This is a genomic window from Rhodococcus sp. IEGM 1379 (genome assembly GCF_030056815.1).
In the GTDB taxonomy this organism is placed as follows: Bacteria; Actinomycetota; Actinomycetes; order Mycobacteriales; family Mycobacteriaceae; genus Rhodococcus_F.
Genome location: NZ_JASHKR010000004.1, coordinates 88014 through 145684 on the forward strand (window position 1 = coordinate 88014; position 57671 = coordinate 145684).

The following is a 57671-nucleotide window of genomic DNA, read 5'->3' on the forward strand; positions in this document are numbered from 1 at the left end:
TGCCAATTGAGCTACAGGGGATTATCTTGCTTGCAGCGCCCGTTCCGGCGTTGCCTGAGAAACTCTAGCGAACGCATCACCGAAGTACCAAATCGCCTGCCCAGCGAGTCATCAGGCAGGATGGAGACAGGACGATCGGTGCTGGAGGGAAGCGGGAATGATGCGTTTGTTGATCGGTGTTGCAGCTGGGTACGTCCTGGGCACGAAGGCAGGCCGCGCACGATACGAACAGATCAGCCGGGCAGCCAAGGCTGTGGCGACCAGTCCGGCCACCAAGAAGGTGCTGGACGCGTCGCGTCAGAAGTTGGCGGACTCATTGAGCACGCAGCCGAAGCTCGAGCCTATGAAGCCGCTCAACGAGGAAACGACTATCCTGGTCCCCCACGACCAGTTGAAGAAGAACCGCTAGCTCAGCCGGGTAATCCGGCGCTGGTATCGCCGACAGCTTGTTCACGCAGTTGTCGGCGATACTGCTCGAGTGCGACGAGGTCGCCGAACAGCGAGTTATATTCCTCGGGTGCTGCGGCCGGCGAGATTCGTTGAAGCTTCGATTTGAGGTCCGCGACCTGTTCACCGACCCAGGCTTCCTGCAGTCGGGCGAGCACGCCGGTAATGTACCGCGGAACGGTCTCTTCGTCGCAAGGCATCGGTTCTACGGCCAATTCCGAGATCACCGAGGCAACCGTCACGTCATTGACACCCTTGGTGACGACGTCGATCCATTCAGCGCCGCCAAGACCCTTACTGGTTCCTCCGACGTCTGCCATTGATTGCCTGATTGCCACGTAGGCCGGATGCGTGAACGTTTCGGCAGGCAGGGAGTCGAATACTGTTCCTGCGATCCCGGGGTACTGCAGGGCCGCCTTCAGGACAGCTCGCTGGGTAGAGAGCGTCGGGTCGTTGGGGCGAGGCCTCGAGATGCTGATCGGCAGGGCCAAGGCGTCGTCGCTCGGTTCCGCGATAACTTGACGACGCTTGGGCGCGGGCGACGAACCGCGCATGGCGGCACGTTTGCGAGCTTCGTCACGAACGCGTCGGCGCACGGACGGAAGATCGTCCCAACCGACCCACCCGCACAGCAGGTTCGCGTAGCTGTCTCGCAGTGTCGATTCCTTGATCTGCGCAACGACGGGAACAGTCCGACGCAAGGCCTCGACGCGACCTTCGGCGGTCTCGAGGTCATGTTCGGTAAGTATGGATTTGACGACGAATTCGAACATCGGGGTGCGGCGCGCCACAAGATCGCGAACTGCTGCGTCACCGGATGCGAGACGGAGATCGCACGGATCCATTCCGTCCGGCGCGACGGCGACAAACGTCTGCCCGGCCATCTTCTGGTCGCCCTCGAAGGCCTTCATCGCAGCAGCTTGTCCCGCGGCGTCGCCATCGAAGGTGTAGATGATCTCGCCACGAAAGTAGCTGTCGTCCATCAGGAGTCGGCGCAGCATCGCAAGATGCTCCTCGCCGAATGCCGTGCCACAGGATGCGACGGCAGTCTTGACGCCGGCCAGGTGCATCGCCATGACGTCGGTGTATCCCTCGACGACGACGGCCTGGTGTCCCTTGGCGATATCGCGTTTGGCGAGGTCGAGACCGAACAAGACCTGAGACTTCTTGTACAGGATGGTTTCCGGGGTGTTGACGTACTTGCCCGGCATGGTGTCGTCGTCGAAAAGTTTGCGTGCGCCGAAGCCGATGACATCGCCGGCAACACTGCGGATGGGCCACAGCAGGCGACGATGGAATCGGTCGATGGGGCCGCGTCGACCCTCTTTGGAGAGGCCGGCGGCTTCGAGCTCTTTGAACTCGAATCCCTTGGCCATCAAGTGTTTTGTAAGAATATCCCAGCCGTCGGGCGCGTAACCGCAGCCGAATTGCAGGGCAGCCGCACCGTCAAAGTTTCGCTCGGTCAGGTAATCGCGCGCAGCTTGCGCGTCGGGTTCCTTCAACCTGGCAGCGTAGAACTCCTGAGCTGCTGCATTGGCTGCGATCAATCGCGCGCGCGTCCCGCGATCGCGCTGCACCGAGGGACCGCCGCCCTCGTAGGAAATCGAGTAGTTCAGTCGGTCGGCCAACTGTTCGACAGCTTCGACGAAACTGATGTGATCCATCTTCTGAAGGAAGGAGTAGACGTCGCCACCCTCACCGCAGCCGAAGCAGTGGTAGAGCCCGTGGTTGGGACGCACGTGGAACGACGGTGACTTCTCGTCGTGGAACGGGCACAGGCCTTTGATGGAATCGCCGCCTGCGCGCTTGAGCGAGACGTACTCACCGACGATGTCTTCGATTCGTGTGCGTTCGCGAATGGCCGCGATGTCTCTGTCAGAAATTCGGCCCGCCACGTCTGTCAGTCTAGGCGGTCGACGAACCGCACCTGACACGGCAAGTTCGTCAGGGGCTGTCCGGATCCTGTCGGTAGGAGTTCGGCGTGAAACCGAGGACGTTGCGGAAGTCGGCGGACAGGTGAGCGTGATCTGCGTAACCGAGATCGGCCGCCACGTGCGCTATCGTCATCGTCCGATCTTCGCGTAGCCGCTGCGCGGCTTCCTGGAGTCGGTAGCGCCGAATGATCGCCAAGGGTGGTAGCCCGACATATCGCTGAGCGAGGCGCTGGACACCGCGAATGGAGGTACCGAGATGTTCAGCGATATCACCGATGCGAACCACTGTCCGGTCCGAGGCGATAAGGTCTTCCATGGCATTTGCTAGTCGGCCGCTCTCGTCGTCCGGAGCAATGTGCTCGGCCGCCCACTCGGAGAAAGCCGCAATCGCGCGCTGCCTGCCCACCTCGTGGTCGCCCTCACCCATCGCGGACATGACAGCCACGTGCAGATCCGGCGCGTCGATATGCACTTCGAGGTCCTGAATGGTCTGCGGATCAACTCGAAACGACGCGAGTCCCGCCGGCCGCAACAGTGCACCCACCGCCCAGCCACTGCCGCGCAGGTCACGGTACGACGCCCCCGTCGACGGGCCGACCAGGGACACCCCGTCTGGTTCGACCACCAGATTGGAAGCGGGAAACGGCAACACTTCCTGGCGAACCGTCCGGCCGGGGGCCAGCTGCCATCGAGGGACCCAGAACCACCGGATGCGTCCTTCCAGCGTGGCGTCGGCCGGTTCGCGGTGAAAGGTCGGGAGCTTGGTCGGGTACAGAATTCCGCGACTGTCGCCGAGCGTGGCCATGTGCCGTCCTCCTCATTCGTCGCGAATCTTCAAGCCGCACCCCACCTGGCCGCGCTACCTTCGATTCATGAACCCAGACAACATTTTCCAGCACGGCGTGACCGGCGAGTACACCACAGACGGTGTCCCTCACGGCTCGACGAGCCTGACCCCATTTCTAGCCATCAAGGGGGCCGCCGACGCGATCGAATTCTATCGGTTGGTGTACGGCGCACACGTGGTCGACGTGACCGAGTTCAGCGGCGTCGTCGTTCACGCCGACCTCGATTTCGGCAACGGTCGGCTCCAACTCGGCGAGCCCAGTCCCGATTACGGACTGACCGCGGCGCCTGCGGGCGACGCCGACTGCTACTCGATCGGACTGTACTGCTCAGATGTCGACGCGGTCGTCGAGCGCGCAGTCCAAGCTGGTGCGATCGTTCGTGAACCTGTGGGCACGTTCGTCTCCGGCGACCGGTTCGCCTCGATCCGTGATCCTTTCGGCGTGCGCTGGTCGATCATGACCCGCGTCGAGGATCTCGCCGAAGCCGAGAGCGCACGGAGGGTCGCGGAATGGGCGCTGACGCAGACGCCCTCGAACTGAGCGGTCAGCCCCAGCTGGCTTGAGCGCCGAGACTCGCCTTGTCGACGCGCTCGAGCCGGCTCTCGGTGTACGACGCGATCTGATCGACGATGACGCGGGTGCGCGCGCCGTCGTCGTCGTCGGCTCGTTCCCACGCCGGAACCAAGAGGGGATCCAATCCTGCAGGCGCGGTTGCCAGTAGCCACTCCGCGACTCGGTGAACCCGGTCACGTTGACGGTCTTGTCGTGCCTTGTGTCCGGCATCGGACATGACGTAATACAGCGCAACGGTTTTCAGCAATGCAACTTCGGATGCGACAGCTTCGGGCACGTCGAGATCCGCCTGGTATCGGGAGAGCGGACGGTCCCCGTTGGTCAACCGAGTCTGAGCGATCGCCGCAGTCGCGAAGCGTCCGACCAATTCGCTGGTCAAGTTCTTCAGCGCGACGGAACTGTGCAGTGTCCCGTCGTAGCTTCCGACGCCTTGGACTACGGGCAGTTCCGACAGACGTTGCGCCGCTTCGATCAGATCGTCGACGACGAGGCCCCGAAACTCCGACGCACCCAATTCGGCGAGAGCTCGCTGTTCGATCGGATCGGCCAGTGAACGCAGGTCGATACGACCGGCAATCACGCCGTCTTCGACGTCGTGCACTGAATAGGCGACGTCGTCCGCCCAGTCCATGACCTGCGCTTCCAATGCTTGTCGATGCTCGGGTGCGCCCTCGCGCACCCAGGCCAACACGTCGGCATCGTCGTCGTAGGCACCGAATTTGGCTCCGGGTTCGGGCCTCGTCCACGGGTATTTGATTGCGGCGTCGAGGGCCGCACGGGTGAGGTTGAGGCCGGCGCTGAACCCGTCGGGTCGCAGAATCTTGGGTTCGAGGCTGGTAAGTATGCGCAGGTTCTGGGCATTGCCCTCAAAACCGCCGCAATTGTGAGCTACTTCGTCGAGCGCTTTCTCCCCATTGTGCCCATATGGCGGATGCCCGATGTCGTGGGCCAAACCCGCAAGGTCGACGAGGTCGGGATCGCACCCGAGCCCGTCCGCGATTCCGCGGCCGATCTGGGCAACTTCCATCGAGTGCGTCAGCCGGGTGCGTGGGGTGTCGCCGTCGCGAGGACCGACGACCTGCGTTTTGTCGGCGAGGCGTCGTAGCGCTGCGGAGTGCTGCACGCGGGCGCGGTCACGCGAGAAGTCCGAACGGTGCTGTGCCGCAGGAATCTGCGAGCCCGGCAATCCTGCTCGTTTCGGTGTTTCGACGACGCGACGTTCCAGATCGTGCTCGGAGTAGGTTCCGCCGCCGTAGGTGGTGTGTGCCGTCATGATGGATGCTCCTATTGCCCTGCGGTGTAGGGGAAGTCAGCGGAGAAGTGTGTGAGCTGGTACCAGAGCAGCGCGCCGGTTTCGCGGGCGATTCCGTGCAGTTGGGATTCGCGAGTGAACACAGCGGGGCCTTGCCTGGTGGGAGCTGTCCAGGCCTCGAGGCCGGTGTCGCGGGCCATCGTTCGGGTGCGTAGCGAATGCCAGGGGTCACTGACCAGAACTGCGGAATTGATTCCCTGTGAAGCCATTTCGGAACTGACGGCGTCGATACTGAGCAGGGTATCGGAACCCGTTTCGACTGCGGTGATCGCGCTGGACGGTATCCCCCGGTCGCTCAGATACATCTTGCCCGAGGCAGCTTCGGTGTACTCGTCGCCTTCCTGCTTGCCGCCGACGGTGATGATCTGGGGGGCGACGCCGCGCTTGTACAGCTTGTACGCCTGCTCGAGCCTGGCTTCGAATACCGACGACGGAGTTCCCGAATACTGAGCCGCCCCGAGAACGACAATCGCGTCGGCGGGGGTGGTGTCGTCGATTCGCGCAACCTGCCACACTCGGGCCGCGGTCCCACCGATCAGAACAAACGTCATGAGGATGGCCCCGGCAATGAACCGTCGGGTCCATCGCGCCAGACCCTCGCCGAAGCCGCCACCGGCCCGTGAGGGCGTGGAGTTGCGGGAGCGGTTGCCGAAAGCTGGTTTCACTCCCGCAATTGTGCCAGTTCGCATCGGTCACCTGCGCTGCCGACTCGCCACAACGGTTAGATTTGCGTCATGGCCTTCGCAGCACACATCGAGCAGTCGTCCCCGACAGATCGCGGCCGGGCGTATCTACGCCCGATTCGTCGTTGGGGCGCTATGTCAGTAGTCGCGGCACTCTTCGGGATTCTCGCGCTGATCTTCAGCCCGGCCACCGCGTCGGCAGATCCGCCGTTGGTGCTTCCCAACCAGATCACCGATACGGCCGGTGTTCTCAGCAGCGGCGAAAAGAACGACATACAAACCGCGATCGACCAACTCAGCGAAGACCATCAGATCAATCTGTGGGTCGCGTTCGTCCCCGATTTCAACGAGATGGGTGGCCAGTCGTGGGCCGACAAAACTGCAACGAAGTCGACTCTCGGCAGCAAGGACGTGTTGCTGGCCGTCGCGACGACGGAACGTGCGTACTACCTCGACGTTCCCCCCGGCCTCACCAATATCACGCAAGCCGATATCGACTCGGTCAAAAGCGATGCCTTGGAACCCGCTCTCGCCGACGGTGATTGGGCGGGCGCAGCGATTGCGACTGCCGGCGCCCTGGGCGACGCAAATAGCAAGAGCGGCGGCATGTCCGCGAGCACACTGCTCATTGCCGGCGGTGCGGTGATCGTCGGAACCGGCGGCGTGGTTCTGTACTCACGCAAACGTAAGAACGATCACAACAAGGCAAGCCTCGAGGCTGCCAAGCACATCGCGCCCGACGACATTGCCGGACTGAATGCTCTTCCGTTGCCGACCCTCGACGAGCGGGCCAAGGCGATTCTCGTCGAGACCGACAATGCGATCTCTTCTAGCCAGGAAGAACTCGAACTCGCACGCAGCGAATTCGGTGACGCCGCCGTCGCACCTTTTGCTCAGGCATTCGACAAAGCCACGTCGACGCTCGCCGGGGCCTTCGGGATCAGGCAGAAGCTTGACGACGCCATCCCGGAGTCACCGGAGCAGCGGCGTCAGATGCTGATCGACATCATTTCGTCCTGTGGTCGTGCCGATCAAGAATTGGAAGCGCGGGTCGAAGAGTTCGACGCCATGCGTGACCTCCTCATCAATGCACCCGCGAGGCTGGACGCTCTGACGCAGAGCGTCGTGGCACTCAGTGTCCGCCTGCCCGAGTCCGAGGAAGTCCTGACAACGCTCAAAAACCAGTTCCCGGCTCCGACGTTGGCGCCGGTGGTCGGCAACGTGACCATGGCCGGTGAACGGTTGACACTTGCCGAACAATCCATCGAAGCGGGCCGCGACGCCGTTGCCTTGCCGGCCGGCAAGCAGGGCGGCGCTGTGACAGCGATCCGGACTGCGGAAGCCGCACTGGATCAGGCGCGCAAACTACTCGACGGTGTGGATCACGCGGCCGACGACATCCGCAACGCCATCGCAACCTTGCCCGCCGCTATGGAGGACGTGCAGCAGGGAATCACGGCGGCGGATTCGCATCTGGCGCAGGGCGGGGAGCAGTTGGCTGCAGCCAAGGCCGCAGCGCAAGCGGCACTGGCTCACGCCCAAGCGTCGAAGGACACCGATCCGCTCGGTGCCTTCAATCAAGTCGTGGCGGCCGACGCACAGTTGGACGCACTTCTCGCAGCGGCCCAGGAACAGAAGCAGCAACTCGAACGTGCGCAGCAGCGGCTCGCGCAGGACATCCTGGCTGCGCAGGCCCAGATCACCGCTGCCGGCGACTTCCTCAATACCCGTCGGGGAGCGATCGGCGCCGAGGCACGGACCCGCTACGCCGAGGCTCAGCGTCACCTGCAAGCAGCTCAGCAGTTGCAGACCTCCGATCCGTCGAAGGCCCTGCAACACGCGCAGGCCGCTACCGCGTTGGCCACACATGCTCTGCGTGCCGCTCAGAACGACGTCAGCGCCTGGGAAGCGAGCCAGCGTCCTCGCGGCGGGGGCGGTGGCAACAACGCTGCCGGCGCGATCCTCGGCGGAATTCTGATCAACAGTGTTCTGCGCGGTGGCGGCGGTCCGCGGTCGTACGGCGGCCCGAGCAGTAGCGGTCGAGGCGGCGGTTTCGGCGGCGGCGGGTTCAGCGGCGGGGGCGGCGGGCGAGGCAGTCGTGGGGGTGGCGGCGGCGGCCGGTTCTGAGTCGAGCTCTCGAGGTAGTAAAATTCTGTCTTTGTTCGCGACCGACCTCGTCGTACGCTCCATCCGGCAAGTCGGGATCACAGATCATACGAAGGTGTTATGGAAAGCGTCGCCCCGCAGATAACCGTGGTTGTACCTACGTACAACGAGCGTGAGAACCTGCCCAAGCTCGTCGATCGCCTTGCCGCGTTGAAGATCCCGAACCTGCATGTCCTCGTGGTAGACGACAACTCTCCCGATGGAACGGGTGACGTTGCCGACAAATTGGGCATCGACGGACCCATCCCGGTAGGTGTTCTTCATCGCACCGTCAAGGACGGACTCGGCCGCGCCTACGTCGCCGGAATGACGCGCGCTCTCGCCGAGAATGCGGACATCGTCATTCAAATGGATGCCGATCTCTCGCATCCGTCCGAGGTAATCCCCTCGATGATCGAGATCCTCACCACAACAGACGCTGCCGTGGTGCTTGGATCACGCTACGTCGAGGGTGGCGCAGTCGCCGGAGACTGGCCGTGGCACCGCAAGGCACTGTCGGCCTGGGCCAACTTCTACGTCAACGCGATCCTGCGACTGCACGTCAAGGACGCGACTGCTGGATTCAAGGCCTGGCATGCAAAGACTTTGCGTGACATCGATGTGGAATCGGTACAGAGCAACGGCTACGCATTCCAGGTCGAGATGAATTACCGAGTTGTGCAGCGCGGCATGAAGATCGCCGAAACTCCGATTCGTTTCGAGGAGCGCACCGAGGGTGTCTCCAAGATGAGCCTGAGCGTTCAGATCGAGTCGGCGCTGGTTCCGTGGAAGCTCAAGTTCGGCAAGAAGTCCCGGTAGATCCAACCGACAGATCTGGAGAACTCCGCGGTCGCGGGATCTGAGGGATAGAAAGACTCGATCGCGATCTCGGCCAAGGTGACGTCGCGCGGCGTACCGAACACGGTGGTGGTACTGAACATCGCCAGTTCGGTGTCGCCGGCGCGAATCCGTAAGGGCACCAAGAGGGAACTCAACTCGTCTTCATGCCATTCGCCGCCGCTGGGATAGGTCCGCAGTTCTTCGAGCAGCGCGCCCAGTTGTGCGTCCGGCGTCACCTCGAGACGCAGCACATTCACCGGTGGCTCCAGGAGAAATGGCGCGACCCCTTCGGGCAGGATGCCCACCGCCCGGTTGCCGGCAACCAAATCCCAATGGTGATCGACCACGACGGCAGGAAATGTGTCGTGCGCGTCGATGATGCGATTGATGGCATCACTGACCGCAGCCATCGGCGCCTCGACCAATGCGCTCTGCGAGTAGGCCGGTACATGCCCGCCGGCCAATAGCAACGAATTTCTTTGACGCAGAGGCACGTCCAGACATTCGGACAGGTGGATGACAAAGTTCCGTCTGCGTGAACACCGCTGCACCGGCGGCGCCCTGCCTGGGCGCTGTCGGTGGCGTGTGCAATTATTTTTGTCGATGAACTCACACGAATGCACGTGGTCCACACCGGTTCCCGAACCCGAGGGTGCGGAATACGGCGCGCATACCCTGACCGTCAACGGGTCGAGCGCGGTGTTTCGAATCGCCAAGACCACGCCCACCAAACTCGGCCAGTTCGTGACGCTGTGGCGTCGTTCCGATGCCGGGCCCATCCGCCCGTTCGATACCAGCGACGGCGTCGAGATATTCATCGTGCGGGTCAGCGACGGAAAACAGTTCGGGTACTTCACCTTTCCCGTCTACGCTCTGGTCAAGCGCGGCGTAGTATCTACTGATTTCACAGGCGGAAAGCGTGCCATTCGCGTCTACCCGCCGTGGGTCACCACTACCAGCGCACAAGCATCAAGAACGCAAAAATGGCAGGTCGAGCACTTCACGCCAGCTGATATGTCGCGATGATGACTCCCGTTGTGGTGGAGATACTTTCGACCAGGGTGAATTGAGCCAGAGCTGACCCGTCGGGAAACAACTTTCGTCCCGTCCCGAGCACCAACGGATGAATGAGCAGTATGTAGGTGTCGATGAGGCGGCGGCATGCCAGAGCCGAAATCAGTTCACCGCTCCCGAGAATCACCACATTCGGGCCGGGGGTTTCCTTCAGCGCCGCGACCGCATCGCCTGCATCTCCGGGCAGAAGCGTGGAGTTCTTCCACAGCAACGGTTCGGTCAGTGTGCGTGACGCAACGTACTTCCGGGTGTTGTCGAGCACCTCGGTAAACGGATTACCGGTCTGGAATGGCCAATACGATGCAAACTGCTCGTAGGTGCGCCGCCCGAAAAGCAGATCCGATTTCTCGGCGATGCCCTCCCCCATTTTTCGGGCCATCACCAGATCGCTGAACGGCGCTGCCCAGCCGCCATGTTCGAAGCCGCCGCGGCGGTCTTCGTCGGGTCCACCGGGAGCTTGCATCACGCCGTCGAGGGTCACGCTGTTTGTCACCGACAGGTTTCTCATACTTCGATCCTGCGCCTTCGTGACCCGCCACGCCAGAAAAAAAGGGGCGGCCTCCCTCAGCGAAGAGGAAGGCCGCCCGGATTACACCTACGGCTAGGAACCGATCAAACGTGCTGCCAGGTAGCTTTCGACCTGATCGAGTGCGACGCGTTCCTGTGCCATGGAATCGCGCTCACGCACGGTGACTGCATGGTCTTCGAGGGTGTCGAAGTCGACCGTGATGCAGAACGGTGTACCGATCTCGTCCTGACGACGGTAACGACGACCGATAGCACCGGCATCGTCGAATTCGACGTTCCAGTTCTGACGCAGCTGCGCTGCAAGGTCTTTCGCCTTCGGCGTGAGGTCAGCGTTACGCGAGAGCGGCAACACTGCAGCCTTGACCGGAGCCAGACGACGATCAAGACGCAGCACGGTGCGCTTGTCGACGCCACCCTTGGAGTTGGGCGCCTCGTCCTCGGTGTACGCGTCGACCAGGAAGGCCATGAGCGAACGGGTGAGGCCGGCTGCCGGCTCGATGACGTACGGCGTGTAGCGCTCGCCGGTCGTCTGGTCGTAGTAATTCAGATCTGTACCCGAATGCTTGGAGTGCGTCGAGAGATCGAAGTCGGTGCGGTTAGCAATGCCTTCGAGCTCGCCCCATTCGCTGCCCTGGAAGTGGAAGCGGTACTCGATGTCGGTGGTGCCCTTGGAGTAGTGCGAAAGCTTCTCCTGCGCATGCTTGTACAGACGCAGGTTGTCCGCGTTGATACCCAGGCCGGTGTACCAGTCCATGCGGTAGTCGATCCAGTACTGGTGCCACTCGTCGTCTTCACCGGGCTTGACGAAGAATTCCATCTCCATCTGCTCGAACTCGCGGGTGCGGAAGATGAAGTTTCCGGGCGTGATCTCGTTGCGGAAGCTCTTGCCGATCTGGCCGATGCCGAACGGCGGCTTCTTGCGCGACGTGGTGAGCACGTTGGCAAAGTTGACGAAGATGCCCTGCGCGGTTTCGGGACGCAGGTAGTGCATGCCCTCTTCCGTCTCGACGGGGCCGAGGTGCGTCTTGAGCATCATGTTGAAGTCGCGCGGTTCGGTCCACTGACCGATGGTGCCGCAATCGGGGCAACCGACGAGGTCCATTGTGACGTCGTCCGGGTTGTCCATCTTCTTCTTTGCCGCGTACGCCTCCTGCAGGTGATCCTGACGGTGACGCTTGTGGCAGTTGAGGCACTCGACAAGCGGGTCGTTGAAGACACCGACGTGACCGGAAGCAACCCACACCTCGCGGGGCAGGATGACGGAGGAGTCGAGGCCGACGACGTCTTCGCGGCTGGTGACCATGTTGCGCCACCACTGACGCTTGATGTTGTCCTTGAGCTCGACACCCAATGGGCCGTAGTCCCACGCGGACTTTGTACCGCCGTAGATCTCACCGCACGGGTAGACCAGGCCCCGCCGCTTGGCGAGATTGACGACGGCTTCGATCTTGGACTTCGGTGCCACTGGATTGCTCTCCATCTGGGTAATAGATGCACGGTTTTCCTGCGCTTTTTGCCTACCTAGCCTAACTGGCCACAGAAGCGGACTTCCCGCCACGGTTGACATGCGTACTTATGCATATCAAAATGAATGTGATTTGCAATAGTGTGGTCTGATGGCTACACCAGAACGTCGTGATAGATCCCTCGAAGGAGCCTCGCTGTGAGCATTGCGGATACCGGCGATCTCCATAACACCCGGGATCACGCGCATAGTCCTTTCGACGCCATTCCACCGGCCGTAGTTCCCCCGAAGGAAACCCTGGCTGCAGCAGGCGAAATCCTGCGCGCCCTCGCCGCTCCCGTGCGCATCGCCATCGTGCTCCAACTCCAGGAATCGCAGCGATGCGTTCATGAACTCGTCGGCGCACTCGGCGTCACTCAACCGCTCATCAGTCAGCATCTCCGTGTCCTCAAAGCTGCCGGAGTAGTCCGCGGCGAGCGTCACGGCCGCGAAGTTCTCTACCGACTGGCCGACGACCATCTTGCTCACATCGTCGTCGATGCTGTCGCCCACGCAGAAGAAGGATGATCACCACCACCATGAACAACATCGGACCGACAGCAGTCAAGCGCAGCTCTGCCACCGTCGGCATTCGTTCCACCAAGCAGCGCAGCGCGATCTCCGCGCTGCTCGACGACATCGACGAGTTCAAGTCTGCCCAGGAACTTCACGACGAACTGCGCAAGCGCGGTGAGGGCATCGGACTGACCACCGTCTACCGAACCCTGCAAGCACTTTCCGACGCCGGAACCATCGATGTTTTGCGCACCGACAGCGGTGAATCCGTTTATCGCCGTTGCTCTTCCGGCCATCACCACCATTTGGTCTGCCGCACCTGCGGGTTCACCGTGGAGGTCGAGGGCCCGATCGTCGAGCTGTGGTCACAGACCATCGCCGACGACAACGGTTTCACCGACGTCAGTCACACCGTCGAGATTTTCGGTACGTGCCGCGATTGTGCCGCTGCTGTTTAGTCGGCCCGTTCAATCGGCCATTGAGAACCGAAGCAAATTAGATTCACGCAGCTCGAAACCAAGTTTCCGGTAGAGCTGATTCGCGGCTACCCGCGAACTTCGGGAGGTCAGATCCACGGTGCGGGCACCGAGTTCGCCGGCGCGGCCGAGCGCTGCTGTGGTCAGCGCGGATCCGACCTGTCGACCTTGGGCTGCCGCGTCGACCACGACTCCTCGAACGAAGGATGCCGACCGTCTGTTCGGCGGTTGTGTTGTCGCGTTCGGACTTAGGGAAGTAGTCCCTGCCGAGCCGTATCTGCTCCGGTGAGCGCCAACAGCAGCATCGTGGTAAGTGCTTCGTCGGCCAATCCGGCCGCTGGAAAGGTATAGCGCAGAATCACATCAGCGAGGCTGCCGTGACCGAACACCGCAATCGATCCGAACTGGATGGTGCGATTGCGCTCGGCCACCTTGCGGTGAAGCGCAGCGCTGACGGGGCGATCCCACGCCAGCACGCAGGTCATCGACAGAACATCGAGGCCTTCGGAAAGATTCATCGCCTGGACCGAGCACAGGGCACCGGAGTACTGAAAACCCAGTGAGCCGTCGTCGGCTACGTCGACGGTCACAAAATGCGCCAGTGCTTCGGCAGCACGTTCCTGCAATTGCGCGGCATGGTCGGTTGTCTCGGTCATGTCTTCACCTGTCATTTCACGCCACCAAATCGGCGGTCGCGGGATGCATACTCAACGCACGCGGCCCAGAGGTCACGGCGATCAAAATCGGGAAAAAGCTTGTCCTGGTACACCATTTCGGCGTAGGCGGACTGCCAGATCAAGAAGTTCGACGTCCGCTGCTCCCCCGACGGTCTCAGGAACAGGTCGACGTCAGGCATGTCGGGCTCGTCGAGATACTTGGCAACCGTTGCCTCGGTGATCTTTTCGGGATTGATCTGTCCCGCGGCGACCCGTCGGGCGATTTCCTTGACTGCATCGGCGATTTCGGCTCGTCCGCCGTAGTTGACGCACATCGTCAGGTTCATCACCGTGTTGTTCTTGGTAAGTTCTTCGGCGATTTCGAGTTCCTTGATGACGCTGGCCCACAACCGCGGCTTCCGTCCCGCCCAGCGGACCCGCACCCCCATCTCGTTCATCTCGTCGCGTCGACGACGGATGACGTCACGGTTGAAGCCCATGAGGAACTTCACCTCGTCGGGGCTTCGCTTCCAGTTCTCGGTGGAGAAGGCGTACGCGGAGAGCCACTCGACGCCCATTTCGATGCACCCGCAGACGGAGTCCATCAATACTGCTTCACCGCGTTCGTGACCGGCAGTTCGCGGTAGTCCGCGTTCTTGCGCCCAGCGCCCGTTGCCGTCCATCACCAGCGCTACGTGGCGCGGGATCAGTTCGGTTTGCAGGATCGGCGGTTTGGCTCCGGAGGGATGGGGGTCCGGAGGCCGGATCACCCGATCTGCGGAGGAGTCAGGCAGAGTGCGCGGTTCGCGTCGTCGAATCACGCGTTCCATCCTGCCCCACTGCCGCGGCAACCTCGACTGCCGCATGCGGCCGGGAGCGTTCGATGAGCGGCAAAGTGCGCAATTGCCGCTCGAGATGCCATTGCAAATGTGCGGCGACCAGGCCACTGGCCTGGGTTCGCAGCGACATCGGGGCCTCGTCGGTCCCCTCCCATTCACCGCGCACGAGCGCATCCATGAGATCAAGAACACCGGGCGACGGCGTCGCCGAACCTGGCGGGCGGCAGTACGTGCACACCGCTCCACCGGCCGCGACGTGGAACGCACGATGCGGGCCGGGAGCCGAACACTTGGCACATTCTTCGAGGGCGGGCGCCCATCCGGCGTAGCCCATGGCTCGGAGTAAAAAAGCGTCGAGAACGAACTCGACGGGACGTCCCTGCTCCGCGATGGCCCGCAATGCTCCGACAGTCAGTCGCTGAAGTTGCGGCGCGGGTGCACGTTCTTCGCCGGCCAACCGCTCCGCAGTCTCGAGGATCGCGCAGGCCGTGGTGTACCGGCTGTAATCATCGACTATGTCGGTGGCAAAAGCGTCGACCGTCTGTACCTGCGTGATGATGTCCAGGTTTCTGCCCGGCAACAGTTGGACGTCGACGTGCGCAAACGGTTCCAGCCTGGCACCGAACTTGGACGTGGTTCTACGGACACCTTTGGCCACGGCACGCACCAACCCGAACTGATTGGTGAGCAACGTGACGATGTGGTCAGCTTCGCCCAGCTTATGCAGGCGTAGCACCACCGCTGTGTCTCGATACAACCTCACCGAACCAGTCTCCCACGTTGCACCGACGCGGAACCGCAACCTTAGATCGAACACATACCTGCGGCTATTTCGCACCGGCCACTGCACCGATGCCGCCGACATCGGTGATCTGCCAGTTGTCGCTCCGATCCAGGGTGATGCTGTAGGTAGCCGTCGACTGCAGGCCGTCGGGAGCCTGCGCGTTCTTTGTCATAACGCTGACGAAGGAGTCGACGACGTACATGTCGCCTTCGTGTGAGCGAACCTTCGCGGAGAGCGGGGTGGACGTCGACACCCATTGCACCGGAACGATGATCTGTTCCATGGCCGTCGCCGCTTGATTCAGCTTGTTCGTCATGTCCGGGCTGGTGCCCTGCACCAGATTCTTGTGCCAGGCCGCCAGGTCTTGATAGTTCATCTGGCGGGGTCTCCGGCGGAGTCCTGACCGATCAGACGATCGCAGTGCTGGCCGATCGAAGGACTCGTCAGCTCCGCCCACTAAGTGGCTCGCACCTTCTCCGATCGTCTCGGCTCACCGCGATACCGGGCCATATCGCCGGCAATACCGAGCTTTCGCCACGCCCGCCTCGACACAGGATTCATCAAACCGAGTTCGTCTGCCAACGTTCGCATTTCACCGAAGTAATTTCCCAGAATCCGACGCGACTGCGGGCTGCGCCAGAATGCCTCCCTCATCACCGACTCGGGAATGTCGAACTTCTTCGCAAATTCCTTTGGCGGTGACATTATTTCGCCGGACAACCACCGCATTGCACCGGGAAATGCAACGGACGTCATCGCTCGACCGAAAGGACTCAGCGCGGGAACATGCTGGCGCAAGAAGTCGTGAGCAAAGGAGATGTGCCGGGCCTCCTCGGCGATGTGAATCTCCATGGTGCGCAGCATGACCGGCACCGTGTCCTTACCTTCACGGATAAGGTCTTTCTGAAAATGGTCGATAGGCTCTTCACCGGCTAGGATGCCGATGAAGAAGATGACCGGGAACTTGGCGCCGAGCAACCCGACAAACGGTGACAAGCGGCGGAACAACGGACGCATCCCCGGCACGTCGATATCCACCCGATTGACGAATTCCTGGAACATCTGAATGTGGTTGCACTCTTCGGTCATCTCGTGAAGGCAGTACCGAAACTCGGGCGATTTGTTGGGCAGCGCCATGATGTACTGCAGCATTCCTCGGATCAGGATGCTCTCGAATGCCGAACCCACCTTGGTCACGTTCGCCTGACGCCATTTACCCATCTCGATACGACGTTCCAACGGTTGATCCTGATACCAACATGTGGCACCGAGTGGATCCGACACTGCCGAAAGCACCCACCGCGGATCATTCGGGTCTATCGCGAATTCCGTTGAATCCCAGTCGATATCGAGGTAGGGATCGAACCGTCTGTGCACGGACCCATCAGACAGTGTTGCGAGCAACTCGCGGTAAGGCTGATCCATTTCGATAGACGTTGACCGAACCATCGGTGTCTCCTCCAGGCGCCTGTTCGTCGATCGCGATCAACGAACTCGATTGCGCCTAAACTTAGTGTGACACCACGTCTCACGCAACCCCTCCGCGGCCTATATTTGACCCGAACCTCCGCCATCACGTCCCACCGCCGCGATCGCGTCCTCCTGGAGGGCCCCGCACGAGCGCGAAGTAGGCACCGGAGTTACCGATGTCTCGGCATCCATGATCTGATCCGCAAGGGCTGGAAGATTTTGTCGACCTGGTGATTCCGGTACTTCACACTCGGGGTCTGTTCCGACCCGAGTACGAGGGTGCGACCCTGCGCGAGAATCTAGTCGGTCCAGAGTCTGCAGTACCGACACCGGTCGCGACACAGGAAGACTCCGCAGGCAAGGACAGCTGAATCCCTCACCGCGCAGTGCGGTTCGGCGGGGCGTTGTACAGAGCGGCACCGGCGGTCACGCCGGCGCCCACTGCGACAAGAATTGTCCGTGCACCCGCAGAGCGTCGGGGTTCGTCCCTCTCCAAACCTGCGATCAGTGCAGCGGTATGTATGTGCTCGTCTTCGGCAACGGTGACGCGTGAGCTGGGTATCCCCAGCTTTGTTGCCAATGCCGAACGAAAACCGGGGCAGGCGGGGGCGGCCACGATCGAATCGACCTCGGCCAGATCGAGTTCCGCCTGCTGCAGACAGGCGGCGACTGCTTCGTAGCCAGCTGCGGCGTAGTCGTCGTCGAGCGAATCGGACTCGTTGAAACGCAGGACGTTTCGGTTGTCAGCTTGACTGACCGTTGCCCGGAAAGAATCACCGCCGTCGAGATTGTTCACCCACTGCACCGGGCCGAGCCCGTACTCATCGTCGGTCCAGCGACACAACGCGGCTCCCCCGACTGCCGAAAACGGAAACCGCTCACTGAGCCGATGTCCCGGGTCCGCATCACTGGCGACAACGAGGGCACGTTCGATCACGTGAGAGCGAAGAAATCCGTCGACAATCTGCAGTGCGGTCAGCACGCCACAGGTGCCGTTCGCAATATCGAAGGAGAACGTGCCGTGCTCGCCGGTGTGCGGGTCCTCCGGATGAGCGCCGATGTCGTCTTGGATCAGCGCGGCAAGGGCTGGCTCACCGAGGTTGCGGTCACGATACAGACCGGCGTTCAGGAGCAGGTCCAGTTCGTCCGGGCGGCAACCGGCCTGTTCGAGGCAAGACTTCGCCGCCGCTACCGCAAGGTGGAGTGCACTGTGCCGACTCAGCCATCCAGCCCGAGTGACGTACAACTGCTCAATGATCGTTCCCATAGCGCGCCACCAGTTCTTCGTCGATTTCCACCAGCACTACCCCGATCTCCAACCCGGAAGCCAACGAGATCAACGCGACAGTCTCGCCCGGCTTGATCCGGCCCGCCTCGAGTTCTTCGACCAACGCCACGGTGTGGGTTGTCGATGCTGTGTTCCCATATCGATCGACGGTGATGACGGCGTCATGCCGCGGACTGTCACCGAACGACGCCTCCATCTCAGCCATACCCTTCTTGATTGCCCGTGCCGAAGTTTGATGGGTGATCACATGGTCTATCTCGTGTATCGACAGCCCGAGTGTGTCGAGTACCTCGTGCAGCAGTAACGGGGTATCGGCGATAGCAGCCTTCTGGATGGCTCGTGAATTAGTGAACATCCGAGCACCCGGCGCACTGCCCTTCGGGTAAGCGAGGCACAAACGGCTGTAATCGGCGACAGTCGTAAATCCGGCGAGGCGGATCCCGGCCGTACCGGTGGGCGCCCGTTCGAGGACAAGTGCCGCGCCCGCATCGCCCAAGGTCAGAGACGCTAATTCTTTGCTCATGATGTTGTGAATATGCTTCGCTGCATTCTGACCGAGCTGCGAAATGTACTCACCGCTGACGACCAGTGCCCGCTCGATTAGGCCCTGGCGAATCCAGTTGTTCGCCACCATCACACCGGTGAGCATCCCAGCGCAAGCATTCGAAAGATCGAAAGTCATAGCCTTGTCAGCGCCGAGGGCCTGCGCGACGGCACTACTCATCGTCGGCTCGAGCCACTGAGTGAGGCCGCCACGGAACTTGGTGATACTACAGCTGATCACCACGTCTATCGACGCGGCAGCACAACCCGACCGTCGCAATGCGTCCTGCGCGGCTGAAATCGCAAGAGTGTAAGAATCCTCGTCGCCTACACTGACCCGACGCTCGTGGATTCCTGTCAGTCGTTCGAGATCGACATGAGTCTCATGGCGGGTTGTCGCCATCAGATCCTCGGTTGTGAGTCGTGTGACGGGAAGGTGCCGACCGGCCCCGGCCACCCTCGTCCGGTACGGCTCTCGTGTGTCGTCGCATTCCGCGTCCGTCACCAGCCAGTGCTTGACCATGTCGCTCGATTCCTCGCTCTGGGATTCCTCACTCCGGGGTTACATCATCGGCATCATCTGCATGGGCGGCAGTATGCCCATGCCGTGGAGAAACATCATGAACATGTGGAACACCTGCATCGCGTCCATTGCCATCACCTCCTTCGGAAATCGCGGCGAATTATTCAGGGGGACGGCTCTGTTCGTAATACAGTCAGGCGGCTCCGGTATTCCGTCTCGTCGATCTCCCCACGTGCGAAACGCTCGGCGAGCAGTTGCTCCGCGCTGTGACGCGGCGGCGGAAACCTTGCCGACGGACTGCCCCCGAACGACTTACTCCCCGACTCTGCGGGTCCATGTCCGGCATAGCGAATCAGCAGAAAAATCCCCAAGATCAGCAGGCCCCAGAACAAGGCCATACCAACGAACATCAATACGTAGCCCCAACCCCAACTACCCGAATAATGGTCGTACATCACAACGGGCCTCCAAGTTCTCCATGCGGCCGTGCGCACTCCCGACAACGGAGCGTCTCACGCGCCTTCCCTCAGGATGCACTGTTCCACGACACATCCACAGGGTCTTTCTGCTCGACTTCGACCCGCAAAAAGTGTCATCCGGCCTGCCGCAAGTCCTTGTCTTAGAGCACTTCTGCTCCATCTGTCCCAATAGCCCCAACCGTGGAATCCTGCGGGTTTCCGTAGCGTTTCAGAGAAGTAGCGGGGTGGTAATCAGCCACCCCCGGTTGAATGAGAAGTGCACATTATGACGAGCCCACGTGAGTTCGAGGAGTTACTCCCGACCGATGTTGCACCCAAGATTCGTCGCGATCTTCCGACGGTCGGTCGCAGTGCGTCGCCCGTGAGTCCCACGCTTTCCACTCCACGCGTCATGCTCGTCGATCCGCGGTTCGGTCAGCTTGCCGCACAGTTCTTTCGCCTCTTCGAACGCCCATCCAGCGGCGGCGGCGCACTGGCGGTCTATCTCGGTGGGGAGCCCGTCATCGATATCTGGTCCGGGTGGTCGACCCGGGACACCCGCTGGCTACCCGACACCGTGTCTGTGTCCTTCTCCACCGGAAAGGGTGTTGCCAGTACGGTTTTGCACCGTGTCGTGGAACGTGGACTGATCGATTACGACACGCCTGTCGCCGAGTATTGGCCCGAGTTCGCAAGCTCAGGCAAGGAAACAGTGACTGTGCGGCAACTGTTGACCCACCAGGCCGGGTTGCATCGTGTACGCAGCCTGGTTCCGGGCCGTTTGGCGCTGCTCGATCACGACAGCATCGTCGACGCCCTCGCATTGGCCACACCGGACCGTCGCCGCCTCACCACACCCGGTTATCACGCAGTCACATTCGGTTCGCTGGTCGCCGAGCTGACAACTCGCGCAACTGGTTCATCGTTTACCGACCTGGTCCGGACAGAGATTGCAGAGCCTCTCGGAATTCCGGAATTCTGGTTCCAGGTGCCCGAGGGCGAACGCCATCGCATCGCAAAGTTGTTCCCCCGCATCAATCAATTCAAGGTGCCGTGGGACACCGCTTCCTTCGCGTTGACCCGGTTGCCTGCGCTCAGGAATATCGCGGATGCCGGCATGCCGGCGGGGTTCGACCAGTTGGTCCGCAATCCCTCGATCCACGATTACGTCATGCCCGGCTGGAACGGCGTTTTCAGTGCTCGCGCCCTCGCCCGTATGTACGCAGCACTGGCGAACCAGGGAGTGGTAGGAGGAGACAGGTTCCTGAGCGAAGAAACCCTCGAACAGATCGGCGAGGTACAGACCACTGCACGCGATTATGTGCTCGGAATCCGCATGAATTGGCGACTCGGATATCACTCGGCCTTTGTTGCCAGCCGCAATTCGTCTCAGCAGGCCTTCGGGCACTACGGACTTGGTGGATCAGGGGCATTCGCTGACCCTGAGACCGGCCTGTCCGTGGCATTCGTAACCAACCGAATGGGTGGTGCACTCACTCCGTTTGCCGACCTGAGGTTGGCCAAACTGGGCGCCCAGGCGGAATCGATCGCCCGCAGACTGTGAACTGGCAACGCAATGTCAGCGATTGGCCTGGGAACCCTGCACCAAAGGTGAACGGCCGTTTAGCGTAGTCAGTATGCGCTCGAGTCCGCACCCCTATGCTCGAGTCTCAACCACAGCTTTGCCACAGACTCCACGAACTAGGAGTAGCAATGAGCGCGATCATCGAAGTTCACGAGTTGGTGAAGATATTCGGACGAACTCGGGCGTTGGACGAGCTCGAACTCACCGTCGACGAAGGACAGGTACACGGATTCCTCGGCCCCAATGGCGCGGGTAAATCGACCACTCTCCGGGTCCTGCTCGGCAGCCTGCATCCGGACAGCGGCGAGGCCACCGTTTTCGGACGCAACCCTTGGCGAGATGCCGTCGAACTGCACCGAGACATGGCTTATGTCCCAGGCGACGTGACACTGTGGCCGTCGTTGTCGGGTGGGGAAACAATCGATCTCCTGGCGCGAATGCGAGGGGGGGTGGACAGCGCCCGCAAGAAGGAGCTGATCGAGCGTTTCGACCTTGATCCGCGAAAGAAGGGTCGCGCGTATTCCAAGGGCAATCGCCAGAAAGTCACGCTGATCTCGGCGCTCTCCTCGAATGCCCGACTGCTCCTTCTCGACGAACCGACTTCCGGCCTGGATCCTTTGATGGAAAAGGTCTTTCGCGAGTGCGTCTCCGAGGCCAGCAACCGCGGAGTGACGGTCTTGTTGTCCAGCCACATCTTGTCCGAGGTAGAGGCTCTCTGCGAGCGCGTCACCATCATCAGGTCCGGACGGACAGTTGAATCCGGAACACTCGAGTCCATGCGACATCTGAGTCGCACCTCCATTACCGCCGAACTTCTCGGGGACCCCGGCGATCTCAGCCGAATCGACGGTGTGGAAGACATCGAACTCGACGGATCGATGCTGCATTGTCAGGTCGACAGTGAGAATCTCGGAACACTGATCCGTGTTCTCGGAGATACCGGTGTTCGCAGTCTCATCAGTGCGCCGCCCACTCTCGAGGAACTCTTCCTGCGCCACTACGGGATCGACGACGCGACATCGACGTCACCCGACCGAGCCGAGGAGGTGAAGGCATGAGCACCCCCACGATCTCGCGCCCACAATTCAGCGAGCACGAACCAGTCTCGAATACGAATTTCACAGGAACCCTTCACTTTTTGCGCCTGTACCTCCGCCGAGATCGAATTGCACTCCCCTTGTGGATTCTGATCTTCGCGTCTGCGCCCGGACTGTACGTTGCCAGCATCTCCGGCATTTACACTTCCCCGGAGCAACTCGCCGCGTTCGCGGCGACAACAGCGGCAAGTCCGGCCGAGATCGCGATGTACGGCCCGATCTTCAACTCCAGCCTCGGATCGGTCGGGGTCTGGAAGGCTGGAATCTACTCCACCCTGATCGCAATTGCGGTGATCCTCACGGTTATTCGCCATACTCGAGCCGAAGAGGAAAACGGCAGAACCGAGCTTCTCGACTCCACCTCCGTCGGACGATACTCGAGCCTGACGGCGGCGCTGATTGTCGCCGGCGGCGCATCGATCGTCACCGGAATTCTCTGTACCGCATCACTTCTCACACACAATCTTCCTACCGCAGGTTCGGTCGCATTCGGCGCCGCACTCGCCGGTTCAGGTCTGGTTTTCACTGGTGTTGCAGCCGTCGCGGCGCAACTGACTCCCAGTTCCCGAGTCTCCCGCGGGATCGCGATGTCGGTGCTCGGCGTCGCGTTCGCGCTGCGTGCCATCGGTGACGCAGGATCGGGGACGCTCTCATGGTTTTCACCCTTAGGCTGGGCCCTGCAGATTCGCGCCTATGCGGACGAACGTTGGTGGGTCTTACTACCCACCCTCGTTACTGCTGCCGCACTTACCTGGAGTGCCTACGCGCTCCTACGCAGACGCGACGTCGGCGGAGGACTGATTGCCGAGCGCGAAGGCCCGGCGGTTGCATCTTCAAGCCTCACGGGAACTCTGGGGCTGGCGTGGCGAATGCAGCGCGGCACACTTGCAGCGTGGACTGTCGGTCTGGGGTTGTACGGTCTGCTCATCGGTAGTGCCGCAAAGGGCGTCGGCGGACAAGTCGGTGACAGCCAAGCCATCCGCGACATCATCACGCGTATAGGCGGATCCCCATCACTCGAGAAATCATTCATCGGCTACGCATTCATCATGCTGGGAATAGCAGCTGCGGCCTACACGGTGTCTGCGTCGCTACGCCTGCACTCCGAGGAAACTGCCCAACGCGTCGAGCCCGTAACCGCCGGCTCGGTTGGCCGTATCCGCTGGGCGTCGAGCCACATCGTGTTTGCACTGCTCGGGCCTGCAATCGCACTCCTCGTTGCCGGACTTGCAGCAGGAATGACCTACGGAATGGCCATCAACGACGTGGGAGGCACTGTGCCGTCCATTCTCGGTGCTGCGCTTGTGCAACTGCCGGCGGTCTGGGTGCTCACCGGAGTGACCGTCTTCCTATTCGGAGTCATCCCGAGATTCACGCCGGTCGCGTGGGGCGTCTTCGTTGCTTTCCTCTTCATCTTCCTGGTCGGCTCACTCGCGCGACTCCCCCAATGGGCACTCGACCTCGAACCGTTCACCCACGCCCCGAAACTGCCCGGCGCACCATTCCAGGCAATTCCTCTCGTGTGGTTGACCCTCGTCGCGGCCGCGCTGATCACGGTGGGCCTGTTCGCCTTCCGGAGACGGGATCTGCGCTGACGGGTCAGCATGCCACCGTCACTGTGGCGTCGATTTCCTGCGGACATACGGCCAACACCGCACGGAATCCATCGGAAACCGCCGCGATCAGCGCCGACAGATCAGGAATTGCACCCGCATCGGCGTTGATTCCGACACACACATGCGTGGTGTACGACATCAACGTCACGTTGAATGCCGAACCGAGAGTGGGACTGAACGCACATTGCCGGGTAATCTCTGCGCCCGCAAGATACCGCGGCGTCGAGGAACCGACCACGTCCGAAGCGACAAAATCCATGTGCTTGAGCATGTTGCCCGTCACCCCGACCGGCAGCAGATTCAGCATCCCGGCCAGGTGGGGAGACAGCGGAATTGCAGGTTCGTTCCGCCAACTGCCGACTATGTCGTGGACTCGGTGCATCAGTTGATCCGGACCCTCGACATCGAGCGGCAGCGCAAATCTCGCCAATGTGATGCGGTTGCCACCCAAGGGATCTCGATCAGTGCGCAAACTGATCGGCAAGGTCACCATCAGCTTCGGCGGCACGGCACCAAGGCGTTCGTGGTACTCGGCCATTCCGAGAAGAACTGCAGCCAAGAACGCATCGTTGATCGAGCATTGTGTGGCAATCGCGGCAGCCGCAAGGGCCGCAACCGGAAGTTCGAGCACGCCGAAACTACGACGCGTACTACGCGCAGCCATCACCGGCGACAATGTGGTTGTCGCCGGTCGGACCATACGCAATGTCGAACCCAGGATTCGGGCGGCGCCTCGGCCGGTATCGACAGGATGGCGCAGCGTACGCGCACCCGCTCGGACAGCAGACCCCGCTGCCGTCCCCACCGAGTGTGCCACAGCATTCGCTCCCGTCAGATGGTCGATAGGCGTCACCGCGGCCGGTGCGGACCGACTTGATTCGCCGTCTCGTGACACGCCTTCTCTTGTCTCGTCTGTGATTTCACGTGTCAGTTGCATTCCCCCGACACCGTCGGTTAGAGAGTGATGGACCTTGACCACCAGTGCCGCGGCGCCGTCGGCCAGTCCGTCGAGCATTGTGAACTCCCAGAGCGGACGATCCTTGTCGAACGCGGCCATCCCGGCTGTGCGAGCGAATTCCAGAACCTCATTCCAGGTACCGGGCTCCTGCAGCGTCATCCGACGCAGGTGCCAACTGAGGTCGAAGTCGCGATCGTCCACCCATCGAGGCGGAATCCAAGGAAACGAACTCGCAACAGCTCGACACTTGAACATCGGCACCGCGTCGATGGCGCGATGCATGACATCGATAAATCGATCTTGGTCAGGACTCTTGTCCAGCAACACAATTGAGACGATTGTCGAGCGAAGGATCGGATCCTCCTCCATCCGCCACGACATCAGATCCGTCTGCGTCATCGATCGCACATCCGCTGCGCTCATCGCCACTCGATTCACTTGTCGTCACCAATCCTCAGGGCTGTAGCCATATCTCGTCCACTCCCGGCACCGACGATGCAAGTGCAATGACAACTCCTCGCTGCGGATCATCCTCGGAAACACCACTGATAGTGAGTGTTCCGTCGGCAAACTCCACCGCCCACAGATCCGGCCCACCGTAAAGGTCAAGTCGATGCCGCACTTCGTCGACAATGCGATCAGGGTCCAGCGCCAAGACCCCGATCAGATCCTGGCGCGTCACGATTCCGATGACGTCCCCCTCATGGACGATCGGCACCGCACGCAAGCCGGAGCGGAGCATCGCCGAGGCGACAGCGTTGATCTCCGCATCTGCGGTCATCGCAATCACCGGCTTGGTCATGACGTCTGCGACCGAGTCGGCACCGGAAACGGGCTGATCCTTCTGCGACAAGTCTTGAAACCTACTCCGGAGAAGGTCGCCCTCCGAAACGATCCCGACAATGTGCTTCTGTTCGTCGATCACGGGAAGCACCGAAAATCCTGACCGTGAAATCACCAACAGACATTCGTCCGTACCGGTCGCCTGATCGATCGTCGTCACAGGACTACTCATGATGTGTCGTGCAAGCATGACGATTCTCCTTTGGCTGCCCGGTTGAGGCAGCCGACGTCGAAGGACTGATGTATCCAGCGTGACAAACTCCCATCCCGCGGCGGAAGGGTCATGGGCACCGTGCGTGTACTGGTAATCGACCTCGAGTGCAGTGACTTCCGCCTCTGGCGACCCGACCCGCATCAGCGTTCGCTGAACACTGTCGGCCGCGATCCGGTGTGCGGCCCCACTCGGATCGGGACAGTCCATGAAGACGAGTCGTTCAGCCGCCACACATCCAGTCGCCGCATACCGGTGGGTTGTACCGATCGATGCCGTCGGCCCCGTCGATGCACCTACTATCGGTGGCAAAGCCGCCAACCTCGGCGAGTTGATTCGGTCGAAGTTCCCGGTTCCGCCGCGGCGTTTGTGATCAACACTGCGGGCTATCTTGATGCAATGGATGCTTCCGGCCTTCGAGAAACACTGAAAAGGGGACCTTTGCCGCGAGCCGACAGCACCGAGGACGCAGTCTGCTCCGCCGTCGTTCCCGACGCGATGCGCGCGGAGATTATCGACGCCTATCGTGAACTGGGACCTTCGACCACACGCGTCGCCGTCCGTTCGTCAGCGCCTGCCGAAGACGCGGCCGACACGTCGTACGCCGGTATTCACGAGAGCTTCACAAACGTGTCCGGAGACGGAAATCTGATCGATGCGGTCCGAAGGTGCTGGGCATCGCTGTGGTCTGATCGAGCGTTGACGTATCGCAGTCTCCAAGGGGTACAAGAAGAACCGTCGTTGGCCGTTGTTGTGCAACGCATGGTGGACGCCGACCAGTCTGGTGTCGTATTCACTGCCGATCCCCGCACCGGCGCGAGGGATCGCATCGTGATCGAAGCTGCGACCGGCCTGGGTGAAGTCGTGGTGGGCGGAGAGGTGGAACCAGACACATACGTGGTGTCGAAACCGGATTTCTCCGTACTCGATGTGCATATCGGTTCGCAATCCTTCGCGATTACACTCTCCGCTGGGACTGAGCAATCGTCGGAAATCCCTCTGTTGCAACGCGAAAAACAGATACTCACCGAGGATCAGATCCACCGGCTCGCGGTACTCGCCGCGGCGATGGAAGAGCACTATCAACGACCCCAGGACCTCGAATTCGCCTACAGTGGAGAGCAACTGTGGCTTGTCCAAACACGCCCGATCACAACGCTCGGACAGCACGCAGAAACGAAACTGCCTGAAACACAATCAGGTGGTTCGAGTGCACAGATCCTGGCCCAGGGACTGGGCGCCGGACCGGGAACAGCCACCGGCCGGGTACGGGTCCTGCGCTCGGTAGCCGACGGCCGTAATCTTCTCGAGGGCGAAATCCTGGTGGCCCCGATGACCCGACCGGACTGGCTGCCGGTTCTCCGGCGCGCTGCCGCAATTGTCACCGACGGCGGCGGCATCACGTGCCACGCCGCCATCGTGGGCCGCGAGCTCGGTCGACCCGTTATCGTCGGAACACGCACGGCAACAACAGATCTTGTCGACGGAATGCTGATCACTGTCGACGGCACCGCGGGAACGGTCCGGGAAGCAGATGCGGCGACTGCCGTCACTACCAGCGCACCCACGACTCCAACCCCGCCTTCGGCGGCGTCGACCCGCGGACCGACCACGGCAACATTCGTCTACGTCAACCTGGCAACACCGGAAGCTGCAGAGCGAGTGGCCGCCACGGACGTCGACGGTGTAGGTCTCCTTCGAGCGGAGTTCCTGATCATGGACGCCCTCGAAGGTCTGCATCCCCGCACGATGATTTCGCGTGGCCTGCATGAGAAGTACGTTACCGAAATGTCTTCGGCTCTCTCGCGCATCGCTGCCGCGTTCGGAACAAGGCCCGTGATCTATCGCGCAATTGACCTACGTACCAACGAATTTGCACACCTCGAAGGCGGCGAAGTCGAGCCACACGAAGACAATCCGATGATCGGCTACCGCGGATGTTTCCGCTACATCCGGGAACCCGAATTGTTTGCACTCGATCTCGATGTCATCGCCGAAACCCGAAAGCGCCACCCGAACGTGCATCTCATGATTCCGTTTGTTCGTACCGGCTGGGAACTGTCCCAGTGCCTGGCGCAGTTGGATGCCCATCCCCTCGGGTCAGATCATCGAATGCTGCGGTGGGTCATGGCCGAGATACCTTCGGTGGCGTATTGGATTCCCCGTTACGCGGCAATGGGAATCGACGGAGTATCCATCGGCACCAATGACCTCACGCAATTGGTTCTGGGCGTAGACCGGGATTCGGAGATCTGCAAGGAACTCTTCGACACCATGGATCCTGCTGTACTCGACGCCATCGACACGATCATCGAACGTGCCACAGCCGCCGGTATGACGACCTCACTCTGCGGCCAAGCGGTATCCACGGATCCTGCACTGGCGGAACACCTGGTAAGACAAGGAATCACGTCCGTCTCCGTGACTCCCGATGCGGCCGATACGACTCGGCGCGCAATTGCGGTGGCCGAGCGTCGAATACTTCTCGGTCAGGCTCGCGCCGGGTAAACGCGCCTCTGAGAAACCGCCGTCATGCCAGTACCTCTTGGGGGCACTTGTCGAACGCTGTTTTCATTGCCGTACCGAAGCGTTCTGGATCGTCGATCAGCCAACTGTGGGCTCCCGGAACCGTGATCACGGGCGAATCCGTCAATACCGATCGCATCGATTGGAAACTGGCCTCGGGAATGATCCGATCGTCTAGGCCCCAGAGCAGTGCGATCGGCACCCTCCGCAGCACGAGTTGCTCGAGTTCAGCGGTGAAATCGGCGGTGCGCGCCAGATGGCCGACACGCCAGAACGCACCGGGATTGCCGAGAACATTGGATATGGCGCAGTCTGCAATGGTCGCTGTCATCCCCAGGACCGACCGGACTGCAAAGGCCTCACCGACAGCGGCGGCGCCCCATTTCCACAACGGTCGCTCGTGTATAGGTCGTGCACCGTTGTCATCGGTCGACCAGGCACCGCCGCCCACAGCATTGACCAGCACGAGCTGCGACACCCGGCTCGAGAACTCGTGTGCGGCCGCGATCGCGACACCACCGCCGAACGAATGTCCGACGATGGTGACCGGCTCGTCGATACCGATCGAATCGAGAAAACGCTCCAGCCAGTGCGCGTAGCCAACAAAGCTCCGCTCGCCCGGTGGTAGTTCGGCGGTCCCGCCGAAGCCGGGAAGCGCCGGCGCGAATACCCGCCTGCCGTGCGCCGCCACTTGCCGCAGCGCGTGGGTATAGGACCGCGGAGTCAATCCCCATCCATGAAGGAACACGACCAGAGGACCTTGCCCAACAGCACCGTAAGACACGGTTCCGGCGCCGGTATCCACCTGACGCCACGCGACGCGGCCGACTCGGTGAAGATCGTGTTCTGGCATAGGTGGGCATTCCTCGAAATAGCAGTGGCTGGATCGAGTCACAGCCTCTCGCGAATACCGGCGCACGACGACGGCCGAACTACCCGGGACATACCTGTTTTCGGCCCACAGAGTTGAATTGCCCCCTGGTCAGGACGGATATACTCCCAGTTCAGACAGTTCTTGTATCCGCGCGTAGTACATCTCGACGTCGGCAGGTTTACACGGCGCAGTACCTGGCGTCTGCAGCATTGCGGCCCCCGCCGCAACACCGAACTGCACCGCTTCCACCAGGGAACGCTCATGCACGAGCGAATACACAATGCCCGCAACCATGCTGTCACCGGCGCCGACTCCACTGATCACCGCAACATCCACTGACGGGACGTACTCGCAGATGTCAGCGGCGACCACCAGCGCGCCGTCGGCACCGAGCGAGACGACCACCACCTCGGACACGCCTTGTTCGACGATGCTTCTCGCCGCAGCGACTTGTTCCACGCTCGTCTCGAGAGGCCTGTCGACCCATTCACGGAGTTCTCGAATACTCGGCTTGACGAGGTAGACGCCTCGCCGCAAAGCACCCAGCGCGCCGCCGGAGGTGTCGACAACCAGCAACGCATCGGTGTCTGTAAGCAGATCAGCGAGACGCTGACAGAAATCGGCGCCGACTCCCGGTGGCAGGCTGCCACTCACGACGACAAAGCGGGATCCGGTTGCGAATTCGCGCACACGCGCGAGACACGAATCCACCTCTGCATCGGTCAGCGTCGGCCCCGGCAGAACAAAACGGTACTGCTGACCCGTCGAGATGTCGTCGACGGTGAAACTCTCGCGGGTGGAACCGGAAATCGGCTGGGGAGAAAACCTCACTTGTTCACCGTTGAGCAGATCCGCTATCGCCCGTCCGCAGTGACCGCCCGACGGAAAGACCGCTGTCGCGTCTTCCCCGAGCGAGTGCAGAACTCGGGCGACGTTCAATCCGCCGCCTCCGGGGTCTCGACGGGGAGCAGTGCAGCGCACCTTGTCCGTGGCACGCACCGCGGGCGCACTTGTCGAGATATCGAGCGCCGGATTCATCGTCACCGTCACGACACGAGAACTATTCTGCGACATGCAGTTTCACCTCAAGGTGAAGTGTGGATCCGTCACGACGGAGTGAATGTGCCCAGCCTCGTTCCCGAATGACTTGAAGCATGGGTGCGTTCTCCCCCATCACCTCGGCCACCATGCGTCGCGCACCGTATCGGTAAGCCTGAGTCTCGAGCCGATCCAAGATCAAGGTACCGATTCCGTGCAACCGCTCGTCCTGCGCGACTACGAGGGCGAACTCCACTGTGGTCGGTGAAACCCCGTCCAACAGGACGAAGCTTCCGACACCCACCAATTCATCGCCGATGAACGCGCCCAGAGCGCATCGCCGATCATTGCACTCGCACAACTGATCGGAAAAGGCGATGAGCTGTTTCGGCTGCGGCCCGAACCACCGCATATACGAATCATGCTGGTCGAGACGCGCATGTAACCGTTGCACCTCACCGGCGTCATGTGCGCCGAGGCACCGAACTGTTGTCGTGCCGATTCCGCTGCCCGTCACGGCCATCGATCATCACCTGATTCGGCTGGAGGGTTACCTCCCGATTGAACCGTGGAATTGCCTGCAGTGGGCAGAGCCTTTTGTCATCGAATATCGTCCTTCGCCTCTACCCCCGCCGGCAGCTCGCGCGCGAAGCTGGATCGTGGAGGAATACGGATGTCGCCCGCAAGGAGGATCCATGACCGGTGCCGGACTACCCACCGACCTCACGCGCGATCACGTTGTCATAGACCGAGGCGGGCTCGACAATCTGATCTCGGTGTTGTGTGCGGAGGGCTATCGCGTCATCGGACCGACGGTCCGTGACAGCGCGATCGTCCTGGACACTCTCGAGTCCGGTGACCAATTGCCGGCGGGATGGGGTGTGGAGACCGGCCCAGGCCGGTATCGACTGCGGAAGAGAACAGATTCTGCCGTCTTCGGTCACTCCGCCGGACCGCAATCCTGGAAGCAGTACCTCCACCCATCGCGTCAACAACTCTGGAGCGAATCCAGGGACGGCACATTCCACGCGCCGCCGACCGAACCCGTGAAATACGCATTTCTCGGCGTACGTGCGTGCGACCTCGCAGCGATCGGAATACTCGAGACGGTGCTCTCGGCCGGCGGAAAGTCTGCGACAAGTCTTTTCGAAAATCTGTTCGTGATCGCAGCCAACTGCACGGAACCCGGCGGGGTGTGTTTCTGTGCGTCGATGAATACCGGCCCGGAGGCAAAAACCGGGTACGACCTTTGTCTGACCGAAAGAATCGACAACGACGGCCACCGATTCGTCACCGCGGTGGGCACCGCGGAAGGATCCCGGATACTCGCACTCGTCCGTCGCAGACAAGCGACGGACGAGGAAACTGCCGAGGCCGCCCACGCTGTTGCCGAAGCAGCACACCACATGGGCCGCGAAATGCCTGATGTCGATCTTCGCCGCATGCTCCGCGACGCACGGGACGCCGATGTCTGGGAAGACGTCGCATCACGGTGCTTGACGTGCGGAAACTGCACGATGGTGTGCCCGACGTGCTTCTGCACAACTACCGAGGACGTCTCCGATCTCACGGGCGACAATGTCGAGCGCTGGCAACACTGGTCGTCATGTTTCGACCTGGACTACTCACAATTGCACGGCGGCGCGGTGCGCGTCAGTGGTGAAAGCCGGTATCGACAGTGGATTACTCACAAGCTGGGCACCTGGCACGACCAATTCGGCTCGTCCGGCTGCGTCGGTTGCGGTCGATGCATCGACTGGTGTCCGGTGGGCATCGACATCACGGCGGAAGCGGCCCGTCTGACTGGTGCCTTGAATGTGGAACCCGAGCGCGATGCTGGTGGTCACTGATGAACGATCACGCCGGCGAGCACTGTCCGGGAGAAATCGAAGGTCTGACCGACGATCAACGGCACAAGCTCGCGGCTATCTCGCGCGAGGTCACGTTCGCGGCAGGTACCGTGGTGTTCCGCGAAGGCGACTCCGCTGACAGATGTTGGTTTCTTCGAACTGGCCGGATTGCGCTCACCACAAGGATTCCCGGACGCGGCGAGGAAACAATCGAAACACTTTCTGTCGGTGAAATTCTGGGCGTGTCCTGGTTTCACCCACCTCGACAGTGGCAGTGGACAGCAACTGCGGCCACTCCCGTGACAGCAGTCGAGATCGATGCCACGGTGCTGCAGTCCGTCGCCGAGAGCGATCCGGACCTCGGACGGGCGATCTACTCGATCCTGGCGCACACACTCCTCCACCGATTGCAGGCTACGCGCGCACGCCTGCTCGATCTCTATGCACGCGAACATGTTCGGTGATCGACTCGTCCCGACGCCGTGCACGGTTGTTGCCCGCCGAGACGAGAACAGCGATACCTCGACCCTGACCCTCGCCGCACCTGCGCAGTGGTATCCCGGGTTCCGCCCCGGCCAGTTCATGATGGTCTATGCGCGGGGGGTGGGCGAGATTCCACTGTCGATCAGTGGAGACCCGACTCACGCCGATCATACTGTGGTCCATACCGTTCGGGCTGTCGGTTCCGTCAGCCGCGCGCTGCACGAAGCCTCGGTCGGAGACGTCGTCGGTGTGCGAGGGCCTTTCGGAACGGGATGGGATCTGGATTCCGCGAAGGACGATCTGGTCGTCGTCGCGGGAGGGGTCGGCTTGGCGGCAGTACGTTCCGCAGTCCTGGAGGCGCAGGCCTGCGGCCGATTTCGTCGAGTTGTCCTGAGCGTGGGTGCTCGCCGACCGTCCGATCTCCTCTACCGCCCAGATCTCGACGCGTGGAGCCAGGGAGACCTGGTCGACCTCGAGTTATCCGTCGACGTGGCGGAACCTGACTGGCAGGGCCATGTCGGCTTTGTCACGCAGTCCCTGAACCGCCTCGTTCTCGAGCCCGGACGTACAACGGTACTGCTGTGCGGTCCCGAGCCGATGATGCGGATGTCGGCTCGTACCATGATCGGCAAAGGCGTTGGGCGCGAGAATATTCGAGTCTCGCTGGAACGGAACATGCAGTGTGGGACTGGGCTGTGCGGGCATTGCCAACTCGGCGAACTTCTACTCTGCCGTGACGGTCCGGTAGTCGACTATTTCGTGGCCGAGCCCCTCCTCGCAGTGAAGGAGTTGTGATGAGCACACCCACCATGGCGGTCTGGAAGTTCGCATCCTGCGACGGATGCCAGCTGACGCTGCTCGACTGTGAGGACGAATTACTCACTTTGACCGACGCCGTTCACATCTCACATTTCCTCGAGATGTCGAGCGCTGTGGAAAGTGGGCCCTACGACCTCTCTCTGGTCGAGGGATCGATCACCACTGCGGCCGATGTCGAACGCATACACATGATCCGGGACAACTCACGGTACCTGGTGACGATCGGCGCCTGTGCGACTTCTGGTGGGATACAGGCCCTCCGAAACTTCGCGGACATCACCGAGTTCATGTCCGTGGTCTATGCGAGCCCCGAGTACATCGATACTCTCGCGACGTCCACACCGATCGCCGCCCATGTCCCGGTCGATTTCGAACTACGAGGCTGCCCGATCGATCGTCGACAACTCCTCGAGGTGATCTCGTCGTATCTGGTGGGACGGAAGCCGAACATCCCGGACACCAGTGTCTGCGCCGAATGCAAGCGACGTGGTCTCACCTGCGTCATGGTCGCCGACGGCACCCCGTGCCTGGGACCGGTGACCCATTCCGGCTGCGGCGCACTGTGTCCCGCGCATTCGAGGGGCTGCTACGGATGTTTCGGCCCGTCGTCCGATCCGAACTTGACCGCAATGTCCGGGTGGCTGCGAACCTGCGGGATGACCGACGAGGGTATCGGTCGGGTCTTCTCGACGTTCAACGTCGCCTCCCCCGAGTTCGACGGGATCAGGCGAGATGGACAGTGAAACCACCCGGCTTACGCTGGGTTCCCTCGCCCGTGTCGAAGGGGAAGGCCGTCTGGCATTCACGGTCAGACACGGCCGAGTCGAATCCGCAGAGTTGAATATCTACGAACCCCCACGGTTCTTCGAATCATTTCTCCGGGGACGCGATTTCCGCGAGCCTCCCGACATTACCTCCAGGATTTGCGGAATCTGTCCTGTCGCTTATCAAGTCAGCGCTTGCAACGCAATCGAGCAGGCCTGCGGCACACACCTCACACAACCGATTCTCGATCTGCGACGACTCCTCTATTGCGGCGAGTGGATCGCCAGTCACACACTGCATATCTACCTGCTGCATGCGCCTGATTTCCTGGGCGCCGCCGACGCCATCGAACTGGCCCGAATCGCGCGTCCCGACGTCGAACGTGGGCTCGCATTGAAGAAGGCGGGAAACGCGATACTCGAACTGATCGGTGGCCGATCGATTCACCCGGTCAACGTCCGACTCGGCGGGTTCTATCGAGCGCCGACGCCGAGTGAACTCGAACCCCTCGCCGAACAATTGCGCACAGCGCTCGACGACGCTCTCGCGACCGTGCGCTGGGTATCGCACTTCGAGTTCCCCGATACCGAGATCGATTCCGAACTACTCGCACTAGCGCAGCCGGGCCGCTACGCGATCGAAGACGGCATGCTGACAACCACATCCGGATTGTCCTTCACACCCGAGGAATTCTCCGATCACGTCGAGGAACGTCAGGTTCCCTATTCGACCGCACTGCATGCACATCTCGACGGCCAGGCCTATCTCGCCGGGCCGCTGGCGCGATACAGCCTCCACTCCGCCGAACTGTCGGACATCGCTCGTCAAGCGGCGACCGAGGCAGGCCTGGGAACAGTGTGCCGCAACCCGTTTCAGAGCATTGTGGTGCGTGCCGTCGAAACAGTATTTGCCGTGGACGAGGCGCTACGCCTGATACGCGAGTACCAACGCCCCGATCGGCCGTTTGTCGACACCTCGCCCCGTGCCGCAACGGGATACGGCGTCAGTGAAGCCCCGCGAGGCATGCTGTACCACCGCTACGAACTCGATTCCGAGGGCCACATCCTGCGCGCGACAATCATTCCGCCCACCTCACAGAACCAGGCAGCAATCGAAATCGACCTCCGCAACACCCTTGCAGCGAACCTGAGACTGACAGACACCGAGTTGGCAGCACTGTGCGAGCGGACCATCCGGAACTACGACCCCTGCATCTCGTGTGCCACTCATTTCCTCGACCTGACAGTCGACCGCGGATGACTGTCACGGTGGTCGGGACCGGGAACGAATTCCGCCGAGACGACGGCATCGGACCTGTTGTGGCGCAGACGATACAACGCATGCACCCGGCCGGCGTAGACGTGGCGATCGATAGCGGGGAGGCTTCGACACTGCTCGATACGTGGGCAGGCTCGGATCTGGTGATCATCGTCGACGCTGTAGTCGGCACTACTTCTGCCGGTAGCCCGGCGCAACCCGGGACGATCCGTCGGATCACGGATTGGTCGAGTGAGAACTCCGGAAAACTCACCAACTCACATGGACTGGGCATCATGGAGGCGCTGGCCTTGGCCGCCGCACTCGGCCGAGAACCCCACCGCGTGGTGATCTACACGATCGAAGCGCACGACACCGGCTACGGCATCGGGCTTTCACCATCCGTTGCAGCTTCCGTCCCCGCGGTCGTGTCCGCGGCCGTGGCCGATATCACCAAACATACGAGTTCACGGCAACTCTGACGAATCTCGTCACGTGTGAAGCGTTCCTGCAGCCCAGCGCAGGCCTACAGCTTCGGTTCGGTCTTGTTCTTCCAGTGCGAGTTCCAGATCGGACAGCGCACCCTCGAGCAAGGGAATCCAACGTTCGGTAATCGCTCGAAGCCGGCGACGCGTCGACAACTCTTCGGCCTGCACCACCCGCAGAGCCGCGTCGGCGGCCGCATGTCGCACGGCAGCAGCAACCGCGTCTCGATACGCATTCGTAGCCAGAACAATCGCTGTATTGCCGGGCGGTGGAAGGGTTTCCGCGCGGTCACCGATCATGAAATTCACCTCTTCGGGAACTCGAACGCCCATCAACCATTCCCAGATCACCTCGACGTCTGCCGGACGGCCGGTGCTTGCGAGTCTCACGGCTCGCTGCCCGCCGAGCAATTCACCGCGCAGCAGCCAGACATCGGCACCGCGACACGCCGATTCCCACTGCTGGGCTGTACGCTCGGCACGTTGGCGGCACTCGTCGAGTCGCGTGTGCAGAATGCGCAACTTGCGATCCAACAGGACAGCGCCGTGCCCGGCCACCCCCAGCCGATGCCGAAGCCACAGCCGCCCGGCCCGCCCCGGAGGCATCCCGTGAAGTCGAGTCACCTGCCCTCACTCCGCTCGACCGTGCCTGAATAACCCTCACTCCGCTCGACCGTGCCTGAATAACCCTCACTCCGCTCGACCGTATCGTCGTAATAGGTATCGAGCAGATCATTCGCCATCATGGTCAACTCCCGGCGTGGCAGTACGGCCAACGCCTCCCAACATCGGTCGAGGGTGTCGTCGAGCGAACGTGCCTCGTCAGGTCTCTGATTCAGCAGGTGTTGCTCCACTCGATCGGCAAACACGAGGTAGTCGTGGTCCGTTCCACGCAATGCCTCCTCACCCACGAGATCGGCGAATTCGCGTGCCTGACGAGCCCGAGACAGGGACGCGATTGTCTGTGCCGCCAAGTCGAGGTGGTCGGCACGTGTCTGTCCGGGGCCGGCGCCCTTACGCATGAGCCGAGACAACGAACTCAACACGTCCAACGGGGGATAAACACCCGCCGCGTGAAGCTCCGGGGAGAGGACCACTTGACCCTCGGTGATGTATCCGGTGAGGTCGGGCACGGGGTGCGTGATGTCCCCTCCCGGCATCGTGAGAACGGGCAGGACGGTGACCGAACCCGGCAACCCACGGATTCGACCGCAACGCTCGTACAGTGACGCGAGGTCGCTGTACAGATAGCTCGGATACGCACGGCGACCCGGGATCTCGCCGCGCGCGGCCGAGACTTCTCGCAGAGCTTCGGCATACGCCGTCATATCCGCCATGACAACGAGCACATGGCGCCCCACCTCGAACGCCAGATGCTCGGCGACGGTCAGAGCGAGTCTCGGAGTCAAGATCCTCTCGACTACCGGATCGTCTGCGGTGTTCAGGAACAGGACGAGTTCGCCTGCGGCAGATCGCTCGTCGAGCGCATCGCGGACGCTTGCCGCATCGGGATGCGTCAGCCCCATGCCCGCGAACACAACACAGAAAGCCGCATCCCCTACTGTCGCCTGCGCGGCCACCTGGGTTGCGAGCGCGAGATGTGGCAAGCCTGGAGCCGAGAACACGGGCAACTTTTGCCCCCGCACCAACGTGGTGAGCGCGTCGATACCCGAGACACCGGTGAGTACCGGTTCGTTGGGTGACGCACGGTGTATCGGATTGAGCGGGTATCCGGACACCGGTGCGCGGCGATCAGCGCTCACCGGGGGTCCCCCGTCGATCGGCTCACCGCGCCCGTTGCACACCCGACCGAGCCAGTCGGTCCCCACGGGAATGTGCAGCGACTCCCCCGCGAAGATGACGCGTGTGCCTTCAGGGCTCATTCCCTCGGTCCCCTCGTGTACCTGCACGACTGCGAGATCCCCGTTCACTTCGAGAACGAGCCCGTGACGAATCTCGCCGTTGCCGAGGGAGATCCGCACTGACTCGTCCCAACCGACACCACTGACGTCCCGAACCACCAGAAGTGGGCCGCGTAGTTCTGTGACGTTCGAGTACTCGACAGCACCGAAACGTGTCTCCCCTGAAGCACTCACGGGAGTTCGCCCAGCCGCGCAAGCATGATCTGCTGATGTCCTCGGACTCCCTCGGCGTCGTCGGACGCACACTCCTGTGCGGAACGGATGAGAGGACCGAAGTCCGCATCACCGATCACGGCCGCCGAAACCCCCGCTGTGACCAACTCCGAACACCGCTCGACAACCACCAGAACCGCATCGACCAGCGCCGCCCCCTTCTCTGCCGAGCAGAACGCGTCATTCGCACTCAATGCGTTCTGCTGCAACACCGATTCGCGCAAAAGTCGCCCGGCAAGGATGGCAATACGCTCCGCGTCGGGCAGCGACTCCACGCCGACCAGTTCGGCCAGACTGGTGAGCCTGTCGGACTCGGCCAGCATCGCGGTGATTCGCGCGCGCCGACGACCCCAGTCGGGATCACCGCGACGACTGTGCCACAGCCCGAGCGCCTTTGAGTCGAGCGAGAACGACACCGCCCACGTCACCGCCGGATAGTGACGCGCGTAGGCCAAGTCGCGATCGAGCGTCCACAGGCAACGCACAAATCGCTGAGTATGCGCCGTCACCGGTTCGGTCATGTCACCGCCGGACGGCGACACTGCACCGATGATGGTGACGGACCCACGGCGACCACCCAGGGTAACCACGAGGCCCGCTCGCGCGTAGAAGTCTGCCAGTGCGGATGCCAGCCCGGCCGGGTATCCCTCTTCGACCGGGAGAGCCCCTGTCCGCGAGGAGAACTCACGCAACGCCTCGGCCCAGCGGGATGTCGAATCAGCAATGACGACGACGTGATACCCCATGTCACGGAAGTACTCGGCCACCGTGACCCCGGTGTGAATACTGGCCTCACGGGCCATCATCGGCATGTTCGAGGTGTTCGCGATGACTACGGTTCGCCTGGTCAGCTTGTCTCCGGTACGGGGGTCCTCGAGTGCTTCGAGATCGTCGACGACATCAGCCATCTCGTTGCCACGTTCGCCGCAACCGACGTAGACGATGACGTCGGCGTCGCACCACTTCGCTATCTGTTGGAGCAGCACGGTCTTCCCGGTCCCGAAACCGCCAGGCACCGCCGCGGTACCGCCACGCGCAACGGGAACGAGTAGGTCGAGGACGCGCTGACCGGTATGCAACCCTTCGACGTCGTCGATTCGCAGGCGAAAGGGACGGACCCGACGAACGGGCCACGTGGTGACCATCGTGATGTCGACGCCGCCCACGCTCGCGATAACCTCGTCCTCCGGATACGTTCCGGCGGCGATGATCTCGGCGAGTCCGTGCACCCCCGGCGGCACGAGTACCCGCAGTGGTAACGCATCTTCTCCCCCGACAACGCCGATTTCGTCACCCGATTTCAGGCTCGTCCCCGAACTGGCCGACGGTGTGAACGACCAACAGTGTTCCGTATCGCGCACCTGCCGCTCTCCCCCGGGCACGAGCCAGGTTCCGGCGTCGGTCAACGGCCGAAGCAGGCCGTCGAAAATTCCGCCGAGCAGACCCGGCCCCAACCTGGCCGACAGCGGCGCTCCCTCTGCCACCACGGAAGCACCCGGAGCCAGCCCGCCAGTGTCCTCGTACGCCTGGATCGTGATGCGCCCATTAGTGATCGAGACGATCTCACCCCGCACTCGACGCTCGCCCAGCGCAACGACGTCGAACATCGACACGTTCGAGAGGTCCTCTACTTCGACCAATGATCCGGAAACCCGAGTGACCCGAGCGCTCACGGTTCCCACAACCCGGCGATCCGCGCATCGAGCCGCTCGACTGCATAATCGGCGAGCGCCTCGAGAGAGAGCACCGCGCGGTGTCCCCGAGTCTGTGCGACGACGCCTCCGGAGAAGTGCTCCAGTACCGTTGCATCGGGTCCGAGGAGTTCTCGGGCGCGGCGATCCAGTACCGCGCGCATGTTCGGGTAGTCAATGTCATCGATCAGTGCCACGACAGCGGCTCGGACGCGGGTGCGCAGATCCTCCTCCACTTCTCGTTGTGCGTTCAAGACGATGCTGCGCGCTTCCCGCCGCGCCCGCCCGCGTTCGGCGCCGAGGATCTCTTCGGCATCCGCTTCGCCGCGCGCCCTGGCCTCGGCTCGGCTATCGTCCGCTTGCATCTGCGCCAGTGCGAGCGTCGCTGCGGCATCCGAACGTGCTTGCTTTACAAGTCGATCCGCGTCGCGGCGGGCGTTGGCCAGCAATTCTGCTCTCACGGGCCCGAGAGCATCGGCCACCCGACTCGAAACCTCGGTCATGCTGGAATCACCACCATGAGGTGTTGCAGCGAGGCGCTGCGTTCCGGCCCGAGAGCCGCGGCGACGCGTGCTGTCACGATGACCACTGCCACGTCGTCACCCAATTCGTCCCACACGGCACGAACGGTGTCGTCGTCTTCTGCAGGCATCACCACGGCTCCACCGAGCGCGAAGCCCTGTATGTCTGCGAGCTCACCCAGCGCAACGACCCTGTCCATCTGACCGTCAGGCCTTGCCGATAAGAATGACTGCCACGATGAGTCCGTAGATGGCGATCCCCTCGGCCAATCCCACGATGACCATTGCGCGGCCGAACAACTCGGGTCGCTCGCTGAGCGCGGCAAGAGCTGCCGCGCCCGTGTAAGCGACGGCGATAGCGGCGCCGATCGACGAGCCTGCCACCGCAATTGCCGCTCCCAGGAGGGCTGCCCACGTCGAAGGCGAGCCTCCCGCGGCTTGCGCGGAAGTCACGGAGTCGGCAACTGCAGGCTGAGCGTCGAGAGCAGCCACCATGACAACCAGAGCGAGAACCAGCAAAACGAGATTGCCGATCAAGAGAGTGCCGACGACACCCCGGCCTCGACGCCTGGTCGCGTACGTTGTCGCCACGCACGCGATGACCAGCACCGGGAGCACAAAGAGCCAGGCGGTCATCGGATCCTCTCTCAGTTCCTCAAGTTGCTGTCGCGCCGGAAGGTCGTGTGTCCACGGGGATATGCCAGGGACGGAACGGGCGACCTTCGTTAGCGAATACCCGGGAAAACAATTCGTAATACTCGAGGCGCAGTGCCTGCACCGCGGCGACGAGTGCTTCGAGCGCGAAGGTGACTGCATTTCCGACGAAGAACAGCACTGTCGCAGCTGCGATGCCGATACCTCCGGCACTCCACAGGTTCCGCGTCCCATCCCAGACGACTGCACCGAGCGCTGCATGGGTAAGTCCGAAGGCCGCGAGTCGCGCAAACGAGACCAGGTTCGTCCCGACTCGAACAACAGCGTCGAACACCTCCACCACGGCCTGGGTGACTCCGGCCCCGCCGCCCCCGGCTGCTGCCAGGAAACCGATAAACGCCATCGCGACGCCGCTGCAGGCAACTGTGATTCCGACAGCAATCAGCCAGGCTGCGTCCGTCGTGAGACCCGCAACGACCAGCCCGAGACCGGCAAACAGCGCGGCGCCGGCGATACCTGACGCAGAACTGAGTGCAAGCAGCCATCCCCCCTCGCGCCAGCGGTTCACCGTACCGACGACGTACGCGCCGGCCAACAAGATCGCTCCGACTCCCACTCCAGCGCCGAGCAGTGTGAGCGGCTCGTCCAGGGGCGCAATCCAGAGCACTGGAACGACTCCGGTGGGACCGAAGAATTCGCCGTACAGAAGGCCGAAGAGCATTGCTGCCAACCCGCCACCCACGACGAATGGCCACACCGAGTACAGACTCGACGCGCGCGCGGGCTTGCCGGCCCGCAACAACAAGCCGCCGACCACCAGCAGAGCGCCCTGGCCCGCATCTCCGAACATCATCCCGAACATCACGACGTAGGCGAAACCTGCCAAGAGGGTTGGGTCAAGATCCCGGTACGGAACCGTGGCATAGGTGGTCACGAGTGTTGAGAAAGATTGCCGCACAGCACTCCCCGAGCGCAGCATGGTCGGAGGGTCGAGACCTCTCGGCGACCTCAGCGGAGCGACGCCGCAGCCGATCACGCTCAGACGCTCTCTGAGCGACGGCACATCAGCGGCGCACATCCAACCGACGAGGCCGGCGACCTCTCCTCGGATTATCGCGGCCTTGCGACACGTCTGAAGCTGCGACTCTCCGGCCAACAGATCTGCGCGACCATCACGTTGGAGACTGTCCAGGTCCGGGTCCACCGCAGCAAGCATCGGCGTCGCCGACGTGTCGGCGGCGGGTCGCCCTACAGTCTCGGATTGATCAGCCGTGACGTCGATCTCGACGGTCCCGGCATTGGCAACACACACGAGTAGCTCACGCAGCGACGCGGTTGGGGCGACGAGCGCTACTCGCTGCATGCGCCTCGGCTCCCCACCGATGTCACGCCACCCCATCGAATGCCTCTGTCACCGTTTCGTATTCGCGAACCACACCGGCACCACCTCCGCGCGCTGCAGATTCGAGTGCTGCGCGCACGCGCCACGCATCAGCAGCCAAGACCGCCAGCACACCCACAACCGGCGGACGGGAGAATTCGGATCGACGCATGAGTTCGAAACCGTCACTTTCGATCCGCTGCCACCACCTACTCTCCGCACGCCACAAGTCCGTAGGTTCATCAACATCACGCAGCACCCATTGCGTGTCTCTCGGCAGACGGGAAGACAGTCCCGACACGGTCGTGGATCGAGCTGTCGCCGATACGAATTCCGACCCGAGAATTCGAGATGCGCGATAAGCGAGGGGCTTGGGAAAATCGCGAGTTCCCAGTACGGATTCCCGAACCACTAGCAGCGCCGACGCCGCCCGCGCCCATCCGGCGGCCTCGGGAATGAGCGCAGCAACTCGATCTGCCCACGCCAACCTAATACCGACTTCAATCCCCCACGCCGTCTCACCGCCGATGTCCTTCCAGCGAGACGTACTGAGCGCCAATCGAATGCCCTTCGGCGAGGAGGCTCCGGCCAGCCGAGACCACGCCGTATCGAGCGCACCCAAACTGTATGTCGGGCCTTCCATCTCGCCGCCGATGCCATACAGACGTTCATCGATATTGGCAATTTCGAATCCCCGGGCAAGGAGACGAAGAGCATGCACACCCGCGCTGGGCAACCAGCCGGCGAGCACTCGCAGGTGCCACAGAAGTGTTGCCCCGACACGGTGTTGTGCTTCCCCGAGCGTGTCGCCGACTCGAACATCATGTCCGTACGGCGTCGAGGCCAGAACGGACAGTGCCGCAGGAAGATCGGGACACAGCGCAAGATCGTGTGCGCCGGCCGCGCCGAGACGCCTCCGGGCGAGCGCGCGGGCCCGAACCGTACCCGCCACCCACGACGCACTCACGAATGCGCCCCCTTCAACACATTTCGAGCTAGGTCAAGGGCTCTATCGACGTATGCCGGAAGTCGATCCGCAGCTCGACTCCGCACCGCAGCCGCGTCCAGCTCCGCCGCAGCCAATGCTGCCTGGGACACCTGCTGTGCCCGTTCTCCGGCACTTGCCATCGCAGCGGCACGTACATCCTCGAGTTCGTTCCCGGCTGATTCGACGAGGACATGCGCCTTTTCCTTTGCTTCACAACGGATTTGATCTGCATCGAAACTAGCCTGTTCACGAATTCGGCGAGCATGCGCCACAACACCGGAAAGCTCACCGAAAACGGGTTCAAGCTCCGCCGCGAGTTCCAAAGGCCGATCGGCCGGTACACCCACAGCGGCCGCTGCGCCGGGGGCACCCGCAGGCCGGAAGCGCTCGAGAAAGTTGTCGAACCTCAACGCCGAGCACCTCCCGGAATTGTCTGCGATCTATCCATACTCGCAATGTCTGAGTCAATTGGGAAGGACGATCGGGCAGGACGGCGGTTCCCTAAAGCGTTGGTGAAGGTGCACGATGGGAAGTGGCACCCAAAACCCTCGAGGTGGGCGCGAGGGTTTTCGTGAATCCTCACAGCCTCCGACAAGGAGCAAAAATGCCTGTTCTAGCGTTCGTTGTACTGACGGTGATGATCTTCGTCGTGCTGGTCTTGGTGCAACGAGCGGTGGAGCGATTGTGAGCATCTCCAACGTCGTCGGCCTGATACTCGCGGTGTCGCTTGCCTGCTTCCTGATCGTCGCGCTTCTCTTCCCAGAGAGGTTCTAGTGTCGACCGCGACCTCCGGGATCCTGTTCGCGGCATCCCTTGTGCTCGCGTTGGCGCTGGTACACGTACCGCTGGGCGATTACATGTACCGGGTGTACAGCGGGACAAAGCATTCCCGCGTGGAACGAGGAATCTACCGTGCGATCGGTGCCGACCCTGACCGTGAGCAAGCCTGGCCGGTCTATACCCGCAGCGTGCTGGCGTTTTCGGCAGTGAGCATTCTCTTCCTGTTCGGACTTCAGTTGGTACAACAGCATCTGCCACTGCATCTGCCTGATCCGGCCACCGAGATGACGCCGTCACTGGCGTGGAACACCGCTGTCAGCTTCGTGACGAACACGAACTGGCAGGCATATTCGGGCGAATCCACGATGGGGCACGTGGTCCAGATGGCCGGTCTCGGAGTTCAGAACTTCATGTCGGCAGCGGTGGGCATTGCTGTGGCGATGGCACTTGTTCGCGGATTTGCCCGCAAACGCACCGGCGAACTCGGAAATTTCTGGGTAGATCTGATCCGCGGCACCCTGCGCATCCTGCTCCCGATCGCCGTGATTGCCTCCATAGTGCTGATCGCCGGCGGCGTCATCCAGAACTTCCACCTCGGCACCGAGGTCGTCAATCCCCTCAGTGGCACCGCACAGACCATCACCGGCGGACCGGTGGCCAGCCAAGAAGCAATAAAGTTGTTGGGCACCAACGGCGGTGGATTCTACAACGCAAATTCTGCCCACCCCTTCGAGAATCCGACCGCCTGGACGAACTGGGTCGAGGTCGTCCTGATGCTGGCGATAAGCTTCTCGCTGCCACGAACCTTCGGCCGGATGGTGGGCAGCAAAAAGCAGGGGTACGCGATTGCCGCGGTGATGGCCACCTTGTCCATCGTGAGCGTCACCATCATGAACCTTGTCCAACTACAGCACCATGGATCGGTACCCACGGCGGTCGGAGCGTCGATGGAGGGCGTGGAACAGCGGTTCGGCGTCGCCGATTCGGCGGCTTTCGCAACGTCGACGACATTGACCTCCACCGGCGCCACCAGTTCGGCCCACGATTCGTACACCAGCCTGGGCGGATTGATGGCGATGTTCAACATGCAACTCGGCGAGGTCGCACCGGGCGGCGCAGGCTCTGGCCTGTACGGGATGCTCATCCTCGCCGTCATCACCGTCTTCATAGCCGGGCTCATGGTCGGCCGCACCCCGGAGTACCTCGACAAGAAGATCACAGCACGCGAAATCAAACTTGCTGCGTCCTATTTTCTGGTCACCCCTCTCATCGTCCTGGTCGGAACTGCCACTGCCAGCGCGTTTCCGGCCCAACGTGCGGCCATGCTCAACACAGGGCCGCACGGCCTGTCCGAAGTCCTCTACGCGTTCACATCGGCAGCCAACAACAACGGCTCCGCCTTCGCCGGACTGTCCGCAAATACCTTGTGGTACAACACCGCTCTCGGAATCGCAATGGTGTTCGGCCGGTTCCTGCCGATCATCCTCGTGCTGGCACTGGCCGGTTCACTTGCCAGGCAAGGCACCATTCCGAAATCGATAGGCACCCTGCCGACACACCGACCACAGTTCATCGGCATGGTCGTCGTCGTCACCCTGATCCTGGTCGCGCTCACCTTCCTCCCCGCGCTTGCACTCGGACCCCTGGCGGAAGGGATCCACTGATGTCCACAACGACGATTCCGGAGTACTCCGGTCCATCGAAACCACCGAACCCGGCCAGTCGGGTGCGCAGTGGTGTCGTGGATCCGAAAATGATGGTTAAAGCACTGCCCGACGCGGTACGCAAGCTCGACCCGCGCACTCTCTGGCGCAATCCCGTGATGTTCATCGTCGAGATCGGAGCAATCTGGAGCACAGTTCTGGCCGTCACGGATTCAACGTGGTTTGCCTGGTCGATTGTCTTCTGGCTCTGGCTGACGGTGATTTTCGCCAACCTCGCCGAGGCTGTTGCCGAAGGCCGAGGGAAGGCTCAAGCAGACACTCTCCGCCGTGCCAAAACCGACATGATCGCGCGCCGCCTGAAGAATTGGCGTCCCGGAGCTGCCGTCACCGAAGAGCAAGTGCCCGCGCCGCAACTCCAGCAAGGTGACGTCGTGCTCGTGACAGCGGGGCAGACCATTCCCGGCGACGGAGATGTCGTGGAAGGCATTGCATCCGTGGATGAGTCGGCGATCACCGGTGAATCCGCCCCGGTGATTCGCGAATCGGGAGGCGACCGATCCGCAGTTACGGGCGGCACTCAAGTGCTCTCGGATCGTGTCGTCGTCAAGATCACTCAGAAGCCTGGTGAGAGCTTCATCGACCGGATGATCGGGCTCGTCGAAGGTGCGAACCGGCAGAAGACACCGAACGAGATCGCCCTCAATATCCTGCTGGCAGCATTGACAATTATCTTTATTTTCGCAGTGGCTACCTTGCAGCCTCTGGCCATCTATTCCAAAGCCAACAATCCCGGCGTTCCCGACACGTCAGCCTTGGACACAAACGGTGTCACCGGCATCGTCATGGTGTCACTGCTGGTCTGTTTGATCCCGACCACGATCGGGGCCCTGCTTTCAGCTATCGGCATCGCCGGAATGGACCGCCTGGTGCAACGAAATGTCTTGGCGATGTCGGGACGTGCGGTCGAGGCGGCCGGCGATGTCAACACTCTGTTATTGGACAAGACCGGCACCATCACGCTGGGCAACAGGCAGGCCTCACAGTTCTTTCCGGTGTCGGGAGTGACCGAAAACGAACTTGCCGATGCGGCGCAGCTTTCGAGCCTCTCGGACGAAACCCCGGAGGGGCGATCGATCGTGGTGTACGCCAAGTCTGCGTACGGGCTGCGCGAACGCAGTCCAGGCGAACTCGCACAGGCGAATTGGGTCGCATTCACCGCACAGACACGGATGTCTGGTGTCGATCTCGCCGACGGGCGCCAACTGCGGAAGGGGGCTGCTGCTGCGGTTGCGGGTTGGGTCCGTCGCCTCGGCGGCGAGGTTCCTGCGCACCTCGGCGAGCTCACCGATGGTATTTCCGCGGCCGGTGGAACACCGCTGGTCGTCGGCGAGGTCAAGGACGGTCGGGCTGCGGTACTGGGCGCCATCTACCTCAAGGACATCGTCAAGCGGGGCATGCGGGAGAGGTTCGACGAGATGCGCCGGATGGGTATCCGCACTGTGATGATCACCGGCGACAACCCGCTGACAGCGAAAGCAATTGCCGAGGAAGCCGGCGTCGACGACTTCTTGGCCGAGGCAACACCCGAGGACAAACTGGCGCTCATCCGACGTGAACAGGGTGACGGCAAGCTTGTCGCGATGACGGGTGACGGCACCAACGATGCGCCTGCATTGGCGCAAGCCGACGTAGGTGTGGCCATGAACACCGGAACCTCAGCGGCAAAAGAAGCCGGCAACATGGTGGATCTGGACTCCGATCCGACCAAGCTCATCGAGATCGTGAAGATCGGTAAGCAGCTGCTCATCACGCGCGGCGCTCTGACGACGTTCTCGATCGCCAACGACATCGCCAAGTACTTCGCCATCATTCCGGCCCTGTTCGTGACCATGTTCCCCGGACTCGACCGACTCAACATCATGCGGTTGCACAGTCCTCAATCGGCGATCCTGTCGGCCGTCATCTTCAACGCCATCATCATCGTCGCTCTGATCCCGTTGTCACTGCGAGGTGTGAAATACCGACCGAGCAGCGCCGCACAACTACTGAGCCGCAACCTGTACATCTACGGCCTCGGTGGAGTCATCGCCCCGTTCGTGGGGATCAAGCTCCTCGACCTGATCGTCCGATTCCTCCCTGGGATGTCATGACATGCGTACCTCACCGTGGATTCGACAGCATCTCGCCGCGGTACGGGCCCTGCTCGTATTGACCGTGATCACCGGCATCGTCTACCCGCTCGCGATCTGGGCGGTTGCCTCACTTCCTGGCCTACACGACAAGGCCGAGGGCTCGATTGTCGAGATCAACGGGCAAGCTGTCGGCAGCGCGCTGGTCGGTCAACTGTTCACCGATTCCGACGGCAATCCCCTCCCACAGTTCTTCCAGAGTCGTCCGTCCGAAGCCGGCGACGGATACGACCCGACCTCGACCGGCGCGAGCAACCTCGGCCCCGAGAGCGTGGTGGATACCCCGGGCGATCCGGCACTGATCAGAACTGGAGTCACCCCCGCCGAGTCGGGGTACAAGGCGAGTCTGCTCACCTCCGTGTGTTCCCGCAGTCGGGCCGTCGGAGCACTCGAAGGCGTTGACGGCACTCGGCCTTTCTGCACACCGGGCGGGGTCGGGGCAGTGCTCTCGGTGATCGGCTCCCGGGACTCCCTCGGAAACGTCGTCCATCCCACCCGGGTGATCAGTGTCAACGAGCAGTGCTCCACCGACTCCTACACTCCGAGAACGCCGTTCATCACGGAGTACGAAGGCGTGCCGGTGGAGTGCGCCACGTTCGGCGAAAACTATTCGATCGGCCAGATCGTGCCGATCCGCGGAGACGGCCCGGCTGATCCAGTTGTCCCGGCCGACGCTGTCACGGCCAGTGGCAGCGGATTGGACCCACATATCTCGCCAGAATATGCGGAAATTCAAGCCTCCCGGGTGGCGAGTGCGCGCGGAGTCACCGTCGACCAGATCAGAGCGCTGATCCACGACAACCAGGACGGACGGACACTGGGTTTCCTCGGAGAACCAGGCATCAATGTTCTTCTCCTGAATATCGAACTGGACCAACGGTATCCGCCGGCCACCCGCTAAAGGAACACAACACACGCAGGAGACGAATGAGAGGCACCTTACGCATTTATTTCGGAGCCGCACCTGGCGTAGGAAAAACCTACGCAATGCTGTGCGAGGGTCAACGTCGGCGCGACCGCGGGACAGACGTCGTAGTGGGGTACGTCGACTGCCATCAGCGTCCACGCACCATCGACATGCTGGACGACCTCGAAGTCATTCCGAGCAAAACTATGAAATATCGGGACGCGACGTTCACCGAGATGGACACCGATGCCATCCTCGAGCGTGAACCTCGAGTAGCCATCGTCGACGAACTCGCCCACACGAACGTCCCAGGGTCGCGACACGAAAAGCGTTGGCAGGACCTCGAAGAACTCCTCGATGCGGGGATCGACGTCATCACCACGGTCAACATTCAACACCTCGAATCGCTCAACGACGTCGTCGCCGAAATCACGCGGGTGCCGCAGCGTGAAACCGTCCCCGACGAAGTTGTCCGGCGGGCCGAACAGGTTGAACTGGTCGACATGGCACCCGAAGCTCTCCGACGGCGGATGGCTGACGGCAATATCTATCCACCGGAGAAAATCGTTGCGGCACTTGGCAATTACTTCCGCGTCGGAAATCTCACCGCGCTGAGAGAACTGGCCGTGCTCTGGTTGGCCGACAAGGTCGACGACCAACTCGACAGGTACCGGGCCGAACACCACATCACCGGCCCATGGGAAGCCAGGGAACGAGTCGTCGTCGGATTGACCGGCGGCCCGGAAGGAGAAACGCTCATTCGTCGTGCCGCGCGGATTGTCGACCGATCGCAAGGCGCCGATTTGTTCGCAGTCCACATCACCCGCGACGACGGACTGACCGCCGCCAGTCCCGCCCACCTCCTACAGCAACGAACGCTTGTGGAAAATCTCGGTGGCACCTTCCATCAAGTGGTCGGTGACGATGTTCCCAGCGCACTTCTTGCTTTCACCGGCGGTGTCAATGCAACGCAACTGGTATTGGGCGCGTCAAGTCGGGGGCGGATCGGTCGGGCCGCCCTCGGCAGTGTCGGGATGAAGGTAGTCGCTCGGTCCGGTGGCATCGACGTCCACATCGTTACCCACGAAGCCACCAAACAGGATCACTACTCGCGACTGCCGACTCTGGCCGGATACCGACAGATGATCGGCTTTGCGGTCGCGCTGGTCGGCACGCCGCTCCTGTCGATCGCGCTCGCAAATACACGTCGACAGCTGACTTTGCCCAGTGAGATCCTGATCTTTCTCATCGGAGTCGTGGGCGTCGCATTGGTGGGAGGTTTGTGGCCTGCGTTGGTCGCTGCCGTGTTGGGGTCTGCGCTGCTGAACTACTACTTCACGCCCCCGCTGCATCGGTTCACGATTGCCGAACCTCAGAACATCCTCGCCCTGTTCGTCTTCATCGTCATCGCGATTGCGGTCAGTGCAGTCGTGGACCTCGCCGCCCGTCGCACCCGTGAAGCCGCACTGGCTGCTGCCCAGGCGACTATTCTGTCCAACCTGTCCGGCAGTGTGTTGCGCGGAGACCAGTCGCCAGGCGCCATCCTCGAGCGACTTCGCGAGACTTACGGCCTCGACACAGTCACCTTGCTCGAACGTCCACCCGGCATTCCCTTGGCACCCGGACGTCAACAGGATCCGCAGAGATGGCGGGTCGCCGCCAACGTCGGCGGACAGCCATGCGACAGCCCGGACGACGGCGACATGGCCGTGGCCGTCAACGAGGATCTGTCACTTGCGCTGCGCGGCCGAACGCTCGCTGCCGCAGATCAGCAAGTTCTCGAAGCGTTCGCCGCCCAATCCGCGATGGCATTGCGCCAGATACAACTGGAAGAGGAAGCGGAACAGGGCCGAACACTTGCCGAGGCGGACCAAGTCCGTTCGGCGATTCTCCGAGCTGTCGGCCGAGACCTACGCATCCGCCTTGCAGCACTCGAGGAAGCAATCACGCAGGTCCAGGGCACTACCCGAGGACACAGTGGGGTGGCGGCGGAAAACTCGTTCCCGAACTCCGTATCTCTGTCGCTGCAACGACTCGATCAGCTTGCCGAGACACTGCTGGAGATCAGCCGACCACACGCCGGCTGGATACTGAGTACCACTGTCCAGCCGGTCGAGTTGGATGATGTTGTTCCTCGCGCCTTCGACGCTATCGGTACGGGCGCCGACGGCGTGCGCGTCGACCTTCCCGACGATCTGCCCGCCGTGCTTGCCGACTCCCGCCTGCTCGAACGTGTTCTCGTCGATCTGCTCACACACGCTCTGAGACGTAGCCCTCCCGATCAGGATGTTCGTGTCACAGCGCGGCGAAGCTCAGGTGACGCCGTCGAATTGCTGGTCACCGACCGGGGTCCCAGTACCCCCCGCGACTACCAGAAGGATCTCGGAATCTCCTTGTCGGAGAGTATCGCCGAAGCAATGGGTGGCGTACTGACCTCCGAGCACACTGCCGACGGGTTGACGATGATCCTCGCTCTACCTGCGGCTGGGCAGTGACCTTTGTCATCGAATAACGTCCTTCGCCTCTACCTGACAACCGTTGACCCGAGAAAGCTGAAACCACAGCACTTCCGAAGACTGCGTCAAGAAGGAATATGCATGTGTCCACTGGTATCCAGCGAAAGCGAAGCCGTGGCGACCGCACAACGAATCTTGGTCGCCAAGCGCAAATTCGACGAGCGACAGGCCTTCGACGAGCGACAGGCCATCGACGAGCCAATGGACATTGCCCGGCGTCGTCATGTGTCGGTTGTGTCGGCGGCTCGACAACTGATCAAGGCGGCACAGGGAACGACGGTGACACCCCCGACCACACCCCCGACCGAGTTGACAAGTAAACCTCCACAGTCGAATTGACTGTCGGCAACAATTAACGAGGAGGAATCGGATCGTGAACGAGAAGCACTGGTCAGTGGACATCACCATCGACGAGCATACTTCCGAGGAAGGCAACCGCACGCGGGCAATCGCGCGACTTCGGTCGAGGGACGATACTCACATTGTCGGGGCAGGTTTCGCCCGCTGTAATCCCTCGGATCGAGATGTACCCGAGATCGGCGATGAACTTGCCGTCGCGCGTGCGCTTTCCGAGCTGGCCCATCAACTGATCGAAGCCACTGCTGCGGACCTCGAAAGTGTCACGCACGAAACTATTCACCTGAACGCCTAGTCACTTCTCGAGACGCAGGTGACCTGAATTCGAGATGGCGGTGTCGAACAAGGAGATAGCGATGCCGGAAAAATTGACTCCCTTGGATGCCGCTTTCCTCGAGATCGAGGACTCCGATCGTCACGCGAGCCTCGCAATCGGTGCGGTAATGGTTGCCGAAGGGCCCGCACCTACCGATCACGATTTGATCGAGAGGTTGAACTCGCGGATACGATCCCTCCCCCATGCCGCGGATCTCATTCACACTGTTCCGTTCGATCTGGCTGCACCGACGTGGGTGGCAGATGCGAATTTCGACCCAGCCCGCCATTTCACGAGGGTCGGGGTGCCGACACCAGGCCGAATGCAGGACGTGACGGAAACCGTCGCATGGATCATGTCCGAACGACTCGATCGCGATCGTCCACTCTGGCAGTGCTGGTTGATCGAGGGCCTCGAGGACAATCGGTGGGCAATCCTCATCAAGGCCCACCACTCGCTCATGGATGGCATCACGGGCGCCCGGTTGTTCGACGTCATGTTCGACGCACCTCCATCCTCCAGTTCGCCAACGGAGAAAGCTGCACCGGCAGAACCGGAGTCCTTGTACGGCAGGATCGTCGGCGCCTACTGCTCGGTTCTCGAGACACCTCAGCGGTTGGCGCGCCGATCTGTGCGGATCGTGGAAGGGACAGCTCAGTTGGCCGGCGACCTGCTGATCCCGAGTGCAAACACGTCATTGAACGGGTCCATCGGACGCCAACGGCGTTACGGTGCCGCGCAAGTGCGAATGCATGACGTGAGGACCATCTGCTCAACCTTCGACGTCACCGTGAACGACGTTGCGCTGGCCTGTGTCACCAGCTCGCTGCGCTCACTTCTCCTGCACCGCAACGAAGATCCCAGCCGAAATGCCGTGCGGACACTCGTGCCGGTCTCGGTTCGATCGTCGAACAACGGCACGTCGCCACACAACGAAGTCTCCCTCATGCTTCCCTTTCTCCCCGTCGACACGGAGGATCCGCTGGACCGCCTGCAGTTGATTCATCGCAGACTTTCACGGCACAAGAGAGGAGGGGAATCGGGCAGTGGACAGTCCATCACGGCTGCTGCTCAGTACGCACCGTTCATGTCCTCGGCCTGGTTCGTTCGCCTCGCGATGCGCGTTCCGCAGCGCAGCATCGTCACCGTTGTCACAGACATTCCCGGGCCGACCGACAAACGCCGACTGATGGGACGAGACATCGTCAGCATCTATCCGTACGTCCCGATTGCAGTGCGCTTGAGGCTCGGTTTCGCAATCCTCAGTTACCACGATCAACTCACGTTCGGAATCACCGCAGACTACGACTCTGTTTCCGAAATCGATCTTCTTTCACAGTCGCTGGAACAGGAAGTCGACGTCCTACTTCGGTCGACGCGGACACCATCTCCCCTCGCCGAACCTCACTGATCGAATCCTCGGTAATCCAATCTCATGGCCACCTGCCGTCCAACTAGTGACATTCGGCCATGTAGACGACCAGCTTGTGGGCGCAAAGTTGGACGGTAGACGGGACGTGCCTCGCGACCTGACTTTCGTCAGGACGCGAGGCACGCCGGTAGTCCGTTCCGCACAGAATCGAGAATCACCATGAACGTAACCATCATCATCATCGTCGTGGTCGTGGTCGTCGTATTGCTAATTTTCGCAATGGCAATACGAGTCGTCACCCAGTACGAGCGCGGAGTTCACTTCCGGCTCGGAAAGATCATCGCGGTGCGCGATCCTGGTCTGACGCTCATCATTCCCGCGATCGACCGGATGACCAAAGTCTCCATGCGTATCGTCACGATGCCAATCCAGTCGCAGGGAATCATCACCCGCGACAACGTCAGCGTCGACATCGCGGCAGTCGCCTACTACCGCGTCATCGACGCCGAAAAATCGGTGGTGACGATCGAGAATGTCAGTTCCGCCATCAATCAGATCGCGCAGACCACTCTCCGCAATGTAGTAGGTCAACATTCTCTCGACGAAGTCCTGTCGGAAACAGCGGTGATCAACACCAGCATTCGTCAGATACTCGACACCACCACGCTGGACTGGGGTGTGGAGGTAACGCTGGTCGAACTCAAGGACATTCAGCTGCCTGAGAGCATGAAGCGAGCGATGGCGCGCGAAGCCGAGGCCGAGCGGGAGAAGAGAGCAAAGATCATTGCGGCCGAAGGTGAAGCCCGTGCCGCCGCCGGCCTCGGCGAAGCATCGGACACCATGATGGCCCACCCGTTGGCACTCCAACTGCGCAACCTGCAGACCCTTGCCGAACTCGGTGTCGAGAAGAACACCACCGTCGTATTCCCCGCACCTCTGATGAGCGCAATCGGCGAACTGGGTTCGTTCCTGCAACGGGAGGGTATTTCCGCCGAAAAGCTCGCCAGCCACAGCTCGAATGAAAACACGGTCAAAGGAACAACATTCGACGAGAGCGTCCTCAGCGTCAGCCGCTCGTGAAGTTTCCCCGGCAACCACGTCCCCTGCAACCACGCCGCTCCGGAAGGCGGACCACCATGCGCAACGATCCGGTTCGCACGATCTCCCGGCCCAGTCGTTGGTGGCGGCAGGCACCGTGGTCCTCCAATCGATTGATGCGCACCTCGGACCGACTCCTGTCCGCCTTGATCATTGCCGCCATCGCTGTCGTGGCTCTTGCGATACCAGTCTCGGCAACGATCGGAACGTCCGTCTATTCATCTGACCGAGCTCGAATCGAACAAGAGCACAGCACGTACCAGGAGTGGAACGGCACGGTCGTGAGTACCCCGCCGGAGCCACCGGCGATTCCCGATATCACGGCGACAAAAGACGTCGGCGCTGCACAGAACGCCGTGACGTGGACGATGAACGGAGCGCCGCGCACCGAACCGTTGATTGCCCACTACGGTGTGAAAATCGGTGACACGATCACAGTCTGGACGAATGACAAAGGTGGTCAGGTTCGGCCACCCACCGAAACGTCGACAGCAGCTGTCGACGGCGTCGCGGCTGCCGTCGTGCTGTGCGGCGCGATCGCCGTGACGATGTACCTCATGGTAGCGGTGGCCCGCAATCTGATCGGTCGGCACAATGCTCGAATGTGGGACGCGGAGTGGAAGAACAAATTTCAGCAACACTCGTGAAAGCTGAACGAGGCCGGAACGGGTTACTCTCGCGAATCCACGCCTTCGGTCTCCGACTGGTCGGCCAACACGAAATAGCTTTGCTCTTCTTGGCGGAAATGCAACGTCAGTACGGCATACAAGCCGTACAGGCAGGCAAGGAGATCTTGTACCTGCTCTGCTTCCACCCCACCATTGCGGTCGGCGGTTCTCACGTGGTGTTCCAATCTCCGACAGAGGCGCTCGATTTCGGCGTGCGCACCGGCCATTGTAGCAATCGAATCTGCGCCGCCCAGCGAATGTTCCAGCGCCGGATAAAGATTCGCCCCCTCGGTACGCTCGTGGGGAAGAATCACTTCTTGGAGGAATCTATCGGTTTCGTGAAGTCGACGCAGGGCCGACACACGATTTCCACTCGCCACTGCCTCGGCGGTGAGGCGGATGATTTCCAGTTCGTCCCGCATCTTTCGATGGTCGGCGGAAAACCCTCGGAGCATCGTCAACAGCGTCGGATCGAGTGCCGGAACCGTGGATTTTCCGCCGTTCACTGCACGCAACGCGTTAAGTATCACGGCAACATCGATTAGCTCCTGCAACAGCGCACCCACTGCGGGAATCAAGAATCCGAAGGCAGCAAATATCATCGCGACGAGCGAAAGTGCGGTTCCGAGTATCGCGCTCTGCAACGCGATCCGACGGGACCGACGTGCAATGTCCATCGCGTCGGCTACCCTCGACAGCCGATCGGTTGTCAGAACCACGTCGGCTGCCTCCGAAGACGCGCTCGCGCCCCGCGCCCCCATCGCAACTCCGACCGACGCTGCCGCCAAGGCCGGCGCGTCGTTGATCCCGTCGCCGACCATCATCGTCACTGCCTGCGCCGATTCTTCACGGACTCGCGCAACCTTGTCGTCCGGTTCTTGTTCCGCCTGAACGGAATCCAGCCCCAACGCGCATCCGACCTCGACTGCCGGCTCCGGTCGGTCACCCGTCAGCATGACGATCTTGCGTATGCCGGCGGAACGCAGTCGTCGTATCGTCCACGGCGCGTCCATCCGCATCGGGTCGACCAGAAGAATTGCGCCACTGAGAATCCCGTCGATACCTACCCAAGCGATCACGGCGCCGTCGAGACGCGCACGATTCTCCACCGAGGCAACCCACTCGGGACGAGCGACGCTCCTGTCGATCCTGCCGACGGTGACGGTGTGCCCGTCCACCGTGGCAACAACTCCGTAGCCAGGACGCTCGGTCACCATTTCGGGTGTGCTCAGAGACAATCCACGCGCTCGGGCACTCCGAACGATCGCTTCGGCCAAGATGTGTGACGAGACCTGATCGGCCGACGCTGCCAAACGAAGAATCGTCGCACTGTCATCCCCGCCGCCGCACACGACATCCGATTGTGTCGGCCGTCCTGTGGTCAAGGTGCCGGTCTTGTCGATCACCAGAGTCTGTGCACTTCCGAGCTTCTCGAGCGCCCCACCCGACCTGACGATCACCCCGATGCGCGACGCGCGCGAAAGGCCGGAAACTATCGCCACGGGAGCGGCCAACAACAACGGACACGGCGTCGCGACAACCAATACGGCGACTGCCCGTGTGAGGGAATCGCTCAGCGCCCACGCCGAACCGGCAACGATCAACGTCGCCGGAAGAAACCAAGCCGCCACTCGATCGGCCAGGCGCACGACAGGGGCGGTCTCGGCTGCGGCTTCCTGCGTCAACCGAACGATTCCCGCGTAGGTGCTCGACTCCGCATCTCGACTCGCCTCGATGCGGCAGGCCCCACCCGCATTCACCGCACCGCTTCGAACGGCATCACCGACAGGCCTTTCCACGACGGTGGACTCACCGGTCAGAGCAGATTCGTCCAACACCGCCGACTCTCCGACGACCCACCCGTCGATGGGCACCACGGTGCCGGGTCCGACGAATATCAGGTCTCCGGGGCCGATCTCGTCGAGCGTCACCGTCTCGAGTTGTCCGTCGCGGTCCCGTTGCGCGGTGCCGGGGACGTGTTCGCGGAGAAAACGCAGATCACGTGTCGCTCGGCGGTTGGCTGCCGCGTCAAGAGTGCGCCCGGTCGCCAGCATGACTGCGATCAACGCTCCAGCGAGATACTCCCCGATCCGGAGTGTTCCGAGCAATGACAGGATAGCGATGACGTCTACGCCGACCCGCCCCCGCCGCAACCCGTCGACGACCCACCACGTCGCGGGCATCAATGCCACGATGGTCGCCGCAGCCCACAGGGTCGCCGCTGTCGAATCCCGGTCGAGCAGCCAGGCGAGAGCACCAGCTGTCAACGCAGTCACCGTGACAGCCAGAAGAATCGACTCGGCGTTGGATACGAAGCGCCGGAGCAGGTCTCGAATCAGCGGCATGCTTCCAGCGTGACGACGCCGATCGAACAACCGATAGTGCCATTATGCCCGCTTCGATCATCGGAATACCCCATGACAGCGGGCCCGACTTCCGACCACACTTGAGAACGAGGCACACAAGCTACCGCAAGCCCGTCTCAGCAGACTGTCTCGACAAGTCGAGGAGCGAATTCAGGTGGACACCCAGGACTCCTACGTCGATGTACGCGAGACGACTACCGGCGTCGTCATCCTTGTGCGT

The 57671-nt window shown here is 61.8% G+C and carries 57 protein-coding genes, 1 tRNA gene and 2 pseudogenes (2 of these 60 cut by a window edge); 28 read left to right on the top strand and 32 right to left on the bottom strand.

Annotated elements, in window-relative coordinates; all coding sequences use genetic code 11:
- Positions 1-21 (bottom strand) — tRNA-Asn (locus QM600_RS04005); it reaches 152 nt to the left of the window's first position.
- Between the two features lie 136 nt (positions 22-157).
- Between QM600_RS04005 and QM600_RS04010 the strand changes: the two genes are divergently transcribed.
- Positions 158-409 carry a hypothetical protein gene (locus QM600_RS04010; protein ID WP_094273802.1) on the top strand — a complete coding sequence of 84 codons (252 nt, stop codon included), beginning with the start codon at positions 158-160 and terminating at the stop codon, positions 407-409.
- 1 nt (position 410) lies between these two features.
- Here QM600_RS04010 and dnaG read toward each other — a convergent pair whose 3' ends face one another.
- Entirely contained in the window at positions 411-2342 is a 1932-nt protein-coding gene (gene dnaG, locus QM600_RS04015; protein WP_283260192.1) for a DNA primase, read from the bottom strand.
- A gap of 49 nt (positions 2343-2391) precedes the next feature.
- Positions 2392-3186, bottom strand: a complete 795-nt coding sequence (locus QM600_RS04020; RefSeq protein WP_283260193.1) for an AraC family transcriptional regulator — start codon at positions 3184-3186, stop codon at positions 2392-2394.
- 67 nt (positions 3187-3253) lie between these two features.
- Here QM600_RS04020 and QM600_RS04025 point away from each other — a divergent pair, with 67 nt between their 5' ends.
- Positions 3254-3769: a VOC family protein gene (locus QM600_RS04025; protein ID WP_283260194.1), complete on the top strand. Its 516-nt coding sequence runs from the start codon at positions 3254-3256 to the stop codon at positions 3767-3769.
- A 4-nt stretch (positions 3770-3773) separates the two neighbouring features.
- Here QM600_RS04025 and QM600_RS04030 read toward each other — a convergent pair whose 3' ends face one another.
- On the bottom strand, positions 3774-5075 hold the full coding sequence (locus QM600_RS04030; RefSeq protein WP_283260195.1) for a deoxyguanosinetriphosphate triphosphohydrolase: 1302 nt from the start codon (positions 5073-5075) through the stop codon (positions 3774-3776).
- An 11-nt stretch (positions 5076-5086) separates the two neighbouring features.
- Positions 5087-5779, bottom strand: coding sequence for a YdcF family protein (locus QM600_RS04035; protein WP_502942875.1), 693 nt, complete (start codon positions 5777-5779; stop codon positions 5087-5089).
- Between the two features lie 69 nt (positions 5780-5848).
- Between QM600_RS04035 and QM600_RS04040 the strand changes: the two genes are divergently transcribed.
- Together QM600_RS04040 and QM600_RS04045 are read left to right on the top strand one after the other, a co-directional pair.
- Entirely contained in the window at positions 5849-7924 is a 2076-nt protein-coding gene (locus tag QM600_RS04040; RefSeq protein ID WP_283260196.1) for a TPM domain-containing protein, read from the top strand.
- Positions 7925-8023: 99 nt separating this feature from the next.
- Positions 8024-8761: a polyprenol monophosphomannose synthase gene (locus tag QM600_RS04045; RefSeq protein ID WP_283260197.1), complete on the top strand. Its 738-nt coding sequence runs from the start codon at positions 8024-8026 to the stop codon at positions 8759-8761.
- On the opposite strand, the gene QM600_RS04050 is transcribed toward QM600_RS04045, so the two are convergent.
- Positions 8704-9276 carry an MmyB family transcriptional regulator gene (locus QM600_RS04050; RefSeq protein WP_283260198.1) on the bottom strand — a complete coding sequence of 191 codons (573 nt, stop codon included), beginning with the start codon at positions 9274-9276 and terminating at the stop codon, positions 8704-8706. The genes QM600_RS04045 and QM600_RS04050 overlap by 58 nt on opposite strands.
- A gap of 109 nt (positions 9277-9385) precedes the next feature.
- Here QM600_RS04050 and QM600_RS04055 point away from each other — a divergent pair, with 109 nt between their 5' ends.
- A complete protein-coding gene (locus QM600_RS04055) occupies positions 9386-9808 on the top strand; it encodes a MepB family protein (protein ID WP_283260199.1) in 423 nt (140 codons plus the stop codon).
- Here the strand turns inward: QM600_RS04055 and QM600_RS04060 are convergent.
- On the bottom strand, positions 9783-10364 hold the full coding sequence (locus QM600_RS04060) for a dihydrofolate reductase family protein (protein WP_283260200.1): 582 nt from the start codon (positions 10362-10364) through the stop codon (positions 9783-9785). The genes QM600_RS04055 and QM600_RS04060 overlap by 26 nt on opposite strands.
- Before the next feature lie 93 nt (positions 10365-10457).
- Entirely contained in the window at positions 10458-11849 is a 1392-nt protein-coding gene (locus QM600_RS04065; protein ID WP_283260281.1) for a glycine--tRNA ligase, read from the bottom strand.
- A gap of 198 nt (positions 11850-12047) precedes the next feature.
- Here QM600_RS04065 and QM600_RS04070 point away from each other — a divergent pair, with 198 nt between their 5' ends.
- Both QM600_RS04070 and QM600_RS04075 read left to right on the top strand, forming a co-directional pair.
- The gene (locus QM600_RS04070; protein WP_283260201.1) at positions 12048-12416 is read left to right on the top strand and encodes an ArsR/SmtB family transcription factor; all 369 of its coding nucleotides are present in this window, start codon (positions 12048-12050) and stop codon (positions 12414-12416) included.
- A complete protein-coding gene (locus QM600_RS04075; protein ID WP_283260202.1) occupies positions 12413-12862 on the top strand; it encodes a Fur family transcriptional regulator in 450 nt (149 codons plus the stop codon). Before QM600_RS04070 ends, QM600_RS04075 begins: the two co-directional genes overlap by 4 nt.
- A 9-nt stretch (positions 12863-12871) precedes the next feature.
- Here the strand turns inward: QM600_RS04075 and QM600_RS04080 are convergent, their stop codons facing one another.
- From QM600_RS04080 to QM600_RS04120, 9 genes and pseudogenes are all read right to left on the bottom strand, one after another.
- A complete protein-coding gene (locus tag QM600_RS04080; protein WP_283260282.1) occupies positions 12872-13210 on the bottom strand; it encodes a GNAT family N-acetyltransferase in 339 nt (112 codons plus the stop codon).
- Complete coding sequence (locus QM600_RS04085; protein WP_283260203.1) at positions 13129-13551, bottom strand: YbjN domain-containing protein; 423 nt, start codon at positions 13549-13551, stop codon at positions 13129-13131. The genes QM600_RS04080 and QM600_RS04085 overlap by 82 nt, the downstream gene beginning before the upstream one ends.
- A complete protein-coding gene (locus tag QM600_RS04090; protein WP_283260204.1) occupies positions 13548-14366 on the bottom strand; it encodes an isoprenyl transferase in 819 nt (272 codons plus the stop codon). Before QM600_RS04090 ends, QM600_RS04085 begins: the two co-directional genes overlap by 4 nt.
- Positions 14323-15138: a DNA repair protein RecO gene (recO, locus tag QM600_RS04095; protein WP_243619177.1), complete on the bottom strand. Its 816-nt coding sequence runs from the start codon at positions 15136-15138 to the stop codon at positions 14323-14325. Before recO ends, QM600_RS04090 begins: the two co-directional genes overlap by 44 nt.
- Before the next feature lie 64 nt (positions 15139-15202).
- Positions 15203-15538: pseudogene (locus tag QM600_RS04100) on the bottom strand (hypothetical protein); the annotation flags it as partial.
- 77 nt (positions 15539-15615) lie between these two features.
- Positions 15616-16608, bottom strand: coding sequence for an AurF N-oxygenase family protein (locus tag QM600_RS04105; protein ID WP_283260205.1), 993 nt, complete (start codon positions 16606-16608; stop codon positions 15616-15618).
- Between the two features lie 397 nt (positions 16609-17005).
- Positions 17006-17896 (bottom strand): beta-ketoacyl-[acyl-carrier-protein] synthase family protein, encoded by an 891-nt coding sequence (locus QM600_RS04110; protein ID WP_283260206.1) that lies wholly within the window; start codon positions 17894-17896, stop codon positions 17006-17008.
- On the bottom strand, positions 17880-18983 hold the full coding sequence (locus tag QM600_RS04115) for a 3-oxoacyl-ACP synthase III family protein (RefSeq protein WP_283260207.1): 1104 nt from the start codon (positions 18981-18983) through the stop codon (positions 17880-17882). The genes QM600_RS04110 and QM600_RS04115 overlap by 17 nt, the downstream gene beginning before the upstream one ends.
- A 164-nt stretch (positions 18984-19147) precedes the next feature.
- Positions 19148-19438, bottom strand: a complete 291-nt coding sequence (locus QM600_RS04120; protein ID WP_283260208.1) for an SHOCT domain-containing protein — start codon at positions 19436-19438, stop codon at positions 19148-19150.
- A 289-nt stretch (positions 19439-19727) separates the two neighbouring features.
- Between QM600_RS04120 and QM600_RS04125 the strand changes: the two genes are divergently transcribed.
- The 3 genes from QM600_RS04125 (at position 19728) to QM600_RS04135 (ending at position 23718) form a co-directional block, all read left to right on the top strand.
- On the top strand, positions 19728-21005 hold the full coding sequence (locus tag QM600_RS04125; RefSeq protein ID WP_502942876.1) for a serine hydrolase domain-containing protein: 1278 nt from the start codon (positions 19728-19730) through the stop codon (positions 21003-21005).
- 149 nt (positions 21006-21154) lie between these two features.
- Positions 21155-22084, top strand: coding sequence for an ABC transporter ATP-binding protein (locus tag QM600_RS04130; RefSeq protein WP_283260209.1), 930 nt, complete (start codon positions 21155-21157; stop codon positions 22082-22084).
- Positions 22081-23718, top strand: coding sequence for an ABC transporter permease (locus tag QM600_RS04135; protein WP_283260210.1), 1638 nt, complete (start codon positions 22081-22083; stop codon positions 23716-23718). Before QM600_RS04130 ends, QM600_RS04135 begins: the two co-directional genes overlap by 4 nt.
- Before the next feature lie 4 nt (positions 23719-23722).
- Here the strand turns inward: QM600_RS04135 and QM600_RS04140 are convergent, their stop codons facing one another.
- Positions 23723-25120 carry a wax ester/triacylglycerol synthase domain-containing protein gene (locus QM600_RS04140; RefSeq protein WP_283260211.1) on the bottom strand — a complete coding sequence of 466 codons (1398 nt, stop codon included), beginning with the start codon at positions 25118-25120 and terminating at the stop codon, positions 23723-23725.
- Between the two features lie 31 nt (positions 25121-25151).
- Entirely contained in the window at positions 25152-25730 is a 579-nt protein-coding gene (locus tag QM600_RS04145; protein ID WP_283260212.1) for a CBS domain-containing protein, read from the bottom strand.
- 229 nt (positions 25731-25959) lie between these two features.
- Between QM600_RS04145 and ppsA the strand changes: the two are divergent.
- A pseudogene (gene ppsA / locus QM600_RS04150) lies at positions 25960-28259 on the top strand (phosphoenolpyruvate synthase).
- A gap of 22 nt (positions 28260-28281) precedes the next feature.
- Here the strand turns inward: ppsA and QM600_RS04155 are convergent.
- The 3 genes from QM600_RS04155 to QM600_RS04165 form a co-directional block, all read right to left on the bottom strand.
- On the bottom strand, positions 28282-29130 hold the full coding sequence (locus QM600_RS04155; protein WP_283260213.1) for an alpha/beta fold hydrolase: 849 nt from the start codon (positions 29128-29130) through the stop codon (positions 28282-28284).
- A gap of 129 nt (positions 29131-29259) precedes the next feature.
- Complete coding sequence (locus QM600_RS04160) at positions 29260-30225, bottom strand: 1-phosphofructokinase family hexose kinase (RefSeq protein WP_283260214.1); 966 nt, start codon at positions 30223-30225, stop codon at positions 29260-29262.
- Complete coding sequence (locus tag QM600_RS04165; RefSeq protein ID WP_283260215.1) at positions 30212-30712, bottom strand: GNAT family N-acetyltransferase; 501 nt, start codon at positions 30710-30712, stop codon at positions 30212-30214. Before QM600_RS04165 ends, QM600_RS04160 begins: the two co-directional genes overlap by 14 nt.
- A gap of 172 nt (positions 30713-30884) precedes the next feature.
- Between QM600_RS04165 and QM600_RS04170 the strand changes: the two genes are divergently transcribed.
- Genes QM600_RS04170 through QM600_RS04195 form a run of 6 tightly spaced genes read left to right on the top strand, consistent with a single transcriptional unit; the run spans position 30885 to position 35845 of the window.
- The gene (locus tag QM600_RS04170; RefSeq protein ID WP_283260216.1) at positions 30885-32039 is read left to right on the top strand and encodes a 4Fe-4S dicluster domain-containing protein; all 1155 of its coding nucleotides are present in this window, start codon (positions 30885-30887) and stop codon (positions 32037-32039) included.
- Positions 32039-32503: a Crp/Fnr family transcriptional regulator gene (locus tag QM600_RS04175; protein WP_283260217.1), complete on the top strand. Its 465-nt coding sequence runs from the start codon at positions 32039-32041 to the stop codon at positions 32501-32503. The genes QM600_RS04170 and QM600_RS04175 overlap by 1 nt, the downstream gene beginning before the upstream one ends.
- Entirely contained in the window at positions 32493-33317 is an 825-nt protein-coding gene (locus QM600_RS04180; protein ID WP_283260218.1) for an FAD/NAD(P)-binding protein, read from the top strand. The genes QM600_RS04175 and QM600_RS04180 overlap by 11 nt, the downstream gene beginning before the upstream one ends.
- On the top strand, positions 33317-34084 hold the full coding sequence (locus tag QM600_RS04185) for an NADH-quinone oxidoreductase subunit B family protein (RefSeq protein WP_283260219.1): 768 nt from the start codon (positions 33317-33319) through the stop codon (positions 34082-34084). Before QM600_RS04180 ends, QM600_RS04185 begins: the two co-directional genes overlap by 1 nt.
- Entirely contained in the window at positions 34074-35366 is a 1293-nt protein-coding gene (locus QM600_RS04190) for a Ni/Fe hydrogenase subunit alpha (RefSeq protein ID WP_283260220.1), read from the top strand. The genes QM600_RS04185 and QM600_RS04190 overlap by 11 nt, the downstream gene beginning before the upstream one ends.
- Entirely contained in the window at positions 35363-35845 is a 483-nt protein-coding gene (locus QM600_RS04195) for a hydrogenase maturation protease (RefSeq protein ID WP_283260221.1), read from the top strand. The genes QM600_RS04190 and QM600_RS04195 overlap by 4 nt, the downstream gene beginning before the upstream one ends.
- A 9-nt stretch (positions 35846-35854) precedes the next feature.
- Here QM600_RS04195 and QM600_RS04200 read toward each other — a convergent pair whose 3' ends face one another.
- Genes QM600_RS04200 through QM600_RS04240 form a run of 9 tightly spaced genes read right to left on the bottom strand, consistent with a single transcriptional unit; the run spans position 35855 to position 43628 of the window.
- A complete protein-coding gene (locus tag QM600_RS04200) occupies positions 35855-36472 on the bottom strand; it encodes a V-type ATP synthase subunit D (protein ID WP_283260222.1) in 618 nt (205 codons plus the stop codon).
- A complete protein-coding gene (locus QM600_RS04205) occupies positions 36469-37944 on the bottom strand; it encodes a V-type ATP synthase subunit B (RefSeq protein ID WP_283260223.1) in 1476 nt (491 codons plus the stop codon). The genes QM600_RS04200 and QM600_RS04205 overlap by 4 nt, the downstream gene beginning before the upstream one ends.
- Positions 37941-39656: a V-type ATP synthase subunit A gene (locus tag QM600_RS04210; RefSeq protein ID WP_283260224.1), complete on the bottom strand. Its 1716-nt coding sequence runs from the start codon at positions 39654-39656 to the stop codon at positions 37941-37943. The genes QM600_RS04205 and QM600_RS04210 overlap by 4 nt, the downstream gene beginning before the upstream one ends.
- A complete protein-coding gene (locus QM600_RS04215; RefSeq protein ID WP_283260225.1) occupies positions 39653-40177 on the bottom strand; it encodes a V-type ATP synthase subunit E family protein in 525 nt (174 codons plus the stop codon). The genes QM600_RS04210 and QM600_RS04215 overlap by 4 nt, the downstream gene beginning before the upstream one ends.
- Positions 40174-40395 carry a hypothetical protein gene (locus QM600_RS04220; protein ID WP_283260226.1) on the bottom strand — a complete coding sequence of 74 codons (222 nt, stop codon included), beginning with the start codon at positions 40393-40395 and terminating at the stop codon, positions 40174-40176. Before QM600_RS04220 ends, QM600_RS04215 begins: the two co-directional genes overlap by 4 nt.
- A 7-nt stretch (positions 40396-40402) precedes the next feature.
- A complete protein-coding gene (locus QM600_RS04225; RefSeq protein WP_283260227.1) occupies positions 40403-40831 on the bottom strand; it encodes an ATP synthase subunit C in 429 nt (142 codons plus the stop codon).
- A gap of 19 nt (positions 40832-40850) precedes the next feature.
- Positions 40851-42212, bottom strand: coding sequence for a V-type ATPase 116kDa subunit family protein (locus QM600_RS04230; RefSeq protein WP_283260228.1), 1362 nt, complete (start codon positions 42210-42212; stop codon positions 40851-40853).
- A 22-nt stretch (positions 42213-42234) separates the two neighbouring features.
- Entirely contained in the window at positions 42235-43197 is a 963-nt protein-coding gene (locus QM600_RS04235; protein ID WP_283260229.1) for a hypothetical protein, read from the bottom strand.
- Positions 43194-43628: a hypothetical protein gene (locus QM600_RS04240; protein ID WP_283260230.1), complete on the bottom strand. Its 435-nt coding sequence runs from the start codon at positions 43626-43628 to the stop codon at positions 43194-43196. Before QM600_RS04240 ends, QM600_RS04235 begins: the two co-directional genes overlap by 4 nt.
- Before the next feature lie 274 nt (positions 43629-43902).
- Here QM600_RS04240 and kdpF point away from each other — a divergent pair, with 274 nt between their 5' ends.
- From kdpF to QM600_RS04290, 10 genes are all read left to right on the top strand, one after another.
- Complete coding sequence (gene kdpF, locus QM600_RS04245) at positions 43903-43992, top strand: K(+)-transporting ATPase subunit F (RefSeq protein ID WP_283260231.1); 90 nt, start codon at positions 43903-43905, stop codon at positions 43990-43992.
- The gene (gene kdpA / locus QM600_RS04250) at positions 43992-45662 is read left to right on the top strand and encodes a potassium-transporting ATPase subunit KdpA (RefSeq protein WP_283260232.1); all 1671 of its coding nucleotides are present in this window, start codon (positions 43992-43994) and stop codon (positions 45660-45662) included. Before kdpF ends, kdpA begins: the two co-directional genes overlap by 1 nt.
- On the top strand, positions 45662-47812 hold the full coding sequence (gene kdpB / locus QM600_RS04255) for a potassium-transporting ATPase subunit KdpB (protein WP_283260233.1): 2151 nt from the start codon (positions 45662-45664) through the stop codon (positions 47810-47812). Before kdpA ends, kdpB begins: the two co-directional genes overlap by 1 nt.
- Before the next feature lies 1 nt (position 47813).
- Positions 47814-48752, top strand: coding sequence for a potassium-transporting ATPase subunit C (locus QM600_RS04260; protein WP_283260234.1), 939 nt, complete (start codon positions 47814-47816; stop codon positions 48750-48752).
- A gap of 26 nt (positions 48753-48778) precedes the next feature.
- Positions 48779-51253, top strand: coding sequence for a sensor histidine kinase (locus QM600_RS04265; protein WP_283260235.1), 2475 nt, complete (start codon positions 48779-48781; stop codon positions 51251-51253).
- 102 nt (positions 51254-51355) lie between these two features.
- Complete coding sequence (locus QM600_RS04270) at positions 51356-51613, top strand: hypothetical protein (RefSeq protein ID WP_283260236.1); 258 nt, start codon at positions 51356-51358, stop codon at positions 51611-51613.
- 34 nt (positions 51614-51647) lie between these two features.
- A complete protein-coding gene (locus QM600_RS04275; RefSeq protein WP_283260237.1) occupies positions 51648-51926 on the top strand; it encodes a DUF1876 domain-containing protein in 279 nt (92 codons plus the stop codon).
- Positions 51927-51987: 61 nt separating this feature from the next.
- A complete protein-coding gene (locus tag QM600_RS04280; protein WP_283260238.1) occupies positions 51988-53358 on the top strand; it encodes a wax ester/triacylglycerol synthase family O-acyltransferase in 1371 nt (456 codons plus the stop codon).
- A 180-nt stretch (positions 53359-53538) separates the two neighbouring features.
- Positions 53539-54399, top strand: a complete 861-nt coding sequence (locus tag QM600_RS04285) for a slipin family protein (RefSeq protein ID WP_283260239.1) — start codon at positions 53539-53541, stop codon at positions 54397-54399.
- 56 nt (positions 54400-54455) lie between these two features.
- Positions 54456-55064, top strand: a complete 609-nt coding sequence (locus QM600_RS04290; protein ID WP_502942878.1) for an Rv1733c family protein — start codon at positions 54456-54458, stop codon at positions 55062-55064.
- 23 nt (positions 55065-55087) lie between these two features.
- Here QM600_RS04290 and QM600_RS04295 read toward each other — a convergent pair whose 3' ends face one another.
- The gene (locus tag QM600_RS04295; RefSeq protein ID WP_283260241.1) at positions 55088-57430 is read right to left on the bottom strand and encodes a heavy metal translocating P-type ATPase; all 2343 of its coding nucleotides are present in this window, start codon (positions 57428-57430) and stop codon (positions 55088-55090) included.
- Between the two features lie 175 nt (positions 57431-57605).
- Here QM600_RS04295 and QM600_RS04300 point away from each other — a divergent pair, with 175 nt between their 5' ends.
- On the top strand, positions 57606-57671 hold the 5' portion of the coding sequence (locus QM600_RS04300; RefSeq protein ID WP_283260242.1) for a bifunctional aminoglycoside phosphotransferase/ATP-binding protein. Its footprint extends 1401 nt past the window's final position; only the first 66 of its 1467 coding nucleotides appear in the window; the start codon lies at positions 57606-57608; its stop codon lies beyond the right edge, outside the window.

Excerpts from the sequence above, each read along its gene's own strand:
- QM600_RS04010 (WP_094273802.1), top strand. The coding sequence starts at position 158 with ATGATGCGTTTGTTGATCGGTGTTGCAGCTGGGTACGTCCTGGGCACG.
- QM600_RS04020 (WP_283260193.1), bottom strand. The coding sequence starts at position 3,186 with ATGGCCACGCTCGGCGACAGTCGCGGAATTCTGTACCCGACCAAGCTC.
- QM600_RS04025 (WP_283260194.1), top strand. The coding sequence starts at position 3,254 with ATGAACCCAGACAACATTTTCCAGCACGGCGTGACCGGCGAGTACACC.
- QM600_RS04030 (WP_283260195.1), bottom strand. The coding sequence starts at position 5,075 with ATGACGGCACACACCACCTACGGCGGCGGAACCTACTCCGAGCACGAT.
- QM600_RS04040 (WP_283260196.1), top strand. The coding sequence starts at position 5,849 with ATGGCCTTCGCAGCACACATCGAGCAGTCGTCCCCGACAGATCGCGGC.
- QM600_RS04045 (WP_283260197.1), top strand. The coding sequence starts at position 8,024 with ATGGAAAGCGTCGCCCCGCAGATAACCGTGGTTGTACCTACGTACAAC.
- QM600_RS04055 (WP_283260199.1), top strand. The coding sequence starts at position 9,386 with ATGAACTCACACGAATGCACGTGGTCCACACCGGTTCCCGAACCCGAG.
- QM600_RS04060 (WP_283260200.1), bottom strand. The coding sequence starts at position 10,364 with ATGAGAAACCTGTCGGTGACAAACAGCGTGACCCTCGACGGCGTGATG.
- QM600_RS04075 (WP_283260202.1), top strand. The coding sequence starts at position 12,413 with ATGATCACCACCACCATGAACAACATCGGACCGACAGCAGTCAAGCGC.
- QM600_RS04085 (WP_283260203.1), bottom strand. The coding sequence starts at position 13,551 with ATGACAGGTGAAGACATGACCGAGACAACCGACCATGCCGCGCAATTG.
- QM600_RS04090 (WP_283260204.1), bottom strand. The coding sequence starts at position 14,366 with ATGGAACGCGTGATTCGACGACGCGAACCGCGCACTCTGCCTGACTCC.
- QM600_RS04105 (WP_283260205.1), bottom strand. The coding sequence starts at position 16,608 with ATGGTTCGGTCAACGTCTATCGAAATGGATCAGCCTTACCGCGAGTTG.
- QM600_RS04110 (WP_283260206.1), bottom strand. The coding sequence starts at position 17,896 with ATGGGAACGATCATTGAGCAGTTGTACGTCACTCGGGCTGGATGGCTG.
- QM600_RS04115 (WP_283260207.1), bottom strand. The coding sequence starts at position 18,983 with ATGGTCAAGCACTGGCTGGTGACGGACGCGGAATGCGACGACACACGA.
- QM600_RS04120 (WP_283260208.1), bottom strand. The coding sequence starts at position 19,438 with ATGTACGACCATTATTCGGGTAGTTGGGGTTGGGGCTACGTATTGATG.
- QM600_RS04125 (WP_502942876.1), top strand. The coding sequence starts at position 19,728 with ATGACGAGCCCACGTGAGTTCGAGGAGTTACTCCCGACCGATGTTGCA.
- QM600_RS04130 (WP_283260209.1), top strand. The coding sequence starts at position 21,155 with ATGAGCGCGATCATCGAAGTTCACGAGTTGGTGAAGATATTCGGACGA.
- QM600_RS04135 (WP_283260210.1), top strand. The coding sequence starts at position 22,081 with ATGAGCACCCCCACGATCTCGCGCCCACAATTCAGCGAGCACGAACCA.
- QM600_RS04140 (WP_283260211.1), bottom strand. The coding sequence starts at position 25,120 with ATGAGCGCAGCGGATGTGCGATCGATGACGCAGACGGATCTGATGTCG.
- QM600_RS04145 (WP_283260212.1), bottom strand. The coding sequence starts at position 25,730 with ATGCTTGCACGACACATCATGAGTAGTCCTGTGACGACGATCGATCAG.
- QM600_RS04155 (WP_283260213.1), bottom strand. The coding sequence starts at position 29,130 with ATGCCAGAACACGATCTTCACCGAGTCGGCCGCGTCGCGTGGCGTCAG.
- QM600_RS04160 (WP_283260214.1), bottom strand. The coding sequence starts at position 30,225 with ATGTCGCAGAATAGTTCTCGTGTCGTGACGGTGACGATGAATCCGGCG.
- QM600_RS04165 (WP_283260215.1), bottom strand. The coding sequence starts at position 30,712 with ATGGCCGTGACGGGCAGCGGAATCGGCACGACAACAGTTCGGTGCCTC.
- QM600_RS04170 (WP_283260216.1), top strand. The coding sequence starts at position 30,885 with ATGACCGGTGCCGGACTACCCACCGACCTCACGCGCGATCACGTTGTC.
- QM600_RS04175 (WP_283260217.1), top strand. The coding sequence starts at position 32,039 with ATGAACGATCACGCCGGCGAGCACTGTCCGGGAGAAATCGAAGGTCTG.
- QM600_RS04180 (WP_283260218.1), top strand. The coding sequence starts at position 32,493 with ATGTTCGGTGATCGACTCGTCCCGACGCCGTGCACGGTTGTTGCCCGC.
- QM600_RS04185 (WP_283260219.1), top strand. The coding sequence starts at position 33,317 with ATGAGCACACCCACCATGGCGGTCTGGAAGTTCGCATCCTGCGACGGA.
- QM600_RS04190 (WP_283260220.1), top strand. The coding sequence starts at position 34,074 with ATGGACAGTGAAACCACCCGGCTTACGCTGGGTTCCCTCGCCCGTGTC.
- QM600_RS04195 (WP_283260221.1), top strand. The coding sequence starts at position 35,363 with ATGACTGTCACGGTGGTCGGGACCGGGAACGAATTCCGCCGAGACGAC.
- QM600_RS04215 (WP_283260225.1), bottom strand. The coding sequence starts at position 40,177 with ATGACCGAGGTTTCGAGTCGGGTGGCCGATGCTCTCGGGCCCGTGAGA.
- QM600_RS04220 (WP_283260226.1), bottom strand. The coding sequence starts at position 40,395 with ATGGACAGGGTCGTTGCGCTGGGTGAGCTCGCAGACATACAGGGCTTC.
- QM600_RS04225 (WP_283260227.1), bottom strand. The coding sequence starts at position 40,831 with ATGACCGCCTGGCTCTTTGTGCTCCCGGTGCTGGTCATCGCGTGCGTG.
- QM600_RS04230 (WP_283260228.1), bottom strand. The coding sequence starts at position 42,212 with ATGCAGCGAGTAGCGCTCGTCGCCCCAACCGCGTCGCTGCGTGAGCTA.
- kdpB (WP_283260233.1), top strand. The coding sequence starts at position 45,662 with ATGTCCACAACGACGATTCCGGAGTACTCCGGTCCATCGAAACCACCG.
- QM600_RS04260 (WP_283260234.1), top strand. The coding sequence starts at position 47,814 with ATGCGTACCTCACCGTGGATTCGACAGCATCTCGCCGCGGTACGGGCC.
- QM600_RS04265 (WP_283260235.1), top strand. The coding sequence starts at position 48,779 with ATGAGAGGCACCTTACGCATTTATTTCGGAGCCGCACCTGGCGTAGGA.
- QM600_RS04270 (WP_283260236.1), top strand. The coding sequence starts at position 51,356 with ATGTGTCCACTGGTATCCAGCGAAAGCGAAGCCGTGGCGACCGCACAA.
- QM600_RS04280 (WP_283260238.1), top strand. The coding sequence starts at position 51,988 with ATGCCGGAAAAATTGACTCCCTTGGATGCCGCTTTCCTCGAGATCGAG.
- QM600_RS04285 (WP_283260239.1), top strand. The coding sequence starts at position 53,539 with ATGAACGTAACCATCATCATCATCGTCGTGGTCGTGGTCGTCGTATTG.
- QM600_RS04290 (WP_502942878.1), top strand. The coding sequence starts at position 54,456 with ATGCGCAACGATCCGGTTCGCACGATCTCCCGGCCCAGTCGTTGGTGG.
- QM600_RS04295 (WP_283260241.1), bottom strand. The coding sequence starts at position 57,430 with ATGCCGCTGATTCGAGACCTGCTCCGGCGCTTCGTATCCAACGCCGAG.